This window comes from Parasphingomonas frigoris (assembly GCF_036663815.1).
GTDB lineage: Bacteria > Pseudomonadota > Alphaproteobacteria > Sphingomonadales > Sphingomonadaceae > Sphingomonas.
Genome location: NZ_JAXOJQ010000002.1, coordinates 842,054 through 898,620, shown reverse-complemented (window position 1 = coordinate 898,620; position 56,567 = coordinate 842,054). Strand labels below are relative to the sequence as shown.

The following is a 56,567-nucleotide window of genomic DNA, read 5'->3' as shown; positions in this document are numbered from 1 at the left end:
CGTCCCAAACTTCAGCGTCGCGGTGCCGTAGACCGCCGTGCGCTTTTCGTTCGCCTTCAGCAGCCCCTGGTTGATCACCTGCTGCGAGACGGCCGCCTGGTTCACGAACTGGCTGACCTGCGAGTCGAGCTGGCTGCGGTCGAGGACCTTGATCCCGCGCGCCGGGTAGTAATCGAGGAAATCCTTGAGGACATAGCCGAGATATTGGTTGATAGAAGGACCTTGCACGGTGCCCGCCTGCAACGGCGTGAGGAACCGATAGCGCGTGGCGTCTGGCGCCAGCGACCGGCCCTTGCGATCCGAATCCTCGTACAGCCCGCCGACCGCGACGCTGGCGAGGAATCCGGTGCCCTCCCAGCCGAGGCTGCCCTTCACGGTCTTCTTGACCTCCGACAGATAATCATAGCCCTGCTGGACGTAGAGCTGGGTCGGTCGGTCGAGCGATCCCACATAGGCGCTCGCGCCCGACGACAGGATCGGGCGGGGCGAACGCGGGTTGGACAGGTCGACGAGCACGCCTTCGCTGGCGGGCCCGGTGTTGCTCACCGCGCCGTTATAGGCGATCCCGCGGAACGCCGCCTCGATCCGCTGGGGCTGGTCGAACCGGCCATTGGCATAGCCGCCTTCGAGCGATGCGGTGATGCGGTTCCAATGCGCCTTGCCACCGACCTGCGCCGAGAACAGCTCCTGCTCGACGTCCTCGGTCCGGAAATAGCTCGCCGGATTGATGCCGAGCGGGGTGTAGATCCCCGCCGCATTGTACGCCTGGGTGGTGCTGCCGTCGCTGAGCGTGCGGACGGGATTCGCGTTCGTCTGGCCGCGCGTCAGTTCGTTGCGCAGGCCGGTCTGGTTCATCGTGTTGGTGTTGAGATAGGTCGCATAATTGACGCGCGCGAACAGCGCGACCGGGTCGCTGTGGAAATCGAGCGAGCCGGTCGCGCCATAGCGCTTGATCTGGTTGTTGTAGAAGTTCCACTGGACGCCGTCGGCCGACAGCGCGTCGCCATTGGCGCGCGCGGTGCCGACGTTGAAATTGGTGGTCTTGTAGTCGTTCTGGACCGCGGTCGATTCGGCGGCGTTGGCGCGCTCCTCATAATAGCCCGCGACATAGACGCCGAACTGGCGGTCGCTGCCGAAGCGGCGTGCCGCATCGAAGCCGACGGCGCCGCCAAAGCCCTTCTGCTTGCGATCGAGCGCGAGCTGCGCGCCCTGCGCGAGGACGCGGGCCCGCGTGAAGTCGGTCGAAAAATCGAACGCGGTCGGCGTGCGCAGGTCGATGATGCCCGCGATCGAGTCCGAATCCTTGGCAGCGCCCGGGGTCTTGTCGACCGCGATCGCACCGACCGCGAACGGCGAGAACAGGTTGAGCGAGATCGCGCGCGAGCTTCCCGCAACCTGCGGCAGGCGCAGGCCATCGAGCGTGTACGCATTGTAGCCGGTGTCGAACCCGCGGATCGAGACATATTGCGCCTCGCCGGTCGCGCTCTGGTTGCGGCCCTGATCGCGGCTGACCGAGATCCCCGGCAGCGTCTTGGCGAGATCGGCAATGCCGGTCTGGGAATGGATCGCGACGTCGCCGGTGGTGACGATGTCGGTCACGCCGACAGCGTCATGTTCTTCGGCGAGCGCGGTCTGCTGGCGGCGACCGTTGACGATGATATCGCCGGTCAGCGCCGCGCTGGCGGTTTCGGGCGGCACCGGGAGCGCCTGGCTTTCGGGCGTGGTCGTCTGGGCGATTGCGGCGGTGCCGGAGATGCCGACGAGCGCGACCGCAAGCGCGCCACGGGCGGCATGGGTCAGGAAGGCAAGCGCGCGCGATCGCTGCCGGCGAACCGGCATCGTGAAGGTCGAAATCATGGGTCCCCCCTGGGATGGTGTTGGGCTGAACTGCCCGCTCGAGGGTGCGGTAGGGCCGGTTGTATACGATTTTGTGACAAAGCGGCAAAATGCTGTGGAAAATCTGAGCATATTTGCGAAAAGTTGATGAAGTCCAGGATTAAGCCAACATCGACAAGGGATTGACCTTGGAAGCGCGATCGGCAGCCGATAAGCACCGCGGATGATGAAGCGCAGCGATCGTCGTCACGATATCCTCGATCTCCTGCGCGATGGCGATGCGCATGCGATCGTCGCGATGGCCGAGGCGCTTGCCGTCTCCGACGAGACGATCCGCCGGGAATTGCGACAGCTGGAAACCGCTGGACTGGTCGAGCGCATCCACGGCGGCGCGCGGCTGGCGAAGACCGCGGAGGAGGGGGCGTTCGAGGTGCGTCTCGGCCGCAATGCCGCCGCCAAACAGCGCATCGCCGCCGCGGTGGCGCGGTGCGTGGAGGACGGCCAGTCGCTGTATCTCGATGCCAGCTCGACCAGTTATTACGTCGCGCAGGCCCTGCGCTCGAAACGCGATCTGACGGTCGTCACCAATGCGCTCGGGGTGGTGCAGGAGCTTGGCGGGCGCAACGGCAACCGGGTCTATGCGGCGGGCGGCGAGCTCGATCACCGCTACCGTGCCTATTTCGACAGCGACGCGTGCGCCTATCTCGCGCGATTCCGGCCACGCCTGGCGATCATCTCGACCGAATCGGTCGATCCTGTCGCGGGCTTTACCAACTATCATGTCGGCGAGGCCGCGCTGTGCCGCCAGATGATCGCGCAATCGGAACGCGTGCTGATCGCGGTCGATGCGGCGAAGTTCGACCGGTGCAGCGTCGCCGCGGTCGCGAGCTTTGCCGAGGTCGATATCGTCGTCGCCGATCGCGTGCCGGGGGAGGCCTATGCCGCCGCGATCACGACAATCGAATGGGTCGTCTGCTGATCACCCGACGCATCGCGAGCGCCAGCAGCAGCGCGACGCCGGCGATGGCGGCATGCCACCCCCAGAATGCGGCGATCGGCACGCGTTCGTAGAAGCCGCCGACCCAGCCGACGAACAGGTTGGCGAAGAAGCCGTGCAGATAGAACAGCCCGACCATCGTGCCGTTCGCCCCGGCCGGTGCCGACGCGGTAACGAGCGCGAGCCCCGCCGGCCAGACGAGCACCACGCCCAGATCGAGCAGGACGAGCGCCGCGAGCGGGACGAGGGCGCTGTCGCTTCCCGTCATCGCCGCGGCGGCGAGCACGACGAACCCCGCACCGATCGCGCCGGAGCCCAGCGCCAGCAAGGTCGTGCTGCACGGCGGGGTATGACCTCGCCGGGCGCCTGCCCTGCCGATCGCCGTGACGAGCGCGACGAGCAGGATCGTGAGGAAGCCGTCGGCGGCGGCGAACCACGCCGGCGGTACCGCGAAGCCCGCGACGTCGAGGCGGATATGCCCGGCGATCCAGACCAGGAAGATGTTCGACACCTGCTTATATGCGCAGAAGGCAAGCACGACGATGCCGATCGCCGCGATCGCGGTGCCCGAGACGCCGGACTGCGGCGCGATGGTGCGTCGGGTCGGCGCGACGGAGCGGGCCGGCGGCGCGGAGAGATAGAGCGTCAGCGCGACCGCCATCCCGAGCGCGGCGGCGCCGAAGGCATAGCGCCAGCCGAACTGCTGGGCGAGCAGGCCGCAGACGAGCGGCCCGAGCATCACGCCGATGTTGAGGAAGGCGAGATACACCGCGAAGGCGCGATTGCGCCGGTCGTCGCCGGCCGGAAACAGGTCGCCGACCTGCGCCGACAGGTTTGCCTTCATGCATCCGGTGCCGGCGATCAACAGCGCCAGCGCGGGCAGGAGCAGCGCCTCGCGCATCAGGCACAGATGCCCGCTGGCGATGGTCAGCGCGCCGAGCACGACGGCGCGCCGCCGACCCAGCACACGGTCCCCGATCGCACCGCCGATCGGCAGCACCAGATACGACAGCGCCGCATACAGCCCATAAAGCTGCGAGGCGAAGGCGAGCGGCGTGAGTGGTCCCGACAGCGCCTCGAGCATTTTGCGCGCAGGCGCCAATCCTATGACCGCATCGGCACCGCCGGCCAGCACGTGATCAATCAGGTACAGCGTCAGCAGCGCCTTCACGCCATGCAGCGAGAAACGTTCCCATGTCTCGGTCGAGGCGAGATGGTAGAAGCGTCGATCGCGCGCGGTCGGGGAGAACGTCGAATCCGTCATCGCCGCGCAATGATCGCTGGATATGACAGGAGCGCGACGCCGCGCCAGGCGATCGCATCTTCCTCTTAGAGATGATTGTTTATGCGCTTTGCCATGCTGCGGTTCTTCGCGCTGCTTTCGCTGTGTCTGGTCGGGCCCGTCGCGGCGCGCACCCCCGATACGGCCGGCTTGCGGGTGATGACGTTCAACGTCCGCTACCCCAATCCGGACGACGGCGCGAACGTCTGGGCCAACCGACGCGCGCTGTTCGTGCGGACGATCGCCGCGGCCGCCCCCGACATCATCGGGACGCAGGAACTGTTCGCAACGCAGGGCGCCGACATCGTTCGCGCACTCCCCCGCTATGCATGGTTCGGTCGCGACCGGCGGGGCGGGCATGCCGACGAGCATATGGGCATCTTCTACCGGCGCGATCGCCTGAGACTGATCCGGCACGGCGACTATTGGCTGTCGAACACGCCCTCCGTGGTCGGCAGCATGGCCTGGAGCGTGACGTTGCCGCGCATGGTGAATTGGGGCGTTTTCGAAACACGTGGCCGGATCAGGCACCGGTTCGTCCTGTTCGACACGCACTTCGCCCACCGCGACGAAGACGATGGCGCGCGCGAACGCTCGGCAGCGCTCCTGCTCGACCGCCTGGCACCCATCGCCGGCAATCTGCCAATCGTGCTCACCGGCGACATGAATGCGACGCCCGACAGTCCGGCCTATTCGAAGCTCGCGGCGCGGCTGATCGACGCATGGGCAGCCGCGCCCGTTCGCAAGGGCCCGGAGCGCACCTTCCACGACTTCACCGGCCTGCCCGATCGTCGGATCGACTATATCTTCCTGCGCGGTTTCACGGCGCAGCGAGCCGAAGTGCGCACCGATCATGCCGGGAAGATCTTTCCATCGGACCATTTTCCCGTCGTCGCGCAGCTTCGGTTCGGAATGACCGCGACGTCCGATCAACCCGCGTCTCGCCCGCGGCGTCACCCGTGATCGCTCGCGGTTCGTGCCGACCGGCTTGGTCGGCTGCCGCGAGCCGACCCATCAGCGATGCCCTGAGCGACCGGTCTTCTACCGCCGCTGCGTCGCGTTCGTCGCGGTGGTTTCGCGGCGTTGAGGAGGAATGGTTGCAGCGCATAGCAAAGTCGCGCAAGCTTTCTCCAAACAGGAGAGAATGATGACTGACGATCCGCGCGCAACGATCGAGCGTGCGCCCATGTCGCGCTTCCAGTGGATCGTGGTCGCGGTGATGATCGGGCTCAACGCGCTCGACGGGTTCGACGTGCTGTCGATCAGCTTCGCCTCGCCGGGCATCGCGGCGGAATGGGGGATCGATCGCACGGCACTGGGGCTCGTCCTCTCGATGGAGCTGATCGGGATGGCGATCGGCTCGCTGCTGCTCGGCGGCGTGGCGGATCGCTTCGGGCGGCGCGCGACGATCCTCGGCTGCCTGTGCGCGATGGCGTTCGGCATGTTCGGCGCGGCGACCGCGCACGACGTGGTGTCGCTGTCGGGCTGGCGCGTGCTGACCGGGCTCGGGATTGGCGGGATGCTCGCCGCGACCAACGCCGCGGTCGCGGAAGCCGCGAATGGCCAGCGGCGCAGCCTCGCGGTGGTGCTGATGGCGGGCGGCTATCCGGTCGGCACGATCATCGGCGGGCTGATCGCCGCGGTGCTGCTCGGCCACTATGGCTGGCGCGCGGTGTTCGTGTTTGGCGGTGTCGCCACCTTGTGCTTCGTGCCGCTGGTGCTGTGGCGCGTGCCCGAATCGATCGCCTTCGCGCTGCAGCGGCCGGGCCCGGCGACGCTCGCGCGGGTCAACCGCACGCTGGCGCGGATGGGGCATGCGGCGATCACCGCGCTGCCCGCTGCCGCGCCCAAGGCCCGCCGCGCGGGCGTGCTTGCGCTCTTCTCGCGCCGCCACGCCGCGCTGACCGCGCTGATGACGGTCGCCTATCTCGCGCACATCATGACCTTCTACTTCATCCTCAAATGGATCCCCAAGATCGTCGTCGACTTCGGCTTCCCACCGCCGATGGCGGCGGGGGTGCTGGTGTGGGCGAGCGTCGGCGGGGCGCTGGGGTCGCTGACGCTAGGGCTGCTGACGCTGCGCGTGCGGGTCTATTGGCTGACGCTGGTGGCGATGCTCGCCTCGACCGGACTCGTCATCCTGTTCGGCTATCAACGCGGCAGCCTCGGCTGGCTCTCGCTGACCGGCGCGATCGTCGGCTTTGCCACCAATGCCGGGGTGGTCGGCATCTACGCGCTGCTGGCGCAGGCCTATCCGACGCAGCTGCGCGCGAGCGCGACCGGGCTGGTGATCGGGATCGGGCGCGGCGGATCGGCATTGGCGCCGGCGCTGGCCGGATGGCTGTTCGCCGCGGGCTACGGTCTGCCGCTGGTCTCGGCCTTGATGGGCGCGGGGTCGCTCGTCGCGGCGGCGGCCCTGCTCGGCGCGCGGTCTCGCTTTGCGGCGCTGTCGCGCGGGATTGAGCGCCTCGGCGATGTCGATTAGCGTCGCTGCTCGAACTGAGGAGCAAAATTTGGCCGACACCGTGCCGTCACCGACCGAAGATACCGCCAGCCTGGGCGTGCTGGCGGAACTGATCGGCTATCATCTGCGCCGCGCCTCGGCGGTGATGGCGAGCGACTTCGCGCGCGCGCTCGAGGGGACCGGCGTCCGCCAGGTGCTGTTCGGCATCCTGTCGATCGTCGATGCCAATCCCGGTATCAACCAGGGGACGGTCGGGCGGATGCTCGGCATCCAGCGCGCCAACATGGTCGCGCCGGTCAACGAATTGGCCGAGCGCGGCTGGATCGACCGGCAGACCGACCCGGGCGACCGGCGCGCCTTCATCCTGTCGCTGACCGCGGACGGACATGCGATGTTCGTGCAAGCGCTGGCGCAGATTCGCCTCCACGAGGCCAATGTGCTGCGCGATCTCGACGCCGGCGATCACCAGCAGCTGATCGACCTGCTGGCGCGGATCGAGGCACGCGAGGGGTGAGGTTTTACCGACGCTGAGCGCATGAGCGCTTCACCGGGAAAGCGGGTGGAAGGTGTAGCGCTTCAGTCGGCGAGGATCAGCGCGTCGAGCGCGACCGCACCCTTGCCGCGTGGATAGACGACGACCGGGTTGAGGTCGATCTCGCGGATGTTCGGCGCAGCCGCAAGCGCGCGGCCGACCGCGGCGATGATCGCCGCGACCGCGTCGAGATCGAGCGCGGGCGAACTGCGCCAGCCGTCGAGCAGCGCGCCGCTCTTGAGCGTGCGCAGTTCCGCGATGATCGCGTCGGGCGTCAGGTCGGGCGCGAGCAGGCGCACGTCCTGCAGGATCTCGGCCTGCACCCCGCCGAAGCCGACGAGGATCACCGGCCCCCACTCGGGGTCGTTGCGGGCGCCGACGATCAGCTCGACGCCGCGCGCGCCCATCGTCTCGACCAGAACGCCGTCGAGCACGAGCCCGGGCGCGTGGCGGGCGATGTTGGCGTACATCTCGGTCCAACCGCGCGCGACCGCGTCGGCATCGCCGAGGGCGAGGATCACGCCGCCGGCATCGCTCTTGTGGCTGAGCGCGCTGGCCTGCGCCTTGAGCACGACGGGATAGCCGATTTCGTCCGCGATGCGCTGTGCGTCCTCGGGCGAGGTGGCGAGCTCGCCCCTGGAGAAGGCGACGCCGAACGGCGCGAGCAGCGCCTTGGCGCGATATTCGGGAATGACGCCCGCCGGCACCCTGATCGGCGCGGTCGCCTCGGTCTGCGCCGTCTCGAAATCGCGCGCGGCGCGCTCAGCCAAGCGCGCAAGCGCACGGTACGCGCGGTCCGGCGCCGGAAAATAGGGGACGCCCAGCGCGCGCAGTTCGGCGATATAGGCCACGGGCACTGGCGCGCCGTCGTCGAGCCCGGCGAAGATCACCGGCTTGGCGGGCGCGAGCGCGCGGATCGCGGCGATGATCGGCGCGAATTTGAGGTGGCAGGTCGTCTCGTCGGTCTGGATGATCCCGAGCACGATCGCGGCGAAGGCATCGTCCTCGAGCAGCGGGGCGAGCGTCCGGCGATAGAGATCGGGATCGACCAGCGCCTGCGCCGTCAGGTCCATCGGATTGCTGACCGGGATGAAGTCGGGCACCGCAGCGCGCAGGAGCGCGGCGGTCTCGGCGGAGGGCGCGGGCAACGCCAGCCCCTTGGCCTCGCACAGATCGAGCGTCAGCGCCTTGAACGCGCCCGATTCGGTCAGCACCGCCGCACCACCGGCCCGCGGCATTCCGGCGCGATAGAGGATGTCGACGAGGTCGCCGAGCTCCTCGAGCGTCTGCGCGACGATCACGCCGGCGCGCTCGACCTTGGTGCGCATCACCTGCCAGTCGCCCGCCATTGCGCCCGTGTGCGTCGCCGCCGATTCGCGCGCCGCGCTCGACTGGCCGGGGTGGAGCAGCACGATCGGCTTGCCCGCTTTACGCGCCCGCGCCGCCAGCGCGAGGAAGCGCGCGGGCTGGCGGAACTGCTCGACGATCATGGCGATCACCTGCGTGGCGGGATCAGCCAGCAGATGCTCGACATAATCCTCGACGCCCGAGGCCGCCTCGTTCCCGGTCGAGATCGAGAGCGAGATGCCAAGCTCCTTCGCCATCAGCGTGGTCCCGAGCACCACCGCCATCGCGCCCGATTGCGAGACGATGCCGACGCCCTTCGCATCGCGCAGCCGGTACGCCGGCACCTGGACGAAGGTGAGCGGGATCCCGTCGACATAATTGACCATGCCGAGGCAGTTCGGCCCCTCGATCACCATCCCGCTCTCCGCCGCGATCCGCGCGACGGCACTCTGCGCGGCGAGGCCTTCGGCGCCACCTTCGGCAAACCCCGCCGAGAAGATGATCGCCGCGCCGACGCCGCGCGCCGCAAGCGCCTCGACCGCACCCAGCACCGCGCCGCCGGGGATCGCCAGCACCGCCGCATCGACCCCGTCGGGCAACTCGGCGATGCTGGCGAGCGCCTGCCGCCCGCCGATCACCGGTGCCTTGGGGTTGATCAGATGGATCTCCCCCGCAAAGCCGTGGCGCTCGAGATTGGCGAGCACCTGATTGCCGAGCGCGCCGGGTTTCTCCGACGCGCCGACGATCGCGACCGAGCGCGGGCGCAGCAGGCAATCGAGCGCGGTGACGGGGGGGCGGGCGGTCATGCTGTCCTCAGCCCTGGGTCTTGGTCGTGTCGTACGTGCCGAGCCCGGGCTTGTAGCTCTTCTCGTCGATGAACTGGCGGATGCCTTCCTTGCGGCCTTCGCCGTCGAAGCTGTTGGCGGCTTCCTGCGCGCGGATCAGATAGTCCTGCGCATTGTCATAGGTCATCTCGCCGACGCGGCGGACGGCGTCCTTGGTTGCCTTCAGCGCGACCGGGTTCTTGGCGAGCAGCACCTTGGCGACCTCGGTGACACGCTCCTTCAATCGATCGAGCGGGATGGCTTCGTTGACAAGGCCCCATTCGGCGGCGGTGGTGCCGCTGATATTCTCGCCGGTCATCGCGTGGTACATGGCTTTCCGCAGCGGCATCAGCTCGGTCGCGACCTTGGTCGCGCCGCCGCCGGGGAGGATGCCCCAGTTGATTTCGCTGAGCCCGAACTTGGCGTCCTCGGCTGCAAAGGCGAGGTCGCAGCCGAACAGCGGGCCGTAGCCGCCGCCGAAGCACCAGCCGTTGACCATCGCGATCGTCGGCTTCTGATACCAGCGCAGCCGCGCCCACCAGCCATAGCTCTCGCTCTGCGCCTTGCGCGTGCCGGCGAGGCCCTTGGCTTCGGTCTCGCGGAAATATTCCTTGAGGTCCATGCCGGCGGTCCAGGCCGAGCCCTCGCCGGTCAGCACGAGCACGCCGACATCGTCGTGGAATTCGAGCAGGTCGAGCACTTCCATCATGTCGCGGTTGAGCGTCGGCGACATGGCGTTGCGCTTGTCGGGGCGGTTGAAGCTCACCCACGCGATGCGGTCGACGATCTCATAGGCGACGACGCCGTTGCTGCTGGTCTGTGTCATGCGGATACTCCTTTTTGTACAATTGCCGTCACGCGACGGCGAAAACCTGGATTTCGACTTGGGTCGGGCGGCGGATGCCGACGCCGACGAAGACGGTACGCCGCAGCCAGCCATGCGCGCCCTCGGGCACGGTAAAGCGCGGCGTGCTGCGGAAGTAATAGTCGGCTGGATCGACCGGTTCATCGCGCGCGAGCCGCTGCGTGACCGCCTCGCTCGCGACGCGGACGGCCGGGTTGGTGATGCCGATCACCGTGCCGTCGTCGGCGCGGATCGCGTAGCGTGTCTCCAGCAAAGCCAGCCCGTCCGAATGGATCGCCTGCCAGTCGCCGCCGCCCGGCAGCACCACGCCGTTCAGCCGCGGGCCTGCAACGCGCCCGCCGGTGATCGCGATGAAACGCACCTGCCGCCCGTCGACGATCCCCTGCTCCTGCGGCACGGCAACCTCGACGAACAGCGAGAACGCATGCTCGAGACCGGGCGCGACCGGAGGAGGGGACTCCGCCATTGCCATCGTCAGATCGGGAAATGGCCGGGCTGCGTCTCGATCGTGATCCAGCGCAGTTCGGTGAAGCTGTCGATCCCGGCCTTGCCGCCGAAGCGGCCATAGCCCGATCCCTTGACCCCGCCGAACGGCATCTGCGCCTCGTCATGCACGGTCGGCCCGTTGATGTGGCAGATGCCCGACTGGATCTGGCGCGCGACGCGTAAGCCCCGTGCGGTATCACGCGTGAAGACCGCGGCGGACAGGCCGTATTCGGTGTCGTTGGCGAGTGCGATCGCCTCGGCCTCGTCCTTCGCGCGGATCACGCCGACGACGGGGCCAAAGCTCTCGTCGCGGAACAGCCGCATCTCGGGCGTGACCTTGTCGATGACATGCGCCGGCATCAGCACGCCGTTGGCGGTGCCGCCGACGAGCTGCTCGGCACCGTGCGACAGCGCATCGTCGATCAACTCGCGGACATGGTCGACGGTCTTCTGGTCGACCACCGCGCCAAGCGGAGTGGCGCCAGCGCGTGGGTCGCCGACCGGCATGCTGGCGACCTTGTTCTTGAACTTGGCGACGAAGGCATCGGCAACGCTGTCGAGTACGATGATCCGCTCGGTCGACATGCAGATCTGGCCCTGGTTCATGAACGCACCGAACGCCGCGGCCTTGACCGCTTCGTCGAGATCGGCGTCGTCGAGCACGATCAGCGGCGCCTTGCCGCCGAGCTCGAGCAGCACGGGTTTGAGATGCTCGGCGGCGCGCTTGGCGATGATCTTGCCGACCGCGGTCGAGCCGGTGAAGTTGATCCGCTTGACCGCCTTATGGTCGATCAGCGCGCCGACGATCGCGCCGGCATCGGCGGGGGCATTCGTCACGACGCCGACCACGCCCGCGGGAAGCGCTTCCTCGAACGCCTCGACGATAAGGCCGTGCGTGCGCGGGCACTGCTCGGAGGCTTTCAGCACCACCGTATTGCCGCATGCCAGCGGCACCGCGATCGCACGGACGCCGAGGATGATCGGTGCGTTCCACGGCGCGATGCCGAGCATCACGCCGACCGGTTCGCGCAGCGCCATCGAGATGCAGCCGGGCTTGTCGGAGGGGATCACCTCGCCGCTGATCTGCGTCGTCAGCGCGGCGGCCTCGCGCACCATGCCAGCGGCGAGCATCAGGTTGAAGCGCGCCCAGCCTTCGGTCGCGCCGATCTCGCCCATCATCGCCGCGACAAAGGCGTCGGCACGCGATTCGAGCGCGACGGCGGCGTTCATCAGCGCGGCGCGGCGGGCGTTGGGGCCAAGCGCGGACCAGGCGGGGAAGGCGGCGGCGGCGGCGTCGACCACGGCAGCGGCGTCGGCGACGGTCGCCGCGGGCGCGCTGCTGGCGATCTCGCCGGTTACGGGATTGCGCCGCTCGAAGCGGGCGCCGTGCGCCACCTGGTCGCGCGCGAGTGTCGAAGCATCGCTGGCCATCGTCTCTCTCCTTATTGCTATGAGAGATAGCGGAAAGCGAGCGCGGCTGCAATATCGATCGGGGGATCCATGTGCGCGGGTCAGCGGAGCGCCTGCCCCGCCGGCTCGGACCGCAGCTAGGCCGGCTGCGCGGCCAGCTCTTCGTCGGGCAGCAGCTCGGTATCGATCTGTGCCTGCATCGCCGCAGGATAGCGTGCGCCCCTGAGCGCGCCCGCCGGGAACAGCCGGTCGACCGCGGCGACCAGATCCGCTGCGAGCGGGCGATCCGCCGCGGCGATATTCTCGGCGAGATGCGTCAGGCTGGTCGTCCCCGGAATCGGCACGGTGAACGGCCGCTGCGCCAGCACCCAGCCGAGCGCGAGTTGCGCCGGGGTGAGACCGGCCTGCGTCGCGAGCGCATCGAATTGCGCGACGAGCGTGAGGTTGTGCGTCAGCAACGGCGCGACGAAGCGCGGCATCGGGCGGCGGATGTCGCCCTCGGCATAGCTGTCGTCGCGGACCGCGCCCGCGAGCAGCCCACGCGCCACCGGCGAGAAAGCGACGAGCGCGATGCCGAGCTCGGCGCAGGCGTCGAGCACGGCAACTTCGGGATTGCGCACGGCGGGCGAATATTCCGACTGCACCGCTGCGATCGGATGGACCGCGTGCGCACGGCGGATCGTCTCGGCGGACATTTCGGACAGGCCGATCGCGCTGATCTTGCCCGCATCCTTGGCGCGGACGAGGGCGCCGACCGACTCTTCGATCGGCACGTTCCGGTCGAGCCGGTGCATGTAATAGAGGTCGATATGGTCGGTGCCGAGCCGCTGCAGCGCGCCGTCGAGCGTGCGCGCGATCGCGGCGGGCGTGGCATCGAGGATGCGCTTGCCGTCGACCAGGTCGAGCACGCATTTCGACGACAGCGTGAATTCGCGGCGGCGGTGCATCACTGCGCGCCCGATCAGCCGTTCATTCTCGCCGCCGCCATAGAGGGCCGCGGTGTCGAGCAGCGTGTAGCCGAGATCGAGCGCTGCGTTGAGCAACCGCGTGCCGTCCTCGGCGCTTGGCGGGACGCCGTAAGCATGGCTGAGGTTCATGCAGCCGAGCCCGATCGCCGAGACGGTGAACGGGCCGATCGTACGGGTCGGCAAGGTCATGGCAGCTCCGAGGTCAAAAAAGGCGGGTCAGCCCAGTTGCTCGGGCCAATACAGCCGCATCGGATTGTCGACCAGCAGCTTGCGCTGCAACTCGGCAGTCGGAGCGATTCGCGGGATGACATCGACCAGCGTCCCGTCGTCGGGGATGCGATGCTCCATATTGGGGTGCGGCCAGTCGGTGCCCCACAGCACGCGGTCGGGGAAGCGCTCCACCACCGGGCGGATCACCGCGACGAAATCGTCGAATGGCGGGCCCTGCGGTGAGAGGCGTTCGGCGCCCGACACCTTGGTCCAGATGTTGGGGTGATCGTCGAGCAGCTTCACGAAGCGCGTGATGTCTGCGCCGCCGGGGCCTTGCGCGATGTCGGGGCGGCCGAGGTGATCGACCACGATCGTCGTCGGGATCGCGGCGAGGAAGGGCTCGAGCTCCTCGAGGATGTCCGCCTCGAAATAGACGACGACGTGCCAGCCGAGCGGGGCGATGCGGCGCGCGATGTCGAGGAACTTGTCCTTGGGGGCATCGTCGACCAGCCGCTTGAGGAAGTTGAAGCGCACGCCGCGAATGCCGCCGTAGTGGAGCTTCTGGAGTTCGGCATCGTCGATGTCGGGGCTGACCACCGCGACCCCGCGCGCGGCACCGTCCGACTTGGCGATTGCGTTGAGGGTGGCGGCATTGTCGGTGCCGTGGCAGCTCGCCTGGACGATCACGTTGCGCGCAAAGCCGAGCTGGTCGCGGAGCGCGAACAGCATTTCTGGGGTGGCGTCTTCGGGGTGATATTTCGCCTTGGGGCTGAACGGGAAGTCTGCCTCGGGCCCAAACACGTGGACATGCGCGTCGATCGCGCCGGGGGGCGGGACGTAGCTTGGCGTGCTCGGCTGATCGACCCAGGTCTTGGTGCGGCTCATGCGAAAACCTCTCCGTCCATCAATTTGCGCGCGGTGCGCAGCATCCCCGCCTCGACCGGCTGGCCGGCGGCGTCGATCGTCACGACGCATTCGGTGACGCCGCTGGGATGCTCGACGCCGAGCGTCTTGGTGTTGCCCTCGGGCACATGAGCGAGCGCGGCGGCGGGCGAACCTTCGATCAGGCACGCGGTGGCGACGCTGACCGCGCCGAGCACGCCGATCGAGGCATGGACGCGGTGCGGGATGAGCGAACGTACCGCGATCGCGCCGCCGTCCTTGGGGGCTGCGACGAGCATCATCTTGGGGACCGACTTTTCGGTGACGTCGCCGAGGTTCATCAGCGGCCCGGCCTTCAGGCGGATCGCCTCGATCTTCGCCTTCATGGCGTCGTTCGCATCGAGCGTCTCACGGTCCTCATAGCCGATGACGCCGACATCGGCGGCGGCGAAAACGACGCAGGGCATGCCGTTGTCGATCAGCGTGACCGCGACGCCGTCGATCGTGTCGACGCCGTTGCCGGTCGGCAGCAGCGCGCCGCACGACGAGCCGGCGGTGTCACGGAAGGCGAGCGGGATCGGCGCGGCGGTGCCCGGCACCCCGCTGATCGCGGCGGCGCCGTCGTAGCGGACCTGGCCGCCCGGCGTTTGCAGCGTGGCGACGGCGACCTGTTCCGTATTCTCCATGAAGATCGCGGCGCGGGTTTCATCGCCGCTCGGTGTCACTAGTCCGCGCTCGACCGCGAACGGGCCGACGCCGGCGAGCATGTTGCCGCAATTCTGGCTGTCGCTGACGAGCGGCTGGTCGACGAACACCTGGAGGAAGAGATAGTCGACATCGACGCCCTCGCGCGCCGATTTCGAGACGACCGCGACCTTCGAGGTCAGCGGATCGGCGCCGCCCATGCCGTCGATTTGCCGCGGATCGGGCGAGCCCATCACCCGCAGCAGGAACGCGTCGCGCGCCGCGGGATCGGCGGGCAGATCGTCGGCGAGGAAGAACGCCCCCTTCGACGTGCCGCCCCGCATCCACATGCAGCGCACGCCCTGGGCGGCGGGGTCACTCATAGCGCAGCCCCAGCGCTTCGAGCTTGCCGCGCATGTCGTAGATATCGAGCCCGAGCTCACCCGCCGCCAGCCGCTGGCGCTTCGATTCCTCGTTCGCCTCGCGCTTGCGCGCCGCTTCGAGCACCGCCGGCGCGTCGGCGCGCTTGACGACGCAGACGCCGTCGTCATCGGCGACGATCACGTCGCCCGCCTCGATCGCCGCGCCCGCGCAGACCACGGCCACGTTGACCGAGCCCAAAGTCGCCTTGATCGTGCCTTGCGCGAACACCGCCTTCGACCAGACCGGAAAGCCCATCTCCTTCAGGTCGCGCACGTCGCGCACGCCCGCATCGATCACCAGCCCGCGACAGCCGCGTGCCATCGCGCTGGTCGCCAGCAGGTCGCCGAAATAGCCGTCGACACACGGCGAGGTCGGCGCGAGGACGAGGATGTCGCCCTCCTTCAGTTGCTCGATCGCGACGTGGAGCATCCAATTGTCGCCCGGCGGCGACGAGATGGTGACCGCCGACCCGGCGATCCGCGCGCCCGAATAGATCGGCCGCATATAGTGCGCGAGCAGACCGATGCGCCCTTGCGCCTCGTGCACGGTGGCCACGCCGGCATGGGCGAGACCATCGATCACGCTCTGCTCCACCCGCGAAATCTCGCGTACCACGCGTCCAGCCATGCTCACTCTCCTCAGGGGGTCGGAGTGCCCGGCGCAGGCGAAACCCCCAAATCAAATCTCGTGCGCGGCCATAAGTTTATACTATGGGAGGGTATGGCGCACGATCCGCTCGACCTCAATCTCCGCCACCTCCATGCGTTGGCGACCGCGACCGAACTGGGCAGCATCAGCCTTGCGGCCGAGGCGGAGAATCTGTCGCAGCCGGCGCTCACGCAGGGGATCGCCAAGGTCGAGCGGCAGGTCGGCGTCGCCTTGCTCGATCGCCGCGCCGACGGCGTGAGCGCGACCGCGGCGGGCGCTGCGCTGGTGGTGCGGATCCGCGCCGCTTATGCGCGTCTCGCCGAAGCGTCGCGCGCGAGTGCGCGCAGCGGGGCGCGGGGGTTTGCGCGCCCCGAACGATTGATCACCGCGACGCAGTTGCGTGCGTACCTCGCGCTTGCGAATGCTGGCAGCTTTGCGGCGGCGGCGCTGCAGCAGCGCCAGTCGCAGCCGGCGGTCCACCGCGCGGTGCGCGATCTCGAGAGCCTGTATGGCGTGCCTTTGGTCGAGCGGCGTGGCCGCGGCGTGGCGTTGACCCATGCCGGGCGGCGGCTCGCGCGCGGGGCGCGGCTGGCGGTGCTCGAACTCGCCGCGGGGCTGGTCGAGGCGCTGCCAGAGGGGGCTGCCGAGCGGCTCGCGATCGGCGCGATGCCGCTGTGCCGCGCGCTCGTCCTGCCGCATGCAATCGCGGCGTTCGCGCGGAGCGAGGCGCGTGTCACGGTTGACGTGCGCGAGGGATCGTGGCGCGAACTGGTCGATCCGCTGCTCGATGGCGAGATCGACGTGATGATCGGCGCGCTGCGCGAGGTCGCGCCTGCCGGGCTCGAACAGGCGCCGCTGTTCGAGGATCGGCTGGTGATCGTCGGGCGGGTCGGTCATCCGCTCGCCGGTCGCACGCCCGAACCGGCGGACCTGCTGCGCTATCCGTGGATCGTCGCGCCGCATGGATCGCCCTTGCGTACGCTGTGGCAGGGCCTGTTCGCCGACGGTGCGGTGCCGGTGGCGCCGATCGAATGCGGGTCGGTGATGGTGATCCGCGGCGTGCTGCGCGACAGCGATTTCCTGACCTTGCTGTCGCCCGACCAGGTCGCGCCCGAGCTCGCGACCGGCGTGTTGCGCCAGATCGGCGCGCCGATCGCGCAGGCGGTGCGGACGATCGGGCTCTCGGTCCGGCAAAATTGGCGCCCGACGCCCGAGCAGGAGCATTTCCTGCAGCTGCTCCGCGCGGCGGTCCGCGAAACGAGACTTCCGGAAAACCGATAGCAGGTGCCAATTGTGATTGGCGGGGCGGGCGCGTCTTCGCCACCCTGCTCTCATGGCGACGCAAGATCCCAGTTTCATCGGTTTTGGAGAGGCGGCGATGGCCTTCGCCGGTGGCCTCTCGGCGTCGGGCTATGATCGCAAGCTCGCCGATCCCGCGACGCGCGCCGCCAAGCTGGCGGACTTCGACGCGCTCCACGCAGAAGCCGCGATGACCAACCACGCGGCGGTCGCGGGCAAAGCGGTAATCCTGTCGCTCGTCACCGCCGACCAGGCGCGCGCTGCCGCCGAAGAAACCGCGCTGTCGATCGCGCCCGGCGCTTTGTTTTGCGACCTCAACTCGGTCGCCCCCGAAACCAAGCGTCACGCCGCGCAGGCGATCGAGCAGGCCGGCGGGCGCTATGTCGATGTCGCGGTGATGGCGCCGGTCCATCCGCTCGGGCGCAAGGTGCCGCTGCTCGTGGCGGGCCCACATGCCGAAGCAGGGGCCGAAGCATTGACCACGTTCGGCTTCACCAACGTCCGCATCGTCGGCGCCAGCATCGGCGCGGCAAGTGCGACCAAGATGATCCGCTCGGTGATGGTCAAGGGGCTCGAGGCGCTCACCGCCGAATGCCTGCTCGCCGCCGAAGCTGCCGGGGTGCGCGACGAAGTGCTCGCCTCGCTCGACGCCAGCGAACGCGCGCGGCCCTGGGCCGAGCGCGGCGCCTACAATCTCGAACGGATGATCGTCCATGGCGGCCGCCGCGCCGAGGAAATGGTCGAAGTCGTCAAGACGCTCGATGCGCTCGGCACCGGCTCGGCAATGGCGCGCGCCACCACCGAGCGCCAGCGCGCGATCGGCGCGCTCGGCGTCGCCCCCACCGATACCCTCGATTCCACGCTCGCGCTCCTCAATGCGCGGCTTTCTCCTGCTGTCGGATGTGCCGCATGACCCTCGTGATCGACTGCCATGGCCACTACACCACGGCCCCACCCCAGCATGACGCGTGGCGCGCCGAACAGACTGCGGCGTTCAAGGCCGGCACCCCGGTCCCGGCCTACCCCGCGATCAGCGACGACGAGATCCGCGCGACGATCGAGGCCAACCAGCTCAAGCTGATCCGCGAGCGCGGCGCCGACATGACGATCTTCAGCCCGCGCGCCTCGACGATGGCGCCGCATGTCGGCGACGAGAGCGTCGCGCTGCAATGGGCGCAGGTGTCAAACGATCTGATCGCGCGCGTCTGCGACCTGTACCCCGAGACCTTCGTCGGCGTCTGCATGCTGCCGCAGAACCCGCAGGCCGACATGGCCGGCTCGATCGCCGAGCTCGAGCGCTGCGTTACCGAGCTTGGCTTCATCGGCTGCAACCTCAACCCCGATCCCGGCGGCGGCCATTTCACCGCGCCGCCGCTGACCGACCGCTTCTGGTATCCCTTTTACGAGAAGATGGTCGAACTCGATGTGCCCGCGATGATCCACGTCTCGGGATCGTGCAATCCGGCGATGCACGCCACCGGCGCCTATTACATCGCCGCCGACACGATCGCCTTCATGCAACTGATCCAGGGCGACCTGTTCCGCGATTTTCCCTCGCTGCGTTTCATCATCCCGCATGGCGGCGGCGCGGTGCCCTATCATTGGGGGCGCTATCGCGGCCTCGCCGATATGCTCAAGCAGCCCGATCTGGCGACGCATCTGATGAACAACGTGTTCTTCGACACCTGCGTCTATCACCAGCCCGGCGTGAATTTGCTGGCCGAGGTGATCGACAGCAAGAACATCCTGTTCGGCAGCGAGATGGTCGGCGCGGTGCGCGGGATCGACCCGCAGAACGGGCACTATTTCGACGACACCAAGCGCTATGTCGACGCGCTCGCCATTCCCGAAGACGAGCGCGCCGCGATCTTCGCGGGCAATGCGCGCCGCGTCTTCCCGCGGCTCGATGCCAAATTGAAGGAGCGCGGATTGTGAGCACCTGGGTCACCAACGCCTGGTACGTCGCCGGCTGGGATAGCGAAGTCGACCACACTCCACTCGCGCGCACGATCTGCGGCGTGCCGGTGATGCTCTACCGCAAGCTCGACCGGCAGGTCGTGGCGATGCGCGATGCCTGCCCGCACCGTTTGCTGCCGCTGTCGATGGGGATCCGCGAGGGCGATTCGATTCGCTGCAAATATCATGGGCTGAAGCTCGGCCCCGACGGCGTCGCCGAGGAGATGCCGCTCAAGACCGACCGCGTGAACACGCGCGTCTGCGCCGAGACCTATGTCGTCGCCGAGAAGCATCGCTTCGTGTGGCTGTGGGTCGGCGACAAGGCACGCGCTGACGAGGCGCTGATTCCCGATCTGTGGCCATGCTCGACGCCGGGCTGGACCTTCGACGGCGGCTATTACCATGTCGAAGCCGATTACCGGCTGATGATCGACAATCTGATGGACCTGACGCACGAGACGCACGTCCATTCGGGCTCGATCGGCCAGCCCGAACTGATGGAGGCACCGCTCCAGACCCGCGTCGAGGGCGACCGCGCCTATGTCGCGCGCTGGATGCCGGGCGTCGATGCGCCGCCCTTCTGGCGCGGTGCGCTCAAGCAACCGGGGCCGGTCGACCGCTGGCAGATCTGCGAATTCCTCGCGCCCTCGTCGGTGATGATCGACGTTGGCGTGGCGCCGGTCGGCGCGGGCGCGACGCTCGAAAGCCATGACCAGGGCGTTCGCGGGATGGTGGTCGATTGCATGACCCCGGAGAGCGAAGGCACGATGCACTATTTCTGGGGCATGGCGCGCAGCTTCGACGTCGACGATCCCGGCTTCACCGCGCGCTTCAAGCGCGCGCAGGGCGGGGTGTTTTCCGAGGACAAGGTGATCCTCGAAGCGCAGCAGCAAGCGATCGCGCGCAATCCCGATCTCAAGATCAATGCCTACAATATCGACGAGGGCGGCACGCGCGCGCGGCAGATCATCCGCCGACTGATCGCTGCCGAGGAGGCAAGGGCATGACCGCGCCACGCGACATCCACGCCTATCTCGCCGAGCTCGAGACGATCCCCGGCACGCGCGTCTACACCGCGGCGCGCGCGCGAAAAGGCTTCCACCTCAACCAGTTCGCCTTCAGCCTGATGCAGGCCGACAATCGCGAGCGCTTCAAGGCCGACGAGCGCGCCTATCTCGACGCTTGGCCGCTGACCGAGGCGCAGAAGGCCGCCGTGCTGGCGCGCGATTACAATGCGATGCTCGACGCGGGTGGCAACATCTATTTCCTAGCGAAGATCTTCTCCACCGACGGCAAGAGCTTCCAATATGCCGCGGGCACGATGACCGGCATGAGCCAGGAGGAATATGCCGCGATGATGCTCGGCGGCGGGCGCTCGCCGGAGGGCTTGCGCTCGTACGCCGAGCAAGCGGCGCTCGCCGAGGTGGCCGAAATCGCCTCCGAAATCCCCAACGCGCCGACGGCGGAGAACTGACATGGCCCGCATCACCGCCGGCATCACCACCAGCCACATCCCCGCGGTCGGCGCCGCGCTCGACAACGGCAAGGCCGACGAGCCCTATTGGCAGCCGGTCTTCGCCGGCTACGAGTTCGCGCGGGCCTATGAGCGCGACACCAAGCCCGACGTCGTGATCCTGGTTTATAACGACCACGCCTCGGCGTTCGACATGACCTTCATCCCGACCTTCGCGATCGGGTGCGCCGACAGCTTCCCGATCGCCGACGAGGGCTGGGGCCCGCGCCCGGTGCCCGAAGTGCAGGGGCATGCCGATCTCGCCTGGCACATCGCGCAGAGCTGCATCCTCGACGAATTCGACATGACGATCATCAACGCGATGGCGGTCGATCACGGGCTGACCGTGCCGATGTCGCTGATGTTCGGGCAGGTCGACGCCTGGCCGGTCAAGGTCGTGCCGATCGCGGTCAATGTCGTCACCTATCCGCCGCCCTCGGGCAACCGCTGCTGGCTGCTCGGCGAGGCGATCGCGCGTGCGGTGGCGAGCTACCCCGAGGATCTCAACGTGCAGATCTGGGGGACGGGCGGGATGAGCCATCAGCTCCAGGGGCCGCGCGCAGGACTGATCAACAAGGAATGGGACACCGCCTTCCTCGACAAGCTCACCGCCGACCCAGAGGCGCTGCGGCACATGCCGCACATCGACTATCTGCGCGAAGCGGGCAGCGAGGGGATCGAACTCGTCATGTGGCTCATCATGCGCGGCGCGCTGGGGCCCAAGGTGCGCGAACTGCACCGTCATTATCACGTGCCGGCGTCGAACACCGCCGTCGGCCACATCGTTCTGGAGCCATTGCCATGAAGATCGCCCTCGCCGGTGCCGGCGCGTTCGGGGAAAAGCATCTCGACGCCCTTGCCAAGATCGACGGAGTCGAGGTCGTTTCGATCGTCGGCCGCCGATTGGAGCCGACCCAGGCGGTCGCCGCCAAATATGGCGTGCAGCATGCCTGCACCGAACTTAGCGAAGCGCTCGAACAGCCTGGGCTCGACGCGGTGATCCTCGCCACCCCGACGCAGATGCATGCCGAGCAGGCGATCCAGTGCATGGCGGCGGGCAAGCACGTCCAGGTCGAGATCCCGCTGTGCGACAGCCTCGCCGACGGCGAATCCGTGCTGGCGAAGGCCGAGGAGACCGGTCTCGTCGCGATGGTCGGCCATACGCGGCGCTTCAACCCGTCGCACCAGTTCATCCACGACAAGATCGTCGCGGGCGACCTCGCCGTCCAGCAGATGGACGTGCAGACCTATTTCTTCCGCCGCAAGAACATGAACGCCAAGGGCGAGGCGCGCAGCTGGACGGATCACCTGCTGTGGCACCACGCCGCGCACACCGTCGACCTGTTCGCCTATCAGGCGGGGCCGATCGTCCAGGCCAATGCGATCGCCGGGCCGCTCCATCCCGAGCTCGGCATCGCGATGGATATGTCGATCCAGCTGAAGGCCGAGAGCGGCGCGATCTGCACGCTGTCGCTGAGCTTCAACAATGACGGGCCGCTCGGCACCTTCTTCCGCTACATTTGCGACAACGGCACCTGGATCGCGCGCTACGACGATCTCGTGACGGGGCGAGAGGAGCCGATCGACCTGTCGGGCGTGGCGGTGTCGAGCAACGGCATCGAGCTGCAGGACCGCGAATTCGTCGCGGCGATCCGCGAGGGGCGCGAGCCGAATGCGAGCGTCGCGCAGGTCATGCCGTGCTACCGCATCCTCGACCAGCTCGAGCGTCTCGCGTCATGAGCACGCGCCGCACCCAGGTCGCCGTGATCGGCGCGGGGCCCGCCGGGCTGCTGCTCGCGCATCTGCTCCGCGCCGAGGGGATCGACGTGATCGTGATCGAGCGCCAGACGCCCGATTATGTTCTCGGGCGGATCCGTGCCGGGGTGCTCGAACGCGGGACGACCGACCTGCTCCACCAGCTCGGGCTCGGCGAGCGGCTGACCGCGGAGGGGATGGTCGAAGACGGCTTCAACCTCGCCGATGGCGAGCATCTGATCCGGATCGATATCGCCGCGCTGACCGGCAAGCGCGTCACCGTCTACGGCCAGACCGAGGTGACGCGCGACCTGATGGATGCGGCGCCGGCCCGCGGGATCGAGATCGTCTATGGCGCGACCGATGTCGCGCTGCATGATCTGACCGACGACCGGGCGGCGGTGACCTTCAGCGTCGACGGCGTCGAACAGCGGATCGAGGCCGATTTCATCGCCGGTTGCGACGGCTTTCACGGTCCGTCGCGCAAAGCGATCCCGATGGCGGAGCGGCGCGAGTTCGAACGCGTCTATCCGTTCGGCTGGCTCGGCATCCTCGCCGACGTGCCGCCGTGCCACCCCGAATTGATCTACGCCAACGGTCCCAAGGGCTTCGCGCTCGCCTCGATGCGCTCGCCGACGCGCAGCCGCTATTACATCCAGGTGCCGCTGACCGACCGGATCGAGCAATGGCCCGAGGCGCGGTTGTGGGACGAGCTCGAGGAGCGCTTCGCGCCGCTCGCCGCGGGGCCGGTGACGCGCGGTCCCGCGCTCGAAATGTCGATCGCGCCGCTGCGATCCTACGTGTTCGAGACGATGCGCTATGGCCGGCTGTTCCTCGCCGGCGACTCCGCGCACATCGTGCCGCCGACCGGCGCGAAGGGGCTCAACCTCGCAGTGTCCGACGTCGCCTATCTCAGCCAGGCGATGATCGCGCATTACCGGCGCGGCGACGATAGCGGGCTCGACGGCTATCAGGCCAAGGCGCTGTCGCGGATCTGGAAGGCCGAGCGCTTCAGCTGGTTCCTGACCAAGCTGATGCACCGCTTCCCCGAGGACGGCCCGTTCGAGCATCGCATGCAATCGGCCGAACTCGCCTACCTTGCCGGGTCGACCGCGATGCAGACCGCGGTGGCGGAAAATTACGTCGGGCTGCCGTTGTAATGCACGCCTGAAGCCTTCCGGGCCGATTCATACGTATTCTTTCCATCTCGGCCGGACGCGGTGGCATAGCCGCGAAAAGACAGATGGGAGGATGCAATGCAGCGGTCGACTTTGGCAGGGATGCTTGCGGCGCTGGTCGCGAGCCTCAACCCCGGCTTGGCGAGCGCGCAGCAAGCGCCCGCGACGGCGATCGACGCGCGCTACCAGCCACGCCCGTATGTGACGCTCCAGCATCCGGGCTGGACCAAGACGGCGGTGCTCTACCAGATCAACACCCGCCAGTTCACGCGCGAGGGCACCTTCCGCGCCGCGCAGGCGCAATTGCCGCGGCTGAAAGCGCTCGGCGTCGACATCCTGTGGCTGATGCCGGTCCATCCGATCGGCGAGAAGAACCGCAAGGGCGGGCTCGGCAGCCCCTATGCGGTCAAGGACTATCGCGCGGTGAACCCCGAGTTCGGGACCGTCGACGATCTCAAGGCGTTCGTCGCGGCGGCGCATGCGCAGGGGATGCACGTCATCCTCGATTGGGTCGCCAACCATACCGCGTGGGACAATGTCATCCACACCGCGCATCCCGACTGGTACGAGCATGACTGGAAGGGTGCGAACCGGCCGACGCCGTTCTGGGACTGGTCCGACATCATCGACCTCGATTATTCGAAGCCCGGCCTGCGCCAGTACATGACCGACGCGATGAAATATTGGGTGCGCGACGTCGGCGTCGACGGCTTCCGCTGCGACGTAGCGGGCTATGTTCCGCTCGATTTCTGGGAGAATGCGCGCGCCGAGCTCGACGGCATCAAGCCCGTCTTCATGCTCGCCGAATTCGACCAGCGCGACGTCCACGCCAAGGCGTTCGACGCGACCTATGCGTGGAAATGGAACAATGCGATGGCCGACATCGCCGCCGGCAAGGCCGACGTGAACGCGCTGTTCCTCTATTATTCCGAACTCCAGAGCGCATGGCCGGCCGAGGCGATGCGGATGACCTATACCGAGAATCACGACCAGAATGCGTGGGAAGGCACCGAGTTCGAGCGCTTCGGCCCCGCGCTCCCCGCCGCGATCGCGCTGTCGTTCGTCGGCGAAGGGATGCCGCTGATCCACAACGGGCAGGAAGCGGGCAACCCGCGCCGGCTGAAATTCTTCGACCGCGACCCGATCACGTGGCGCGATCATCCCAATGCCGCGCTGTTCCGCCAGTTGATCACATTCCGCGACGCGCATCCCGCCTTGTGGAATGCGCCGTGGGGCGCGCGGATGGCGCCGGTGGTCAACAGCGCGCCGACCAAAGTCTTCTCGTTCGTGCGCGAGAAGGATGGCGACAAGGTGCTGGCTTTGTTCAACCTCTCCGCCACGCCGCAGACGGTGTCGTTCAGCGACGGCCCGGTCGCTGGCCGCTATGTCGATGCGGCCAGCGGGTCGGCGGTGGTGATCGACGGCGCGAGCACGGTCAGCCTGCCGGCGTGGGGGTATCGCCTACTCGCGGTTGCGCGCTGACCCCCCACGCGCTCAGCGCGGTCGGTAGCGATCGAACCAGGCGAGGATCGCGGCATTCTCGGCGACGAGTTGCGACGGGCGGTCGGCGAGCCCGCCATGGCTCGCGCTCGGCACGCGGATCAGCGCGGTCGGCACCGAGCGGATCTGCAGCGCGGCATAATATTGCTCGGCCTCGCTCGGCGGGGTGCGGTGGTCCTCCTCGCCGACCATCACCGCGGTCGGCGTCTTGACGTTGCCGACCAGACTCAGCGGCGAGCGGCGCCAATAGCCCTCGGGATCCTCCCACGGCATCTTGCCGAACCAATATTTGGCCATCGAGGTATAGCCGTCGGTGGTCAGCACCTCGCTCGTCCAGTTGATCACCGGCTTCTGCGTCACCGCTGCCTTGAAGCGATCGGTCTTGCCGACGATCCACGCGGTGAGCAGCCCGCCACCCGACCCGCCGGTGACGAACAGCGCGTTTGGATCGACGCTGCCGCCCGCGATCGCGGCATCGACGACGCTCATCAAATCGTCATAATCCTGCGCCGGATAACTGTGGTGGATGCGGTTGGCGAACTCCTCGCCGTACGACGTCGACCCGCGCGGATTGGCGTAGACGACGACATAGCCGGCGGCGGCGTAGAGCTGGTCGTCGCTCGACCAGGCGGGGCCGTAGCTGGCGAACGGGCCGCCGTGGATCTCGAGGATCAGCGGATATTTGCGCGCCGGGTCGAAGTCGGGCGGGGTCACCATCCAAGCGTCGATCGGCAGCCCGCCCGCCGACGAGGTGACCGGCAACGGCCGCACCGCGCCGAGCCGCTTGCCCGCGAACAGGTCGCGGTTGAGATCGGTCAGCCGGCGCAGCGCGCCGCCGCGTGTGGCGACCGCGATGTCGCCGGGGCGCGCAGCGTCGCCGACCGTCGCGGCGATCACGCCGCCGGGCGACACGCTATAATCGCCGCTGGAATAGGGCCGGTCGAGCTCGCCGCTGGCGAGGCCGCTGGCGACCGTCGTCACGGTCCCGTCGAGCGTGACGCGCGCAATCTTGGTGACGCCGCGATCGACATATTTGACGTAGATCGCCTTGCCGTCGCCCGACCATTGCGGGTCGCCGACGTCGCGGTCGAGCCCGGCGGTAAGCAGCCGCACGCCGCTGCCGTCGGGGTTCATCACCGAGAGGCGATGGTTCTGATAGCCGAGCAACTTGTCGTCGAAACCGACGAAGGCGATCAGCTTGCCGTCGGGCGAGGCGACCGGCGCCTCATCGGGGCCGTTGCGCGTGGTCAGCTGGCGCAGCGCGCCGCTGTCGGCGTCGACCGTGAAGATGTCGCTGTTGAGGCCGTCGCGCTCGGGATCCTTGCCGCGATTGGTGGCGATCAGCAGATGCTTGCCGTCGGCGCTCCACGCGACGCTGCGCCCGTCGTCATACGCGCCGAACGTCAGCTGGCGCGCCGCGCCGCCATCGGCCGAGACCGCGAAGACGTGGGTGTAGCCCGGTCGCAGATAGCCGGCGCCGTCGGCACGGTAATGGACCTGGCCGATGATCTTGAGCGGCTCGGCCCATTTTGCGCCCTCGGGCTTGGCGATCGGCACGCCGAGCTTGGTGCCGTCGCCGGGCACGAACATGGTGAAGCCGATCGACCGGCCGTCGGGCGACCAGGCGATGTCGGTCGGGCTCTCGGGCAAAGCGGTGATCGCCGCGCTCGTTCCGCTGCTCAGCCAGCGGACGTAGATTTGCGGCTTCTGCCCCTCGGCGCGCGCGGTGAAGGCGAGGCGGCTGCCGTCGGGCGACCAGCGTGGCCGCGCGCTGCCGGGGACGCCGAGCGGCGTCTGCCGACCGCTTGTCACGTCGACCAGCCAGATCTCGCTGCGATTGTTGTCGATCATGATGTCGCCGGTCGCGCGGGTATAGGCGATGCGCTTGCCGTCGGGGCTGATCTGCGGCTCGCCGGCCTGCGCGAGCGAGAAGACGTCGCGCGCGCCGAAGGTCCGCGACGGCGTGCCGACTTCGGGCGCGGGCGCGGCGGGCGGCGGCGTCTGCGCGACGGCGGCGCTGCTCAGGAACAGGGTGATCAACAGCGCGGGACGGAACATTGGTGTCTCCAGCAAAACAGGGCAGGGGCCAGCAGGGCGATCAGCGCGCGGCGATCGCCTTCGTCGGGAGCGCGACCGAAGGGGCGGGGGCGAAGGGCTTGATCCCGAAGTTCGGATAGACCTCGCTCGGATAATAAAACGTCCCGTCCTTCACCACCATCGCGATCGTCTTGATCGCCTTGATGTCCTTGGTCGGATCGCCGGGAATGAGGAAGAAGTCGGCGAGCTTGCCCTTCTCGATCGATCCGCGGCGCTGCTCCTCGCCGAGATATTTCGCCATGTCCCAGGTCGCGCGCGTCAGCACCTCGGCATTGCCGAAGCCGGCTTTGGTGTAGAGCTCGAGCTCGCGGTGATAGGTCAGCGCGCCGCCGGTGTCGGTGCCCGGCACGATGAACACGCCGCGATCGTGGAGCATCCGCACCGTCTTGACGATCTGGCCGTACGCGCCGCGATACGCCGCATCGTCGCCCGGCGCCGAGGTGTCGATCCACGCCTTCTTGAGCCCGCGCTGCTCGCCGATCGGCAGATGGTCGTAATAGTCGACCGCGCCAGCCGGTACCTGGCCGTCGCGGTTGAGCAGCAGATTCTCGTGGATGCCGAGCGTCGGGTCGATCGCCTTCTTGCCGTCGACCATCAGCTGGATGGTGTGCTGCACAACGGGCGACGACAGGTCGAGCGCTGGCAGCCGCTTGAGCGCAGTCAGGCGGAATAGCGTGCGCGTATCCTCGCTCGGCTTGATCACCCAGCCGAGCATGAACTGGTTGATGTGCGTCATCTCGTCATAGCCTGCCGCGATCATCTGGTCGGCGGTGGCGAAGGCGGGGACGTGCCCTGCGACGCGCAGGCCGAGGCGATGCGCCTCCTTGACCATCGCCGGTACCCAGGCGGGGTTCATGCTGTTGTAGATCTTGATCTGCCAATAGCCGCGCGCGGCGTACCAGCGCACCGCGTCGACCGCGGCGGCCTCGCTGTCGACCAGGATGCCGTTGTTCGCGCTGAACGGCGACTTGCCCTCGATGAAGCCGCTGCGCACGACGCGCGGGCCGCCGATGATGCTGGCGTCCATCCGCGTGATCAGCGAATCGAGCACGGCATTATCATTGCCCATGTCGCGCACCGTGGTGATCCCGGCGATCAGATTGAGTAGCGCACTGTCCTGTCCGAGATGTCCGTGCATCTCGGTCATCCCGGCAACCAGCGTGCCGCCCGCGCCGTCGATGCTGACCTCGCCCGGGCTGGCGACGCTGTCATTGGGCTCGACCGCGGCGATCGTCGTGCCGTTGACGATCACTGCCATGCGCGACGTCAGCGTGCCGGTCCTGGGGTCGAACAGGCGGACGTTGCGGATCCGGACCGGCGCGCCGTAGCGATGCGCGACCGCCTTCTGGATCGCGACGTAGCGATCGGTCGACCATTGCGCGGCGAGCGCGCGCAGCCGGACTTCCTCGCCCTCATAGCCTTGGCGCAGGATCGCCGAATCGGGGGTGACATAGCCGAACATCTGGTTCGCGCCGTCGAGCAGGATCGTCTCGGGCTGCGTCTCGATCCCGCTGAGCGTGTAGGCGGTGACGGTGACCGGGCCGCCCTTGCCGGCGACGCTCAGCGTCTCGCCCTTGGCGAGCTTGAGCGCGCCGCCCGGCAGCGCGGGCAGTTCGCCGTTCGGGCGCTTGAGCAAGGCGCGGGCGTAGAGCCCGAGCGCCCACGGGCTGCCGCTCTGCGCGACGTAGAGGCTCGGAGCGCGGACGACGCTCTGGCCGGGGCCGGTCGAATCGGTCCAGCGCGCGGTCGTGCCGGACTTGGCGAAGGTCTCGGAAACCTTGCTGCCGAAGGTCGTCGCGCCGCTGATCGTCCAGGCGACGGGCAGGCCGTCGGCGTCGACGTCGAGCTCTTCCTTCATCGTCGGGCCGCGACCATTGTTCTTATAGTCGAAGTCGATCTTGCTGTGCGCACCCGTCGTGTCGACGTCGAGATGCCCGACGGTCTTGCCGCCGAAGATCACGCTGAACCGCTCAGGCGCGGCATGCGCGGCGGAGACCGAGAGAAGCGAGACCGATGCCCACAGGGCCAATGTGCTGAGATGTTTCATGGGAATAATACACCACAAGCCAACGCCCTAGGGAAGCCGACCTCCGCGCAATAATTTCACCGGCCCGTCGGGCGTCAGGCGGCCTGCGCGAGCGCGTAGCGGCGGCAATGTTCGAGATAGCCCGCCTCGTGGTTCGCGGTCAGGTCGACGACGCTGCGCCACAGCCACGACGGTGCGTCGATCCCGGCGCCGCGATGGTCGAGCAGCACCTTGCGCCACTCGCGGCGCTCGGCGTCGGTCATCTGGCGGGCATGCGCGCGCCCCACGACATAAGCGAGATAGCGTGCCGCGGTCGTCGCCTCGCGGCGGCTGAACTGGTCGATCTCGAGCTTGAGATCCTGTGGCATCAGCTCGCGCATCACGATCGGCGTGTCGAGCAGCCGCGCCGCCAGCATGCGCTCGCCGAGATTGGGCGAGAGCGCGCGGGCACCGGCGATGACGCGTTCGGCGGGATCGGCGGGCATGACCGCACCCTTGCGCGCCGGCGCGACGGCGCGGACCGCTTCCTTGAGATCGATCAAAGCGACCGAATCGGGCTCCTTCTTCGAACCGCCGATCGCCACGATCGCGGCAAAGCGCAGATTGCCGAGCGAGCTGCAGCCCTTCATCCAATAAGCGGCGTCGGCCAGCCGGACGCGGCTGTCGCAGTCGCGATGCGACAGCGCGAGGATCATGTCCCGCACCGCATCCTCCTCGAACAAGGCGGACAGGCCGTCCTTCTCCGCGGGCGAGAGCGCGAAGAACTTCTTGCCGAGCGGGATCTTCGGCTCGACGTCGCTCAGCCGTTCGGAGGCGAGGTGCCGCCAGCGCCGCCCGAGCGCGCGGCGGCGCACGGTGCGCACCGCGCCGGGTTCGGGCGTCGGGCGGTCGCCATCGGGATCGCGGAGCGCGAGGTCATAGCCCTCGATCATCTCCTCGATCATCCGCGCCGTGGTCACACCGGGCAGGTCCGAGCCGCGCGCCGCGGTGGCGAGCGACAGGCCGAGCCGGATCAGGTCGTGCGCCGGATTGCCGATCACCGTCTGGTCGAGATCGCGAATCTGCACCGCGACCTTGCCATCGGTATCGGCGAGCGGGCCGAGATTGCCGAGATGGCAGTCGCCGCAGATCCAGATCGCCGGCCCTGCGGGGAGCGTCTTGGCGGCCGGCGATTGCGCGAGCCATTCGTAGAATTTGACGGTGTTGCCGCGGACATAGGCGTGCGTCGAGCTCGCCATCTTCAGCACGCGGGTCTGCTCGAGCACCGTCGCGCGGTCGCGCACCGCGACGCCGCTCATCGCGGTGAAAACTCGAAAACACAGGCGCTTGCAACCGTGCAGGCGCATATTCTCATCGGCATTGTCAGACCCTTGCCCGCTACGATCGTCGAGCAGGGGCAAAGCGCGGGACGGGGCTTCTGTTCCGTCCCGCGCGGGTCTTCATGTCAAAATGTTGCTCTGCAGCGGCGTTCAGTTCGTCGAGATCTGCACGATCGCGTCGACTTCGACCGCCGCGCCGAGCGGCAGCGCGCCGACGCCGACCGCGCTGCGGGCGTGCTTGCCGGCTTCCCCGAACAGCTCGACCATCAGATCCGACGCACCATTGGCGACCTTGGGCTGGTCGGTGAAATCGGCGGTGCAATTGACGAACACGCCGAGCTTCACGATCCGCTCGACACGGTGCAGCCCGCCGAGCGCGGCCTTGATCTGCGCGACGAGCATCAGCCCGCACGCCTGCGCGGCGCGCTGGCCGCCCTCCAGATCGACCGAATCGCCGAGCCGCCCCTTGACCAGCTCGCCATCGATGAAGGGCAACTGCCCCGAAATGTGGAGCAGGCCATGCGCGTCGACCGCGGGTACGTAGGAGGCGACCGGGGCGGCGGGGGCGGGCAAGGCCAGGCCGAGCTCGGCGAGCTTGCGGTCGATACGGTCGGTCATGCGGAGGTCCTTTCAGCGGTGGGGGTGGCCGGTACGGCGGCGGCGAAGCGATCGGCGATCCAGCGTTCTGCAACCTGCCAGTCGTCGATGCGGACATGCGCGTCGGGCGCCGGCGGCACGCTGGGGGCGAGCTTGGGCTCGGACACCATGTGCAGGCGGAAGACGCCCGGCGCATGCTTGGCGACCGAGGCGTGATGCACCGCGAGATCATCGACGAAGACGGTGACGGGGTTGCCGAACTCGGCGACCAGCCGCGCGACGGGATCGCCCTTGCCGCCCTGGTTGGTCTCGACGCGATAGTCCATGTCATGGCCGAGCAGCTGCGCGATGCGCGGCTCGCGATTGTGATCGGCGAGGTTGGTGAGGATCACCACATCGGCGACCTCGGAGAGCTTGGCGAGCGCTTCGCGCGCATGCGGCACCAGCGTCTGGCGGCTCATCTCGTCGGGAAAGAAGCCGTGGAGCAATTCCCACATCTCTTCCTGCGTCGGCGCGGCGCTGCCGTCGCGGCGGCGCATGCTCGACGCGAAATCGCCGCCCTCGATCGCGAAGTCGATGTCATGCGTCTCGTGCAGCCACACGCCGAAGTGCCGCACCATGTGCAGCAGTACCTCGTCGCAATCGCAGATCAACAGGCCCTTCATTCGTAATACTCCGGATCGAGCGCGGCGCGCGCAGCGACGATCGCTTGTGGGGTCTGGCCGATCCCCTCGGCACAGGCGAGCAGGTCGGGCTCATAGTTTTCGAGAAAGCCGAGCACCGCCGACAGCACCGCCGGCTCGCTCGCACGGGCGCGCAGATCGTCCGGGGTCAGGCCAGTCGTGTCGAGCAGCCGCTGGGCCCGATCTTCCTCGCCGAGCGTCCAGACCAGGGCGTTGAGCGCGATCTGCATCGGGTCGGGATTTGTCACTGCGTCGCGCATTGGATAGGAGCGTCCCATGGACCAAGGAATGGCGGGCGTGGCAAAAAGGGTGCTCGTTGTCGAGGACAACGAACTCAACCTCAAACTTTTCTGCGACCTGTTGCGCGCGCATGAATATGACACCGAAGGCGTGCGCGATGGCCGCGAGGCGGTGCAGCGCGCACGCGGTTTCGCGCCCGATCTGATCGTGATGGACATCCAGCTGCCGCACGTCAGCGGCTATGAACTGATCCAGCATCTCAAGGCGGATTCGGAGCTGCGCGCGATCCCGATCATGGCGGTGACGGCCTATGCCGGGCGCGAGGATGAGGAGCGGATCCGCGCGGTCGGGGCGGACGCCTATGTCTCGAAGCCGATCTCGCTGATGCGCTTCGTCGATGCGGTGGCCGCGCTGCTGTAGCCTTAAGCCCCTCCCCTGAAGCGGAGGGGCTTTGAAAACGCGAAAAAGGCCGCCGGGCGGGTGCCCGCGGCCCTGATCGACGCAACCGGCCTTGCGGCCAGTGGCTTACTTGATCTTGGCTTCCTTGAACTCGACATGCTTGCGCACGACGGGGTCATACTTGCTGAAGCTCAGCTTCTCGGTCTTGGTGCGCGGGTTCTTCTTGGTGGTGTAGAAGAAGCCGGTGTCCGCCGTGCTGACGAGCTTGATCTTGACCGTGGTCGGCTTTGCCATGACCTGAATTCCTGTGATCTGAAAATGCAAAAGCGGCGAACCGGCCGCCGCTTGAAGCGCTGCCCGATGGCGCAACGCGGTCGCGATGTCAAGCGCGGCACCCGATTCGCAACCGATTAAGCGCCTGTTTACCACCATGCGCGCACGCTGCGCGTCAAAGGGGACGGCCATGACCATCGCGCCAATTGCCGGGGATCTCGCACGGAGCGAACTTGCCGAGCGAATCGCGCTGATCGGCCGGCACGCGCCCGCCGCATCGCTCGCCACGCTCGCCACGGAGATCGACGCGATCCGTGCCGCGGCGCTACGGAGCGGGCTGCTGCCCGCCGTCGCGGTCGCGCAGGTCATCGCCGCGGCATTGGCGCGCGGCGAGCGTGGCACGCTGCTGTGCGACTGGATCGCCATGCTGCGCGAGGCGGTCGGCTGCGAGCGGCAGGACGAACAGGCCTGCCAATCCTATGCCGCGGCCTGCTCGGTTCGCCTGACCGGCTGAGCGGATGGATGCGCTGATGGCCGCGCTTGTCGCGGCGCTCCTCACCCAGGCGAGCGACCGCGCGCCGTGGACCGCGGCTCTGCTCGGCGATCGCTATGCCGGCAAGGGCGCGGTAATCGCGGCGACCGCGCTCGCGCTGGCGATCGGAAATACGATCAGCGTGGTCGGAGGACTGTTCGTCGCATCCTTGCTCTCACCCAATGCGCGCGACCTGTTGCTGGCGCTCGCCTTGCTGTCGGCCGGCGTATCCGGATGCTGGCCGATCAAGCCGGCGAAGCTGCGCAACTGGCGGCTGGGCGCGTTCGGGACGAGCCTGCTGACGATCGCGATGCTCTCGCTCGGCGACCGCATGCAGTTCATCACGGCCGCCCTCGCGGTGCGCAGCACCACGCCCGCGCTGGCCGCGGTCGGCGCGACGATCGGCGCGCTGGTCGTCACCACCCCCGCGATCCTGCTCGGCAGCAGGACGCTGCGAACGCTGCCGACGACGGCGATTCGCCTCGGTTCGGCGGCGGTGTTGCTCGTGTTCGGCACGGTGCAGGCATTGGCAGCGTTGCGGCTGATCTAGCCAGCCGATCGCCTTGATCGCATTTTTGTCCAATCCGCAGCGGAGCCAATGGGCTAGGCGATCGTTACCACACCGATTCGATTTTCTCGCTTACTCTGGAGGACATCCCGATGGCTGCCGACGCATTGAAGACTCCGACCGACCTGCCGAGCAACGCGACCAAGACCGTCGCCGAGGCGCTCAACGGCATCCTCGCCGACTCGTTCGCCTTGTTCTTCAAGACCAAGAATTTCCACTGGCACATGTCGGGCCCGCATTTCCGCGACTATCACCTGCTGCTCGACGAGCATGCCGCGGAAATCTTCGCCGGCACCGACGACATTGCCGAGCGCGTGCGCAAGACCGGCAACACCACGCTGCGCTCGATCGGCGACGTGGCGCGGCATCAGACGATCAAGGACAATGACGCGGCCTTCGTCGCGCCGGCGGCGATGCTCAAGGAATTGCGCGACGACAATCTCGCTCTGGTCGAGGCGCTGCGCGAGGCGAAGGACATTGCCGACGAAGCGAAGGACAATGCCACCAGCGCGATGATCGACGACTGGACCGACCAGGCCGAACGCCGTGCCTGGTTCCTGTTCGAGACCGGCCGCGCCGCCTGACGGTCTGGTTAAGACTCCCCTCCCTTTCAGGGAGGGGAGGTTATATGGCGCGCTTCGGGCCAGAAGGATCCGGCGCTAGTGGAAATCGTGGCTGCGGACCGGGATGAGGTCGCCATCTTCCTTGCCCCCCGTCCGTGGCGGCCAGCTTTCGAGCGCGCGCTGCGGCGGGGGTTTCCAGCCGGGCTTGCGGTCGCGCGGGTCGATCGTCCCGCCATGCGTCGCGCCGTCGCCGGGCATCGTCAGGCGCGGCAGGTCGATGTCGCCGATCTGGCGGAGCAATCCGGTCAGATCGGTGATGCGGTCGGCGATGACGTGGATCGTCCCGCTCTCGCACTGCACGCGGCCGGTGACGCTCAGCATTGCCGCGCCCATTACCGTACGGCGCTGCGCCTCGAAGCGATCGGGCCAGAGGATTGCGTTGGCGATGCCGGTCTCGTCCTCGAGCGTGACGAACACCACGCCCTTCGCGCTGCCCGGGCGTTGTCGTACCAGGATCAGCCCGGCGACCTCGACGCGTGTGCCATCCTTCACACGGGCGAGATCGGCACACCGCACCATCCGCCGTCGGTCGAGTTCGCCGCGCAGGAAGCTCAGCGGATGCGCGCGCAGCGACATCTGCGTCGCGCGATAATCCTCGACCACTTCGCGCCCTGCAGTCAGCGCGGCGAGCGTCACGCTCGGCTCGGTCGGCGATTCGATCGCGGCGAACAGCGGCAGCGGCTTCTGCCCGAGCGCCTTGACCTCCCACAGCGCGCGGCGGCGATCGAGCCCGAAGCCGTGGAAGCCATCGGCCTGCGCGATCTTCTCGAGCGTGAGCAGCGAGATACCGGCGCGGCGCCAGACATCCTCGATCGAGGCGAACGCGCGCGACGCGCGCGCGATGAGGATGCGGCCGGCCTCTGCGCCGGAAATGCCGAGGATGACGCGCAGGCCGAGACGGAGGGGGGATAAGTCTCCCTCTCCCCGCTGGCGGGGAGAGGGTCGGGGAGAGGGGCAGTGCTGCGTTACCGAGCGTGGCGGTTGTTGAAGCGTCCCCCTCTCCCCGGCCCTCTCCCCGCGAGCGGGGAGAGGGAGAAGAAGGATCGTATCCCATTCGCTCCGATTTACGCACACCGGCTCGATCCGCACCCCATGCTCGCGCGCATCGCGCACGATCTGCGCGGGCGCGTAGAACCCCATCGGTTGCGCGTTGAGCAAGGCGGCGCAGAACACATCGGGGTGGTGGCACTTCATCCAGCTCGACGCATAGGCGATCTTGGCAAAGCTCGCCGCATGGCTCTCGGGGAAACCATAGCTGCCGAACCCCTCGATCTGCTTGACCAGCCGCTCGGCGAAATCCTGGCTGATGCCGTTGCCGAGCATGCCGGTAATCAATTTGTCGCGGAATTCGCCGACCCCGCCGGTCATCTTGAAGGTCGCCATCGCACGGCGCAGCCGGTCGGCCTCGCCCGGGGTGAAGCCGGCGCCGACGATCGCGACCTGCATCGCCTGCTCCTGGAACAAGGGCACGCCGAGCGTCTTCTTGAGCACCGCTTCGAGCGCGGCGTTGGGATATTCGATCCGCTCCTTCTGCTCGCGCCGCTTGAGATAGGGGTGGACCATGTCGCCCTGGATCGGCCCGGGGCGGACGATCGCGACCTGGATCGCGATGTCGTAAAACTCCTTGGGCTTCATCCGCGGCAGCATCGACATCTGCGCGCGGCTCTCGATCTGGAAGGTGCCGAGCGTGTCGGCGCGCTGGATCATCGCAAAGGTGGCGGGGTCGTCGACCTGCATCGCGTCGCTGTCGAGCCGCAGGTCGATGCCCTTATGCTCGCGCAGCAGATCGAAGCAGCGCCGCATGCAGCCGAGCATGCCGAGGCCGAGAATGTCGACCTTCATCAGCCCGATCTCCTCGACGTCGAGCTTCTCCCATTCGACCACGCGGCGGTCGATCATCGCCGCGGGCTCGACCGGCACCAGCTCGTCGAGCCGGTCGTGCGATAGCACGAAGCCGCCGGGATGCTGCGACAGATGCCGCGGCGTACCGATCAACTGCGTCGCCAGTTCGAGCGTCAGCGCGAGCCGCGGCTCACTCGCGTCGAGGTTGAGCGCGGCGACATGCTCCTGCGGCACGCCGTCGTTCGACCAGCCCCACACTTGCGAGGCGAGCGCCGCGGTCATGTCCTCGGGCAGCCCGAGCGCCTTGCCGACCTCGCGCACCGCACCGCGCGAACGATAGCGGCTGACAACGGCGGTCAGCGCGGCATGCTGCTCGCCATAGGTCTCGTAGATCCACTGGATCACTTCCTCGCGCCGCTCATGCTCGAAATCGACGTCGATATCGGGCGGTTCGCGCCGCTCGGTTGAGATGAAGCGCTCGAACAAGAGCGTGTGGACGATCGGGTCGATCGAGGTGATGCCGAGTACGAAGCAGATCACCGAATTCGCCGCCGATCCGCGGCCCTGGCACAGGATGCCCTGGCTGCGCGCATAGCGCACGATCGAATTGACCGTGAGAAAGTAGGGCGCGTAGTCCATCTGCGCGACCAGCTCGAGTTCATGCTCAAGCAGCTTGGTATAAGCCGGTGGCGGCGCGCCCTCGAAGCGGTCGGACAGCGCCTTGCGTGCCATCGTCGCCAGCGCATCCTGCGGCGTGCGCTGGCTGATGACCACTTCGTCGGGATAGTGATACTGCTCCTTCAACTCGCGCAGCGAAAAGGTGCAGCGCTCGACGATCGCTTCTGCCGCGGCGAGCGCGCGCGGATGGTGCTTGAAGCGCCGCGCCATTTCGGCGGGGCCTTTCAGATGCCGGTCGGCGCTGCGCTCGCGCGCATGGCCGAGCGCGTCGATCGTCGAGCGATGGCGGATCGCGGTGACGACGTCCTGCAGCATCCGGCGCTGCGGCACATCATAGAGCACGTCGCCGGTGGCGAGCGGGGTGAGCCCGTACTGCTGCGCCTGCGCGTCGAGGCTGTGGAGCCGCTGCGCATCGCCGGGGCGGCGGTGCTGCGTCAGGCAGACATGCCCGCGACTGCCGAACACATCGGCCATCCAGCGCAGCGCCTCGCCATCCTCTGCATAGGTTTCGGTCAGGCCGGGGACGAGCGCGGCGACGAGCCCGTCGGCATGCGCGGCCACATCCTCCCAATGCAGGAAGCAGTGTCCCTTCTCGCCCTTTTGCGGATCTGCGCGGCCCTTGCCGAGCGTCAGCAGCCGCGTGAGCCGGCTCCAGGCGGCGCGATCCTCGGGCCAGACCAGCACCGATGTGCCGTCGACCAGATCGAGCCGGCAGCCCGCGACCAGCCGGATCGGACGGATCGTCGACATCTGCTCGGCCGCGACCAGCCCGCGCACCACGCCGCCGACCGAATTGCGATCGGTGATGGCGAGCGCGGGCATGCCCTCGATCGCGGCGGCCTTGAACAGATCCTCGGGCGAGGAGGCGCCCCGCAAGAAACTGTAGTGGCTCGTGACCTGCAGTTCGCACCAGCTCATTGTTCGAAACCGGCAATGTGACTATAGCAAGTGACCAGTTCGGTAGGAGCGACGGCGATGACGAAACAGATCGGCGCGGCGGAATTCAAGGCCAAGTGCCTGGCGATTCTCGACGAGGTCCAGGCGAGCGGCGAATCGATCACCATCACCAAGCGCGGCAAGCCGGTCGCGACGGTGTCGGCCGTGGCCGAAAAGACCGCCCCCGTGGCGCGCTTCGGCATGATGAAAGGGTCGGTGACATGGGCGCCCGGAGTCGACCCTACCGCGCCGGTCGATCCCGACTGGGAAGCGGAGTGGGAGGCTAACAATCCTGCCGAGCTGTATCGGTGATCCTGTTCGATACGCACGTCCTGATCTGGTTCGCGGATGGCGATCCGCGACTCGGGAAGGTGGCGGCAAACACCGTGGCCGACGCGATCGGATCGGGGGAGGCGCTCTTTGCTGCGATTAGCATGTCGGAAATCGGGATGCTCGTCGCGCGGCGGAACCTGACGCTCGCCATGCCACCCGAAATATGGATCGAGCGATTGGTCGAGGTGGGGCTCGTCATTGCCGACATGACTCGCCAGATCGCATTGGACGCAGGAAGCCTGCCGCGCGAAATTCACGGCGACCCGTGCGATCGGATCATCATGGCGACCGCGCGGGCTTACAATTGCCCGTTGCTCACCGCCGATACGCGCTTGCTCGATTATGGCCGCGAGGGACGCCTGAAGGCGATCGACGCGCGGCGTTGAGCCGCGGCTCATCCGAACGATCCGTGCATGAACCAGGCAAGGTCGCCTGTCTCTTTGCGCTCGCCATCGCCGCGGCGGAACAGCCAGTAGCGGTGCCCGGCCTCGTCCTCGACCTGAAAATAGTCGCGCACGCTGTCGCGCTCGGTCGAGCGCTTCCACCATTCGCCGAGGATCCGCTCGGGGCCGTCGGCGCGCACAACGCGGTGCGCGGTGCCGCGCCAGGTGAAGCGCTTGGGCGGCTGGTCAGGCAGTTCGGCGAGCACATGGTCGAGCAACTCGGGGCGATGCAGCAGCCGCACCGGGCGCGGCCAGCGCGTATCCCACGGGTGGAGCGCAAGCGAGCGATCGAGCTGGCGGACGTCGTCGGGCTTGAGCGCGGCGGTGGCGCGCGCCGGCGGATCGAGCGGCGGTGCGGCGGCGATCGAGCGTTCGGGTACATCGCTCTCGATCGGCACCGTGCGCCACAAGGCTTGCATCCCGATGCGGTTGGCGAGCGTGTCGATCAGCGGCGCTAGATCGGGCGCCTGCTCTTCGAGCGTCTCGGCGAACGCCTCGGCGCCGAGCGGATCGGCGCGGCGAACGTGGAGCGCGAGCGCGTCGATGCCATAGCCCGGCGCAATCTCCTCGATCCGCCGCAGCGTCAGCCGCAACAGATGCGCGCCGTCGCGCGTCGGGCGGGCGAGGCCGATCCGCAGTCGCTGCGGCACGCCGTCGATCCGGTCGGCGACGAGCTCGACCGCGCGCGCGCCCAGGCCAGCCTCGGCGAGCGCGGTGACGAGTCGCGGCATCAGCTGGCCGAGCCAATGCGCGATCGCTTCGGCGGTGGCGATCGGTTCGGCGAAGCGCTGCACCACGCCGATCGGCTCGGGCACGGGAACGGGGTCGAGCGGTTCGGGCAGGCGCCCGGTCGCCTGGTCGAGCCGCGCGACGAGTGCGCCGCCGAAGCGCCGCGCGAGCGGCGCGCGGGGGCGCGCGGCGAGCTGCCCGATCGTCTCGATGCCGAGCCGCTTGAGCAGCTCGATCGCACGCGGTTCGAGCCGGAGCGCGCGGGTCGGGAGCGCGGCGAGCGCGTCGATCTGCGCGGCGGGCGGGCAGACCAACGCCCCGTCACCCCCGCTTCTGCGGGGGTGACGGGAGGGCTGCGCGGTGGAGATCGCAAATCGTGCGAGCGCCCACGCCGCGCCCGGCGTATCGGCGATCGCGACGCGCGCGGTGAAACCATGGCGCGCAAGGATCCGCACCATCCGCCGCGCCATCTGCGCCTCACCGCCGAACAGATGTGCAGTGCCGCTGATGTCGAGGAACAGACCGTCCTCGCCCGACAGCATCACCACCGGGCACCACCGCCGCGCGGCGAGCGTCGCCAGGCGCAGCAACGCGGCGCGGTCGCCCTCCGGGTCGGCCGGGCGGATGTCGAGCTCGGGCACCAGCGCGCGGGCCTGGGTCACCGCCATGCCCGGCGCGAGCCCGAGCGCACGGGCGGCGGAGCAGGCGGCGGCGATGACGATCTGGTTGCCCGATTGGATGCTTGTGATGCGGGGCAGGGGGGGCGGTTCTGCCACACCGTCATTCGTCAGCCCGGCCTTGTGCCGGGGCCCACCCGTCACCGCATCCCGCCGCGTGAGCGGAGGTGTGGACCCCGGCACAGGGCCGGGGTGACGGAGGGGGGTAGCAACATGCGCTGCCGCTTTTCCTCCCCTCCCTTCTAGGGAGGGGAGGCACGGCGCGCCCGACGCTGCCCGCCCGCGCATCCCGCAGCGGCGTCCGCCCTTCGTCAGGCGGCATCGCCTTGAACGGATGCGGCGCAGCTTCGCTCACGCGTCCAGCGCTGCGATGGCGAGCGTTCGCATCGAGTTCCCCGCTCCGCGCCCAGCGCGCACCCGGCCGCCAGCCGCCACCGCGCGGCACCGAGCAGGCCACCGCCTGCTCGCGCGCGACCACCTCGGCGAGACCCTGAGGATCTACGCTGGCGCCCTCAAGCGGCGCGGCTGAGCGCTCGGCCTGCGCCAGCCGTTCGATCGACCAGTCGGGCAGGTAGAGCGAGGCGACCCGTTTCATCGCATGCCTCCATCATCCATTCGGCGGAGTCGCCGCCGCGTTGGCGGACCAGCTCCACCTTCCACCGCGCGCGCCCGACCCCCGCATCGCCGACCGGCAGCGGAGCCGAGGCTGCCGACGCGATCCGCCAGCGCGTCATCGCCGCCGAGGGGACCGCGAGCGGATTGCCGCCCTCCCGCGCATGCCGTTTCATCAGCAGCGCGATCGTCTTCCCGCCCTCGGCCGCGAGCTGCAGCCGCCGCGTATTCGGCATCGCCGCGCGCTTCACTTCTCCCACCACCGCGCCGAGCCCGCGATGCCGCAGACCCTCCTCCATCAGCGCGAGCAGTTCGGCATCGTCGGCTGCCTCGGCATAGATCAGCCGCCCCGGCGCGAGCCCCGCCTGGTAGAGCCCAGGCGCGAACAGGTCGCGCCGCCGCACCACCCACAGCACCGGACCCCAGGCGCGCGCCGCGATTCCCGCCATGAACAAAGTCGCCGCCGCATCGTCCGACGGGGCGGGGCTCGCGGCGGAAATCTCGTGGAGCGAATCGAGCCGCAGTCCGCCCGGCGCGAGCCGCTCGTCGATCGGCGCGATCCCGAACGGCAGCACCGGGCGCCGACGCAGCCCGTCGCTTTCCACCTTCTTGAGGCTTTCGCGAAGCTCGGCGATGATGGCAGGACAGGACACGGGCACGACTCACTTGAAGCATCGTTCCTATTTTGTTCTCTTTGCCGCATCAGAGTCAAGCTGGTCCGTCACCCCGGCGCGACGGGTCGTCGCATTCCGTGCCAAACGCCCCCTCGCCAAGCGCGTTGAAATTTTATAACAAGGCTGAAAGAACGATTCCGCTGTCGGTCACAAAGCCAGGCACGCGTTGTGGAGAGTATATGGCGACCGACCGAGTCCCCGATCATTTGAAGCCCAATCTTGCGCCGTTGTCGCTCTACGTCCCCGAGCCCAAGTTCCGGCCGGGCGATGCGGTCGATTTCACGCAGGTGCCGATCCCGCCCGCCGGCCAGGCGCGGCGGCCCGATCCTGCCGATGCGGCCGATACGTTCATCGATCTCGCCTTCGATCTCGTCCGCGTGCTCGACGACGAAGGCCAGGCGGTCGGCCCGTGGAATCCGCGTCTCTCGCCCGATACGCTGCGCGCAATGCTGCGCAGCATGGCGCTGGTCCGCGCGTTCGACGAGCGCATGTTCCGCGCGCAGCGCCAGGGCAAGACGAGCTTCTACATGAAGTGCACCGGCGAGGAGGCCGTCTCGGTCGCCGCCGCGCATGCGCTCGATTACGAAGACATGTGCTTCCCGTCGTACCGCCAGCAGGGCCTGCTGATCGCGCGCGGCTGGTCGATGGTGGACATGATGAACCAGATCTATTCGAACACCGCCGACCGGCTGCAGGGCAAGCAGTTGCCGATCATGTATTCGGTGAAGGAAGCGGGCTTCTTCTCGATCTCGGGCAACCTTACCACGCAATATCCGCAGGCCGTCGGCTGGGCGATGGCGAGCGCCGCCAAGGGCGACACGCGGATCGCCGCGACCTGGTGCGGCGACGGATCCACCGCCGAGGGCGATTTCCACTCGGCCTGCACCTTCGCCAGCGTCTATCGCGCGCCGGTGATCTTCAACGTCGTCAACAATCAGTGGGCGATCTCGAGCTTCTCGGGCTTTGCCGGCGCCGAGTCGACGACCTTCGCGGCGCGCGCGGTCGGCTATGGCATCGCCGGCCTGCGCGTCGACGGTAACGACGCGCTCGCGGTCTATGCCGCAACGCTGTGGGCGGCCGAGCGCGCGCGGACCAACCAGGGGCCGACGCTGATCGAGCATTTCACCTATCGCGCCGAGGGCCATTCGACCTCGGACGATCCGGGGCAATATCGCTCGGCGGGCGAGCCGACCGCCTGGCCGCTCGGCGATCCGATCAAGCGCCTCAAGGACCATCTCATCGCGCTCGGCGAGTGGGACGAAGACCGCCATGCGGCGCAGGACAAGGAGCTCGCCGAGCAGGTCAAGGCCGCGCAAAAGGAGGCCGAGACCAACGGCGTGCTCGGCCACGGCCTGCACCAGCCGCTCGATACCTTGTTCGACGGCGTGTTCGAGGAAATGCCGTGGCATTTGCGCGAGCAGCAGGCGCAGATGATCGCCGAGGAAACCGCCAGCGGCCGTCCGTGGGCGCGCAAGTGATGGGTGCCCGGCTAAGCGGCGCAGCCAAAACGTTTTTCTTTTTCCTTCGTGGCTTTGTGGCTTTGTGTGAGCCAAAATTTCTCACACAAAGCCACAAAGACACGAAGAAGGTTTTTAAAGCCGCAAGTGCGGCGGGTGCAGCAGCATGACCGACACACCAGATTCCACTCGCATGAACATGATCCAGGCGATCAACTCCGCGATGGACGTGATGATGGGTCGCGACCCCGACGTGATCGTGATGGGCGAGGACGTCGGCTATTTCGGCGGCGTGTTCCGCGCGACCGCCGGGCTCCAGGCGAAATACGGTAAGACCCGCGTGTTCGACACGCCGATCAGCGAATGCGGCATCATCGGTGTCGCAGTCGGGATGGGGGCGTACGGCCTGCGCCCTGTGCCCGAAATCCAGTTCGCCGATTACATCTACCCCGCGCTCGACCAGTTGGTCAGCGAGGCGGCGCGGCTGCGCTATCGCTCGGCGGGCGAATTCACCGCGCCGATCACGGTGCGCTCGCCCTTCGGCGGCGGCATCTTCGGCGGGCAGACGCACAGCCAGAGCCCGGAAGGGATCTTCACGCACATTTCGGGCGTGAAGACGGTGATCCCGTCGACTCCGTACGACGCCAAGGGCTTGCTGATCGCGGCGATCGAGGACAATGATCCGACGATCTTCTTCGAGCCCAAGCGGATCTACAACGGCCCGTTCGACGGCCATTGGGACAAGCCGACGCAGAACTGGTCGCAGCATCCTGCCGGCGACGTGCCGACCGGCTATTACAAGATCGAGCTTGGCAAGGCCAAGGTCGTGCGCCCCGGCGAGGCGCTGACGGTGCTCGTCTACGGCACGATGGTGCATGTCGCGCTCGCGGTGATGGAAGAGGCCGGCGTCGATGCCGAGGTGATCGACCTGCGCACGCTGGTGCCGCTCGACATCGCGACGATCGAGGCGTCGGTCAAGAAGACCGGGCGCTGCATGATCGTCCACGAAGCGACGCGCACCTCGGGCTTCGGTGCCGAGCTGTCGGCGCTGGTGCAGGAGCGCTGCTTCTACCATCTCGAGGCCCCGATCGAACGCGTGACGGGCTTCGACACGCCGTACCCGCACAGCCTCGAATGGGCATATTTCCCGGGCCCCGTCCGCATCGGCGAGGCGCTCAAGAAGATCATGAAGGACGCATAATGGCGCGTTTTACGTTCAAGCTGCCCGACATTGGCGAGGGCATTTCCGAGGCCGAGATCGTGGCATGGCACGTCGCGGTCGGCGATCGGATCGAGGAAGACCAGCAGGTCGCGGACATGATGACCGACAAAGCGACGGTCGAGATGGAGTCGCCGGTGTCGGGCGTGGTGATCGAGCTTGCGGGCGAGGTCGGCGACCAGGTGTCGATCGGCGCGGCGCTGGTGGTGATCGAGACCGATGCGGTGGAGTTTGGGGCTGAGGAAGCGCCGGCTTTGCGCGATGATGCGCCGGCTGAACTGAAGGCGGCGCCTGCGTCGGCCGAACAGGTCGAGGTTGCGCAGCAATATGAGGCGGAGAACCCCGGCGTCGAGGAGGTGCAGCCTTCTTCTCCCTCTCCCCTCCGGGGAGAGGGAGCAGCAGGAGAAGAGGGCGCTTGCCTCCCCGGCCGTGCGTGCGCGCGCGGCGGATCTCGGCATCGACCTCGCGCAGGTGAAGACCGAATCTGATCGTGTCCGCCACAGCGATCTCGACGCCTTCCTCCGCTACGGCAGTGGCCAGGGCTATCACACCCCCCACGCCAGCAACGCCCGTCCCGATGAAGCGATCAAGGTCATCGGCATGCGCCGCCGCATCGCCGAGAACATGGCCGCGTCGAAGCGTGCGATCCCGCACTTCACCTATGTCGACGAAATCGACGTCACCGCATTGGAAGCGATGCGCGCCGATCTCAACGGCGCGCGCGGCAACCGCCCCAAGCTGACGATGCTGCCGTTGATGATTGCCGCAATCTGCAAGACGATCCCGGCCTTCCCGATGATCAACGCGCGCTATGACGACGAAGCCGGCGTCGTCACCCGCCACGGCGCGGTGCACCTCGGCATGGCGACGCAGACCGATGCGGGGCTCACCGTCCCCGTCATCCGCGACGCGCAGGACCGCAACGTGTGGCAGCTCGCCAGCGAGATCCTGCGCCTCGCCGAAGCTGCGCGCGCCAACAAGCTGACCCCGCAGGAAATGGGCGGTGGCACGCTGACCGTCACTTCGCTCGGCCCGCTCGGCGGGATCGCGACGACGCCGGTGATCAACCGCCCCGAAGTCGCGATCATCGGGCCGAACAAGATCGTCGAGCGCCCCGTCTTTGCCAAAAATTCTCAAGGGGGCGATGAGATCGTCCGCGCCAAGCTGATGAACCTGTCGATCAGCTGCGATCACCGCGTCGTCGACGGCTGGGATGCGGCAAGCTTCGTCCAGGCGCTCAAGCGCTATCTGGAGACGCCGGTGCTGCTCTTTGCCGACTGAGCGCCCGGCTACAGCGTCGAGCGGCCGCGCCCGCGCCGCTTGAGCGCGCCGGCGTAGGCCGGCGGGACAAGCGCCGGCGTCGCGCTGGGCGCCTCGCCGCGCAGATTGACCGTGACCGTTGCCGCCCCGAACAGGCTCTGATGATCGCGGACTTCGGCAAAGCACGCGCTCATCGTATCGTGGCGCAAGCCGCACGCCACGATATCATCGGCCTCGTCGATGCGACGCCATGTCCATTCCGACAGCGTCGGAGATGTTTCCGAGGAAACCAGTAGCACTTCGTAGCAAATCGTGTTCGGCATGACAGGGCAACGGCCAGTGTCTCCACTGCTGTCCTTAATATAAAAGTTAATAACATGGATTAGACGATGAGCTGCGATATCCTATGAACCTGGCCGGGCAATAGTGTCGCTTCAAAGCGACGTCGAGATGGTATTTACAGGGCTCACCGATCGGCGCTATTTGGTAAATAGACGTAGAACGTAGGCGCGATCTTCACTGCCATACCGCTTTTCGACTGTCCTCGACTTGAGTGTCGGCAGGGAGGCTGCATTCAGCGTCGCGGAATGATGGCACGTCGCGCCGCGTGCCCAAGACCGCCCGAAACAGCCGTGGACAGTGAAAATTTCGAACTCTCGGTACGGCGTTCGCAGGTCCTGCATCAATTCTTCACATGGCGTTGATGCGCGCTCGATGGCAGCGCGCTAGCCGTTGTCGCGCCACGATGCGTTGACCGCCGCGGCACCGGAGTGCCTATGTCTGCCATGAGCCATATCCTGATCGTCGACGACGACCCGCATATTCGCGAACTGCTCGCCTTCGCGCTGGGCAAGGCCGGCATGAGCGTCGCCGAAGCGATCGACGGCGAGGATGCGCTCGCGGCGATCGCGCGGCGGATGCCCGATCTGATGGTGCTCGACATCAACATGCCTCGCTTGGGCGGGCTCGACCTGTGCCGTCGCCTGCGCGCCGACGGTGGCGCGGCGGCGGCCTTGCCGATCCTCTTCCTGTCGTCGCGCGACGATGCGATCGACCGGATCGTCGGGATCGAGATCGGTGGCGACGATTATGTCGTGAAGCCCTTCTCGCCGCGCGAAGTGGTCGCCCGCGTCGGCGCGATCTTGAAGCGCGGAGCGGTCACGGCGGCGGCGGGACCACGGATCGTCGCGCACAATCGGCTGACGCTCGACACCGAGGGGTGGGAGGCGTGCTGGGACGGCGCCCCGGTGCCGCTGACTGCGACCGAATTCCAGTTGCTGCTGTTGCTCGCGACGACGCCGGCGAAGGTCTTCTCGCGCGATGCGATGATCGACCGGCTGCACGGCCCGGGTTTCGCGATCACCGACCGCACGATCGACAGCCACATCCGCAATCTGCGTGGTAAATTCCCGGGGGTCGATCTCGTCCAGACGCGCGCCGGGATCGGCTACCGCATCGGCGCCTGCGGGTGATCGCAGCGCTCAAGCGCCTGGCCAAGGCGCATTGGCCGCGGCTCCATTTGCGCGCGATCCTGTTCGGCACGCTGCTGTTCGTCGCCACGCTGCCCGGGATCGCCGCGCTGTCGCTGCGCGTCTACGAGAATACGATCGTCCAGCAGACCGAGTCCGAACTGATCGCGCAGAGTGTGGTGCTGGCGGCGGCCTACAAGGCGGCATGGCGCGCCGGCCTGCCTGCTACGGGCTCCCATTCGGCAGCGCCGCCGCTCGCCGCAAAGCCGCCGGGGATCGATTTGCGGACAATGTCCGTGCTCGCGCGCGCACCGCGCGGGCTCGCGGCCGGGCCGGCCGACGCGCAGGCGGTGCGGGTCGCCGCGCAATTGCGTCCGATGGTCAGCGAGGCGGTCGCCGTCACGCAGACCGCGACGCAGCTGCTCGACGCGCGCGGTATCGTCGTGCTGGGCGACGATCGCGGAACCAGCTACGCGGCGCTCGCCGAAGTGCGCGCGGCGCTCGCGGGGCGGACCGCGACGGTGCTGCGCGAACGCAGCGCCGCCGAGATGGCCGACTGGCGCGCGATGCTCAGCCGTGCCTATGCGATTCGCGTCCACCACGCCCGCCCGGTGATCGCCGATGGGCGGGTGATCGGCGTGGTCCTGGTGAGACGCAGTCCGCGCGGACTGTTCATCGGCATCTGGCAGGACCGCTATGCGATCCTGCTCGGCGCCGGCGCGATCTTCCTGACCCTGCTGGTGCTGGCGGGGCTGCTCTCGCGCGGGATCGCGCGGCCGATCGCCGCGCTCGCCCGTGCCAGCAACGAGGTCGCGCGCGGCGTGCCGGTGATGCCCGAGACGCCGGTCACCGCGGCGATCGAGATCGCGACGCTCTACGACAATTTCCGCGCGATGGCCGAGCGGATCGAGCGCCGCTCGCGCTATCTGCGCGATTTCGCCGCGGCGGTGAGCCATGAATTCAAGACGCCGCTCGCCGGGATCCGCGGCGCGCTCGAACTGCTCGGCGACCATGGCGCCGAGATGCGCGACGACGAGCGGCGGCGCTTCCTCGACAATGCCAGCGCCGACGCCGATCGGCTGGCGCGGCTGGTGCAACGCCTGCTCGACCTGGCGCGCGCCGACATGGCGACGATCGAGGCCGACGCCCGCGCCGACGTCGTCGCGGCGGCGCGGCGCGTGGCGGATTCGTTTCGCTCGGATCGGCTGGCGATCGCGGTCGTCGCCGCAGCGGTGCCGCCGGCGCGCGTCACCGCCTCGGCGATCGAGACGATTCTTGAAACGGTGGTCGAGAATGCGCGTCAGGCCGGCGCGAGGCAGGTGACGATCACGCTGGCGGCCGAGCCCCAGACCGAGACCGAGTCCGAGCAGGGCGTGACCGTCACGATCGCCGACGACGGTCCCGGCATCGCACCGGCTGATCTTGCACGGATCTTCGAACCCTTCTTTACCGGGCGCCGCGCGGAGGGCGGTGCCGGGCTGGGCCTGGCGATCGCCCGTTCGCTGCTCGCCGCGAGCGGCGGCACGATCGTCGCCGAGGCGGTGCCGCGCGGCGCACTGGTGCGGATCGTACTGGCGCGGGCGGTCTAGCGGCGGCGAGGCGTGGGCTGAACCATCACTCCCGTTCGCCCTGAACCTGTCGAAGGGCACCGCTCCACACGCGATCGCCGAGCCTGTTGCGGGCAGGGCGTCGACGCGCCCAGCCAGAGGGCCAGTTCGACCTGACCACAATGCGTATCGCGTCGCCAGGGACCATGCTGGCGGAACCTGTCGCGCGCGCCCATGTTCTTCCAACGATGCGCGCCTTTGCCGACCTCCTCGACCGGTTGATCTACACGCGCTCGCGCAATGCGAAGCTCAAGCTGGTCGTCGACTATCTGCGCGCCACGCCCGATCCCGATCGCGGCTGGGCGATGGCGGCGCTGACCGGCGAGCTCGACCTGCCTGGCGTCAAGCCGGCGGTGATCCGCACGCTGATCGAGCAGCGCGTCGATCCAGTGCTGTTCCGGATGAGCCGCGACTATGTCGGCGACACCGCCGAGACGGTCGCCTTGCTGTGGCCGACGCCGCCGGTCGCGCCCGATCCCGAGCCCCTGTCGATCGCGCAGGCGGTCGACCGGCTATCGGCGCTGTCGCGCTCGGATACCCCCGCGGCGCTGGCCGCGATGCTCGACCGGCTCGATTCGGATGAGCGCTTCGCCTTGCTCAAGATGGCGACGGGCGCTTTGCGCATCGGCGTGTCGTCGCGGCTCGCCAAGACCGCGCTCGCGCAAGGCTTCGGGCTCGATGTCGAGGCGGTCGAGGAAGTGTGGCACGGCATTCCCCCGCCCTACACCGCGCTGTTCGCCTGGGCCGAGGGCACCGGCGCGCAACCGACCACCGCCGATGTGCCGGTGTTCCGCCCGTTCATGCTGGCGCACCCGCTCGAGGATCTGCGCGTCGATCTCGCCGACTATGCCGCCGAGTGGAAATGGGACGGGATCCGCATCCAGATCGTCCATGTGGCGGGCGAGACGCGGCTCTACAGCCGCACCGGCGACGACATCACCGCGAGCTTCCCCGAGGTCGCGCGCGATTTCACCACGCCGGGCGTGCTCGACGGCGAGCTGATGGTGAAGGGCGACGCACAAGGGGCGGCGACCGAGGAGGGCGGGGCGGCGAGCTTCAACGCGCTCCAGCAGCGGCTCGGGCGCAAGATCGTCTCGGCCAAGATGCTCGCCGAGGCGCCGGCCTTCGTGCGGCTCTACGACATCCTGTTCGATGGCGAGGAGGATCTGCGCGCCCTGCGCTGGGACGAGCGGCGGCCGCGGCTCGAGGCGTTCGTCGCGCGGCTCGATCCCGAGCGCTTCGATCTCAGCACCGTCATCGTGGCCGAGGATTTCACCGCGCTCGAAGGCATCCGCGCCGGCGCGCGCGATGCGGCGATCGAGGGGATGATGCTCAAGCGCCGCGATTCGCCGTATCTCGGCGGGCGCAAGACGGGCTTGTGGTACAAGTGGAAGCGCGATCCGCTGACCGCCGATTGCGTGATGATGTACGCGCAGCGCGGGAGCGGGCGGCGCTCGTCTTTCTATAGCGACTATACTTTCGGCTGCTGGACCGAAGACGGCACCTTGCTTCCGGTCGGCAAGGCCTATTCGGGGATCACCGACGAGGAGCTCAAGCAGCTCGATCAGTTCGTGCGCAACCATACCACCGGCCGCTTCGGCCCGGTGCGCGAGGTCGAGAAGACGCTGGTGCTCGAGATCGCGTTCGATTCGATCCACGAGTCGAAGCGCCACAAGTCGGGCGTCGCGATGCGCTTCCCGCGCATCGCACGGATCCGCACCGACAAGCCCGCGGCCGAGGCCGACACCGTTGCCGCGCTCAAGCGGATGATCACCTGACCCCTCGACACCGCCCCCGCAGCGGTTAGGCTGCCCGCAAAAACCCAGGGGGGAAATGATGCGCAAAGTCCTGATCGCTGTGGCCACGTTGCTGGCCTCGACCGCTACCACGCCGCTGCTCGCCGAGACCTTCGCGATCCAGGCCGGCCATCTGATCGTCGATGCCGCGAAGCCCGAGCGCGGTCCCTCGACCGTGATCGTCACCGACGGGCGGATCGTACGGATCGACGACGGCGCCACCGCCCCCGCCGGCGCGACCGTGGTCGACCTGCGCGACCGGACGGTGCTGCCCGGGCTGATCGACGTCCATGTCCACCTCACCAGCAATGCCGGCGAGCCGTGGTACAAGAGTCTCACCCCGCAATATTCCGAACCCTATGCCGCGACGATCGGCCTCAAGAATGCGCTGACCACCGCGCGTGCCGGCTTCACCACGGTGCGCGATCTCGGGGGCCTGCCCGCCGCCAGCATCGCGATGCGCGACGCGGTCAAGGACGGAAGCTTTCCGGGGCCGCGCATCCTCGTCTCGGGCCCGGCGCTGTCGATCATCGGCGGGCATGGCGACGGGACGGTCGGCCTCAACCCCGACCTGCGCAACGCGATCGAGGCGAGCGGCGAGCAGTTCTGGGTGTGCACCGGGCCGCTCGAATGCGCCAAGGCGGTGCGGCGCGTCGCGGCCTACGGCGTCGACGTGATCAAGTTCCACGCGACCGGCGGCGTGCTCGACGATGGCAAGATCGGCCTCGAACAGCATTTCACCGACGAGGAAATGAAGGCGATCTGCGACACCGCGCACCAGCTCGGGCTGAAGGCAGCGGCGCACGCGCATGGCCCCAAGGGAATCGCCGCGGCGGTGCGCGCCGGGGTCGATTCGATCGAGCATGGCACCTTCGTCGACGACGCCGGCATAGCGCTGATGAAGGCGCACGGGACCTACTATTCGGCGACCTTGATGGCCTTCTCGGGGCTCCAGCAATATATCGGCAAGGGCGTGTTCACCGCCAATGCCGAGGCGAAGGGCCGCGCGACCCTCGCGGTGTGGGGCAGGGGGCTGAACCGTGCCTACAAGGCCGGCGTGCCGATCGCGCTCGGCACCGATGCCGCGGTCTATCCGCACGGGCGCAACGGCGAGGAACTCGGCCTGATGGTGTCGAAGGGCGGGATGACCCCGCGCGACGCGCTGATCGCGGCGACCAAGGGCGGCGCCGATCTGCTCGGGCTGGCGGCGGAGACGGGGACGCTCGATATCGGCAAGTCGGCCGATCTCATCGCCGTCGCAGGCGATCCGCTGGTCGACCCTGCCGCAGTGCTCAAGATCGGCTATGTGATGGTCGAAGGGCGGCCGATCCCGCTCAAATGACCTCTTGCTCCGGACCCGCTTCGATGACCGACCTGCGCACGCTCTATCCCGAGATCGAACCCTATGCGACCGGGATGCTCCACGTCGGTGACGGCCACACGATCGCGTACGAGCGCTGCGGCACGCCCGGCGCGACGCCGGCGGTCTTCCTGCATGGCGGACCGGGTGGCGGCATCTCGCCGAGCCATCGCCGGCTGTTCGACCCGACACGCTACGACGTGCTGCTGTTCGACCAGCGCGGCTGTGGCCGCTCGACGCCGCACGCCTCGCTCGAGGCGAACACCACCTGGCATCTGGTGGAGGATATCGAGCGGATGCGCGCGCTGGTCGGGGTCGAGCGCTGGCTGGTGTTCGGGGGATCGTGGGGCTCGACGCTCGCGCTGGCTTATGCCGAGACGCATCCCGAGCGGGTCAGCGCGCTGATCCTGCGCGGCATCTACACCGCGACCCCGGCCGAGCTCGCCTGGTATTATCAGTTCGGCGTCTCGGAGATGTTCCCCGACAAGTGGGCGGGCTTCGTCGCGCCGATCCCGGAGGCCGAGCGCGGGAACATGATCCAGGCGTATCGCCGGATCCTGACCGGCGACGATGCGGCGGCGCAGCTCGAGGCCGCCAAGGCGTGGACGATCTGGGAGGGCGAGACGATCACGCTGCTGCCCGATCCGGCGATGACCGAAGCCTTCCAGGACGGCCATTTCGCGCTCGCCTTCGCGCGGATCGAGAATCATTTCTTCGCGCACAATGCCTGGCTAGAGGACGGCCAGTTGCTGCGCGATGCCGGAAAGCTCGCGGGGATTCCGGGAACGATCGTGCACGGTCGCTACGACATGCCGTGCCCGGCGCGCTATGCCTTCGCGCTGCATCAGGCGTGGCCCGAGGCCGACTTCCATCTGATCGAGGGCGCGGGCCACGCCTATAGCGAGCCCGGCATCCTCGACCAGCTGATCCGCGCGACCGATCGATTCGCGGACGGCTGAGCGCCACCCCATCTCGTCACCCCGGGCTTGTCCCGGGGCCCACCGTGCCACGCGTGCTGTGCCGTGACACTGTGCATCTCGGTGGAGCCCGGCACGAGGCCGGGGTGACGAGTGAAGGGGCTCTAGCGCACCCAGCTCGCCAGCCAGTCCGACAGCGCCTGCGGGCTGAGCGTGCGTGCATCGGCGAGCGCCGCGGTGCGGCCGGGGTTTTTCAGCGTGTCGGTCTTGGGATCGACGATCAGCACGCTCGGCACGCCGCCGCCGAAATGGTCCTTGAGGCCATATTTTGCGGCCACATCGAGATTCTTGTCGAAGCGGCCGACATCGACCGTGACGATCTCGTACTTCCTGGCGAGGAATTCGCGCAGGCCCGGTAGTTCCATCGTGCCCGCGAGCAAGCGACAATCGAGGCACCAGTTCCCGCCAAGATCGATCAGCAGCAATTTGTGCTGCGCCTTGGCGCGCGCCCGCGCGGCGGCGATCTCTGCCTTGGCGTTGGCGGTCTCGGTGTACGGCAGCGGAAGCGGCGTGTTGAGTTGGGCGAAGCTGGCTGCGGCGACCTTCGGACCGGGGGCGGCGAGCGCGGGGGCGGCAAGGGTTAGGGCGATCGCGGCAAGGGCTAGGCGCATCGGAGGTCCTTCTGTTCCCTTCCCCGGCGCAGGCCGGGGCCCAGGCGTGGTCGGGTCGTTGAGCGGTTCACGCCCAGACAGCGCCCGACGGCGCGGCTGGGCCCCGGCCTGCGCCAGGGAAGGGAAAGGTAGGGGCTTCCCGACGCAGCGCACACAAAGAAAAACCCGGCAGGCCTAAAGGCCCACCGGGTTGATCTGTTATGCGTCCGACGAAAGCGTCAGACGAAGAAGTTAGGCGATCGAGGTCAGGTTCACCGCTGCCATCTTGCCGCGACGATCGACTTCGAGTTCGAACTCGAGCCGGTCGCCCTCGTTGAGCGAGGTCATGCCACCACGCTCGACGGCCGAGATGTGCACGAATGCATCGGGCTGCCCGTCGTCGCGCTGAATGAAGCCGAAGCCCTTCATCGCGTTGAAGAACTTGACCGTGCCGGTTGCCTTCTCGCCGGTCAGCTGACGCTGCGGCGCACCACCAGGAGCGGCGCCACGCGGGCCACCCGGAGCAGCGTCACGCTCGCGCGGCGGACCGCGGTCGGTGACGGCCATCGGCTCGCCGTCGATCTTGAGGTCGGTCGCCGAAATGCGGCCACCGCGGTCGACGAGGGTGAAGCCGAGCGGCTGGCCCTCGGCGAGACCGGTCAGGCCGGCCTGCTCGACAGCCGAGATGTGCACGAACACGTCCTCGCCGCCATCATCGCGCACGACGAAGCCGAAGCCCTTCTGCCCGTTGAAGAATTTTACGACGCCAGTGCCTTCACCGACAACCTGCGGGGGCATGCCACGGCCACCGCCGCCTGCGCCACCACCGCCGAAGCCGCCGCCACCGCCGCTGCGGAAACCACCGCCGCCGCCGCCGCCGCCGCCGAAGCGATCGCCGCCGCCACCGCCGAAGCGATCACCGCCGCCACCGAAACGATCACCGCCGCCGCCGAAACGATCGCCACCGCCGCCGAAGCCGCCGTCGAAGCCGCCGCTATCGCCGAAACCGTCGCGCTTGTCGCGCCCGCGCCCGCCACGATCGCCGCGGCGTCCTTTATCGAAACTCATGCCCTGTTCGTCTTCCCGGTTCGTCCGACATCGTTATCGCAACCGTTGCGTCGGACGAAAGACGCAGGGTTTTGTGACCAACCCAATCGTGCCACCGAATCGCATTAGCCTAAATTTCCGAAGGCTGCGAATGAATTCGTCCAAAATGCGGCACGGATCGCACGGTTCTTGCGCGATTGTTGCAAGCACGGCACAGACTCGCCCCCATGTCGATCGCTGCGCTCCTGTCCGACCCCGCTGCCTGGGCGGCCCTCGCCACGTTGATCGTGATGGAGGTGGTGCTCGGGATCGACAATCTCGTGTTCATTTCGGTGCTGTCGAACAAGCTTCCGCCCGAGCAGCGCGAGAAGGTGCGGCGAGTCGGCATCGGTCTCGCGCTGGTGCTGCGACTGGGGCTGCTGTCGGTCATCGCCTGGATCGCCGGTCTGGTCGAGCCGGTGTTCGACCTCGGCCTGAGCGGCGCGCCCGACCAGCATGGCGTCCCAACCTTCGAAACCGCCTTCTCGGTGCGCGACCTGATCCTCATCGCCGGGGGGATCTTCCTGCTCTGGAAGGCGACGACCGAGATCCACCACACGATCGATTCGCAGGATCCGCACGACGTTGCAGACAAGACGCCGTCGGCTGTCCTGTCGTTCGGTGCGGCGATCGTCCAGATCCTGCTGCTCGACATGGTCTTCTCGATCGATTCGATCCTGACCGCGATTGGCATGACCGACGATCTGCCGGTAATGATCGTCGCGGTCATCGTCGCGGTCGGCGTGATGCTGCTCGCCGCCACGCCGCTCGCCAACTTCATCGAGCGCAATCCGAGCGTGGTGATGCTTGCGCTCAGCTTCCTGCTGATGATCGGCGCAGTGCTGATCGCGGACGGCTTCGGGGTGCATGTGCCCAAGGGCTATGTCTATGCCGCGATGGCGTTCTCGGGCGTGGTCGAGACTCTCAATCTCGTCGCGCGGGGACGGGCGCGGCGGGCGCGAGGGCGGGCCGCGGATTGACCGGGGCACCCCGAGAGCCTATCTTTCGGCCCTCTTTTGGGGAGTAGCCACCCGCTTCGAGCGGGGCCTTCGTCAACATAGTCGAATCGCCGTATTCGGTCGGTTCGTGGCGATGGCAGCAGCACTGGAGTGCACGCCCGGCCAGACCAACGACAGGACACCGCACTTAGGGCCAGCGGTGGATCCGGTCGTTTCGGTAGCGGCCTCGGGAAGTCAGCACATGACGGGAATCGTGACACTAAGCGGGCTGGGGCTCAGCCTGTCGGTTGATGCGTTTGCAGCGGCGGTCGGCAAGGGCGCCGATGGCCAATCGAATCGCTTCCGCGATGCGCTGCGCGTCGGTGTGGTGTTCGGCGTGTTCGAGGCGGTGACGCCGGCCATCGGCTGGGCGGTCGGGCTCGCCCTCGCCAGCTGGATCGCACAGGTCGATCATTGGGTCGCTTTCGTGTTGCTCGGCGGCGTCGGGCTCAACATGCTGTGGCAGGCGTCCAAGACCGCCGATCCGAGCGCGGATGCGGTGCCGGCGGCGAAGGGCGGGGTCGGTCGGCTCGTGCTCACCGCGCTCGCCACCAGCATCGATGCGACCGCGGTCGGCGTCAGTCTGGCCTTCATGCACGTCAACATCCTGCTCGCCTGCCTGATCATCGGCGGCGTGACGACGGTGGTCGCGACCGCCGGGGTGCTGATCGGCAAGCATGCCGGCCCCTATCTCGGCCGCTATGCCGAGGTGCTCGGCGGCGTGGCGCTGATCGTCATCGGCAGCATGATTCTGTACGATCATCTGACCGCGGCGGCACCTGCCCTGTAAAGGCGCCATTGAGCCCGGCGGCATTCGTCGCTAGGGGCGGGCGATGACCGTGCATCTCTACGAAGAAGACATCCCCGCCGACCTGTTCGCGCCCGGCGCCGACATTGCGGTCGATACCGAGACGATGGGCCTGATCACACCGCGCGACCGGCTGTGCCTGGTGCAACTGTCCGACGGCGGGCCCGACGAGCATCTCGTGCGCTTCTCGCCCGACAGCGATTATGCCGCGCCCAATCTGCGCGCCTTGCTCGCCGATCCGGCGCGCGTGAAGCTGTTCCACTTCGCGCGCTTCGATCTCGCCGCGATCAGCCATTATCTCGAAGTGACCGCGACCCCGGTCTACTGCACCAAGATCGCCTCGCGGCTGGTGCGCACCTACACCGATCGCCACGGCCTCAAGGAATTGGTGCGCGAACTGCTCGGACAGGACATTTCGAAGGCGCAGCAATCGTCGGACTGGGGTGGTCCTGTGCTCAGCGACGCGCAGAAGGACTATGCGGCCTCCGACGTGCGCTATCTCCACGCGATGCGCGAAGAGCTCGACCGTCGCCTCGCGCGCGAAGGCCGCACCGAGCTGGCGCAGGCCTGCTTCCAGTTCCTGCCGTGGCGCGCCGAGCT

General features: G+C 68.0%; 52 protein-coding genes and 1 pseudogene (2 of these 53 running past the window's edge). 30 read left to right on the top strand and 23 right to left on the bottom strand.

The window, feature by feature from the left end; all coding sequences use genetic code 11:
* Positions 1-1,857, bottom strand: partial view of a TonB-dependent receptor gene (locus U1872_RS09675; protein ID WP_332792666.1) — the 5' portion only. 960 nt of this gene lie to the left of the window's left edge; the window shows 1,857 of its 2,817 coding nt (coding positions 1-1,857); its start codon is at positions 1,855-1,857; its stop codon lies beyond the left edge, outside the window.
* A 202-nt stretch (positions 1,858-2,059) separates the two neighbouring features.
* Here U1872_RS09675 and U1872_RS09670 point away from each other — a divergent pair, with 202 nt between their 5' ends.
* On the top strand, positions 2,060-2,815 hold the full coding sequence (locus tag U1872_RS09670) for a DeoR/GlpR family DNA-binding transcription regulator (RefSeq protein ID WP_332792665.1): 756 nt from the start codon (positions 2,060-2,062) through the stop codon (positions 2,813-2,815).
* Here the strand turns inward: U1872_RS09670 and U1872_RS09665 are convergent.
* On the bottom strand, positions 2,787-4,097 hold the full coding sequence (locus tag U1872_RS09665; RefSeq protein ID WP_332792664.1) for a POT-type proton-dependent oligopeptide transporter: 1,311 nt from the start codon (positions 4,095-4,097) through the stop codon (positions 2,787-2,789). The two genes, U1872_RS09670 and U1872_RS09665, sit on opposite strands and share 29 nt — an antisense overlap.
* An 81-nt stretch (positions 4,098-4,178) precedes the next feature.
* On the opposite strand from U1872_RS09665, the gene U1872_RS09660 reads away from it, so the two are divergent.
* The 3 genes from U1872_RS09660 to U1872_RS09650 all read left to right on the top strand — a co-directional run bounded on the left by U1872_RS09660 (position 4,179) and on the right by U1872_RS09650 (position 7,093).
* On the top strand, positions 4,179-5,078 hold the full coding sequence (locus tag U1872_RS09660) for an endonuclease/exonuclease/phosphatase family protein (RefSeq protein ID WP_332792663.1): 900 nt from the start codon (positions 4,179-4,181) through the stop codon (positions 5,076-5,078).
* Positions 5,079-5,262: 184 nt separating this feature from the next.
* A complete protein-coding gene (locus U1872_RS09655; RefSeq protein ID WP_332792662.1) occupies positions 5,263-6,600 on the top strand; it encodes an MFS transporter in 1,338 nt (445 codons plus the stop codon).
* A gap of 28 nt (positions 6,601-6,628) precedes the next feature.
* Positions 6,629-7,093: a MarR family winged helix-turn-helix transcriptional regulator gene (locus tag U1872_RS09650; protein WP_332792661.1), complete on the top strand. Its 465-nt coding sequence runs from the start codon at positions 6,629-6,631 to the stop codon at positions 7,091-7,093.
* Between the two features lie 62 nt (positions 7,094-7,155).
* Here U1872_RS09650 and U1872_RS09645 read toward each other — a convergent pair whose 3' ends face one another.
* From U1872_RS09645 to U1872_RS09610, 8 genes are all read right to left on the bottom strand, one after another.
* Positions 7,156-9,264 (bottom strand): acetate--CoA ligase family protein, encoded by a 2,109-nt coding sequence (locus tag U1872_RS09645; RefSeq protein ID WP_332792660.1) that lies wholly within the window; start codon positions 9,262-9,264, stop codon positions 7,156-7,158.
* Positions 9,265-9,271: 7 nt separating this feature from the next.
* A complete protein-coding gene (locus U1872_RS09640) occupies positions 9,272-10,108 on the bottom strand; it encodes a p-hydroxycinnamoyl CoA hydratase/lyase (RefSeq protein WP_332792659.1) in 837 nt (278 codons plus the stop codon).
* Between the two features lie 28 nt (positions 10,109-10,136).
* Positions 10,137-10,613 (bottom strand): DUF3237 domain-containing protein, encoded by a 477-nt coding sequence (locus U1872_RS09635; protein ID WP_332792658.1) that lies wholly within the window; start codon positions 10,611-10,613, stop codon positions 10,137-10,139.
* Positions 10,614-10,621: 8 nt separating this feature from the next.
* Complete coding sequence (locus U1872_RS09630) at positions 10,622-12,064, bottom strand: aldehyde dehydrogenase (RefSeq protein ID WP_332792657.1); 1,443 nt, start codon at positions 12,062-12,064, stop codon at positions 10,622-10,624.
* Between the two features lie 116 nt (positions 12,065-12,180).
* Positions 12,181-13,200: an aldo/keto reductase gene (locus tag U1872_RS09625; protein WP_332792656.1), complete on the bottom strand. Its 1,020-nt coding sequence runs from the start codon at positions 13,198-13,200 to the stop codon at positions 12,181-12,183.
* Positions 13,201-13,227: 27 nt separating this feature from the next.
* On the bottom strand, positions 13,228-14,106 hold the full coding sequence (locus tag U1872_RS09620) for an amidohydrolase family protein (RefSeq protein WP_332792655.1): 879 nt from the start codon (positions 14,104-14,106) through the stop codon (positions 13,228-13,230).
* The gene (locus U1872_RS09615; RefSeq protein ID WP_332792654.1) at positions 14,103-15,170 is read right to left on the bottom strand and encodes a 4-oxalomesaconate tautomerase; all 1,068 of its coding nucleotides are present in this window, start codon (positions 15,168-15,170) and stop codon (positions 14,103-14,105) included. The genes U1872_RS09620 and U1872_RS09615 overlap by 4 nt, the downstream gene beginning before the upstream one ends.
* Complete coding sequence (locus tag U1872_RS09610; RefSeq protein ID WP_332792653.1) at positions 15,163-15,837, bottom strand: 4-carboxy-4-hydroxy-2-oxoadipate aldolase/oxaloacetate decarboxylase; 675 nt, start codon at positions 15,835-15,837, stop codon at positions 15,163-15,165. The genes U1872_RS09615 and U1872_RS09610 overlap by 8 nt, the downstream gene beginning before the upstream one ends.
* 93 nt (positions 15,838-15,930) lie before the next feature.
* Here U1872_RS09610 and U1872_RS09605 point away from each other — a divergent pair, with 93 nt between their 5' ends.
* The 9 genes from U1872_RS09605 (at position 15,931) to U1872_RS09565 (ending at position 25,041) form a co-directional block, all read left to right on the top strand.
* Positions 15,931-17,139, top strand: coding sequence for a LysR family transcriptional regulator (locus U1872_RS09605; RefSeq protein ID WP_332792652.1), 1,209 nt, complete (start codon positions 15,931-15,933; stop codon positions 17,137-17,139).
* Between the two features lie 52 nt (positions 17,140-17,191).
* Positions 17,192-18,070, top strand: a complete 879-nt coding sequence (locus U1872_RS09600; protein ID WP_332792651.1) for an NAD(P)-dependent oxidoreductase — start codon at positions 17,192-17,194, stop codon at positions 18,068-18,070.
* On the top strand, positions 18,067-19,092 hold the full coding sequence (locus U1872_RS09595; protein WP_332792650.1) for an amidohydrolase family protein: 1,026 nt from the start codon (positions 18,067-18,069) through the stop codon (positions 19,090-19,092). The genes U1872_RS09600 and U1872_RS09595 overlap by 4 nt, the downstream gene beginning before the upstream one ends.
* Positions 19,089-20,120 (top strand): Rieske 2Fe-2S domain-containing protein, encoded by a 1,032-nt coding sequence (locus U1872_RS09590; protein WP_332792649.1) that lies wholly within the window; start codon positions 19,089-19,091, stop codon positions 20,118-20,120. Before U1872_RS09595 ends, U1872_RS09590 begins: the two co-directional genes overlap by 4 nt.
* Positions 20,117-20,587: a protocatechuate 4,5-dioxygenase subunit alpha gene (gene ligA, locus U1872_RS09585; protein ID WP_332792648.1), complete on the top strand. Its 471-nt coding sequence runs from the start codon at positions 20,117-20,119 to the stop codon at positions 20,585-20,587. Before U1872_RS09590 ends, ligA begins: the two co-directional genes overlap by 4 nt.
* A gap of 1 nt (position 20,588) precedes the next feature.
* Entirely contained in the window at positions 20,589-21,431 is an 843-nt protein-coding gene (locus U1872_RS09580; protein ID WP_332792647.1) for a class III extradiol dioxygenase subunit beta, read from the top strand.
* A complete protein-coding gene (locus U1872_RS09575) occupies positions 21,428-22,366 on the top strand; it encodes a Gfo/Idh/MocA family oxidoreductase (protein ID WP_332792646.1) in 939 nt (312 codons plus the stop codon). The genes U1872_RS09580 and U1872_RS09575 overlap by 4 nt, the downstream gene beginning before the upstream one ends.
* The gene (gene pobA, locus U1872_RS09570) at positions 22,363-23,541 is read left to right on the top strand and encodes a 4-hydroxybenzoate 3-monooxygenase (RefSeq protein WP_332792645.1); all 1,179 of its coding nucleotides are present in this window, start codon (positions 22,363-22,365) and stop codon (positions 23,539-23,541) included. The genes U1872_RS09575 and pobA overlap by 4 nt, the downstream gene beginning before the upstream one ends.
* Before the next feature lie 96 nt (positions 23,542-23,637).
* Positions 23,638-25,041, top strand: a complete 1,404-nt coding sequence (locus tag U1872_RS09565; RefSeq protein ID WP_332792644.1) for an alpha-amylase family glycosyl hydrolase — start codon at positions 23,638-23,640, stop codon at positions 25,039-25,041.
* A gap of 12 nt (positions 25,042-25,053) precedes the next feature.
* Here U1872_RS09565 and U1872_RS09560 read toward each other — a convergent pair whose 3' ends face one another.
* The 6 genes from U1872_RS09560 to U1872_RS09535 form a co-directional block, all read right to left on the bottom strand.
* Positions 25,054-27,117 (bottom strand): prolyl oligopeptidase family serine peptidase, encoded by a 2,064-nt coding sequence (locus U1872_RS09560; protein WP_332792643.1) that lies wholly within the window; start codon positions 27,115-27,117, stop codon positions 25,054-25,056.
* A gap of 40 nt (positions 27,118-27,157) precedes the next feature.
* The gene (locus U1872_RS09555; protein WP_332792642.1) at positions 27,158-29,203 is read right to left on the bottom strand and encodes an amidohydrolase family protein; all 2,046 of its coding nucleotides are present in this window, start codon (positions 29,201-29,203) and stop codon (positions 27,158-27,160) included.
* Between the two features lie 74 nt (positions 29,204-29,277).
* The gene (locus U1872_RS09550; protein ID WP_332792641.1) at positions 29,278-30,480 is read right to left on the bottom strand and encodes a DUF2252 family protein; all 1,203 of its coding nucleotides are present in this window, start codon (positions 30,478-30,480) and stop codon (positions 29,278-29,280) included.
* Positions 30,481-30,651: 171 nt separating this feature from the next.
* Positions 30,652-31,119: a RidA family protein gene (locus U1872_RS09545; protein WP_332792640.1), complete on the bottom strand. Its 468-nt coding sequence runs from the start codon at positions 31,117-31,119 to the stop codon at positions 30,652-30,654.
* On the bottom strand, positions 31,116-31,763 hold the full coding sequence (locus U1872_RS09540; RefSeq protein ID WP_332792639.1) for an HAD family hydrolase: 648 nt from the start codon (positions 31,761-31,763) through the stop codon (positions 31,116-31,118). Before U1872_RS09540 ends, U1872_RS09545 begins: the two co-directional genes overlap by 4 nt.
* Positions 31,760-32,041 (bottom strand): DUF3572 domain-containing protein, encoded by a 282-nt coding sequence (locus tag U1872_RS09535; protein ID WP_332792638.1) that lies wholly within the window; start codon positions 32,039-32,041, stop codon positions 31,760-31,762. Before U1872_RS09535 ends, U1872_RS09540 begins: the two co-directional genes overlap by 4 nt.
* Before the next feature lie 37 nt (positions 32,042-32,078).
* Between U1872_RS09535 and U1872_RS09530 the strand changes: the two genes are divergently transcribed.
* Entirely contained in the window at positions 32,079-32,441 is a 363-nt protein-coding gene (locus tag U1872_RS09530) for a response regulator (RefSeq protein ID WP_332792637.1), read from the top strand.
* A 105-nt stretch (positions 32,442-32,546) separates the two neighbouring features.
* Here the strand turns inward: U1872_RS09530 and rpmG are convergent, their stop codons facing one another.
* Positions 32,547-32,714 (bottom strand): 50S ribosomal protein L33, encoded by a 168-nt coding sequence (gene rpmG / locus U1872_RS09525; protein WP_010162189.1) that lies wholly within the window; start codon positions 32,712-32,714, stop codon positions 32,547-32,549.
* 169 nt (positions 32,715-32,883) lie between these two features.
* Between rpmG and U1872_RS09520 the strand changes: the two genes are divergently transcribed.
* The 3 genes from U1872_RS09520 to U1872_RS09510 all read left to right on the top strand — a co-directional run bounded on the left by U1872_RS09520 (position 32,884) and on the right by U1872_RS09510 (position 34,377).
* On the top strand, positions 32,884-33,207 hold the full coding sequence (locus tag U1872_RS09520) for a hypothetical protein (RefSeq protein ID WP_332792636.1): 324 nt from the start codon (positions 32,884-32,886) through the stop codon (positions 33,205-33,207).
* A gap of 16 nt (positions 33,208-33,223) precedes the next feature.
* Positions 33,224-33,775, top strand: coding sequence for a TMEM165/GDT1 family protein (locus tag U1872_RS09515; protein ID WP_332792635.1), 552 nt, complete (start codon positions 33,224-33,226; stop codon positions 33,773-33,775).
* Positions 33,776-33,885: 110 nt separating this feature from the next.
* Positions 33,886-34,377, top strand: coding sequence for a Dps family protein (locus tag U1872_RS09510; protein WP_332792634.1), 492 nt, complete (start codon positions 33,886-33,888; stop codon positions 34,375-34,377).
* A 75-nt stretch (positions 34,378-34,452) separates the two neighbouring features.
* Here U1872_RS09510 and U1872_RS09505 read toward each other — a convergent pair whose 3' ends face one another.
* Complete coding sequence (locus tag U1872_RS09505; protein WP_332792633.1) at positions 34,453-37,854, bottom strand: error-prone DNA polymerase; 3,402 nt, start codon at positions 37,852-37,854, stop codon at positions 34,453-34,455.
* Positions 37,855-37,911: 57 nt separating this feature from the next.
* Here U1872_RS09505 and U1872_RS09500 point away from each other — a divergent pair, with 57 nt between their 5' ends.
* Together U1872_RS09500 and U1872_RS09495 are read left to right on the top strand one after the other, a co-directional pair.
* Positions 37,912-38,184, top strand: a complete 273-nt coding sequence (locus U1872_RS09500; protein ID WP_332792632.1) for a type II toxin-antitoxin system Phd/YefM family antitoxin — start codon at positions 37,912-37,914, stop codon at positions 38,182-38,184.
* Positions 38,181-38,591 (top strand): type II toxin-antitoxin system VapC family toxin, encoded by a 411-nt coding sequence (locus tag U1872_RS09495; protein ID WP_332792631.1) that lies wholly within the window; start codon positions 38,181-38,183, stop codon positions 38,589-38,591. Before U1872_RS09500 ends, U1872_RS09495 begins: the two co-directional genes overlap by 4 nt.
* A gap of 8 nt (positions 38,592-38,599) precedes the next feature.
* Here the strand turns inward: U1872_RS09495 and U1872_RS09490 are convergent, their stop codons facing one another.
* Positions 38,600-40,153 (bottom strand): Y-family DNA polymerase, encoded by a 1,554-nt coding sequence (locus tag U1872_RS09490; RefSeq protein ID WP_332792630.1) that lies wholly within the window; start codon positions 40,151-40,153, stop codon positions 38,600-38,602.
* Positions 40,154-40,566: 413 nt separating this feature from the next.
* Positions 40,567-41,271, bottom strand: coding sequence for an ImuA family protein (locus U1872_RS09485; RefSeq protein ID WP_443025366.1), 705 nt, complete (start codon positions 41,269-41,271; stop codon positions 40,567-40,569).
* 248 nt (positions 41,272-41,519) lie between these two features.
* Here U1872_RS09485 and U1872_RS09480 point away from each other — a divergent pair, with 248 nt between their 5' ends.
* From U1872_RS09480 to U1872_RS22860, 3 genes and pseudogenes are all read left to right on the top strand, one after another.
* Positions 41,520-42,818 carry a thiamine pyrophosphate-dependent enzyme gene (locus U1872_RS09480; RefSeq protein ID WP_332792628.1) on the top strand — a complete coding sequence of 433 codons (1,299 nt, stop codon included), beginning with the start codon at positions 41,520-41,522 and terminating at the stop codon, positions 42,816-42,818.
* A 172-nt stretch (positions 42,819-42,990) separates the two neighbouring features.
* Complete coding sequence (locus U1872_RS09475) at positions 42,991-43,998, top strand: alpha-ketoacid dehydrogenase subunit beta (RefSeq protein ID WP_332792790.1); 1,008 nt, start codon at positions 42,991-42,993, stop codon at positions 43,996-43,998.
* Positions 43,998-45,297 (top strand): annotated as a pseudogene (locus U1872_RS22860) (dihydrolipoamide acetyltransferase family protein). Before U1872_RS09475 ends, U1872_RS22860 begins: the two are co-directional and overlap by 1 nt.
* A gap of 8 nt (positions 45,298-45,305) precedes the next feature.
* Here U1872_RS22860 and U1872_RS09460 read toward each other — a convergent pair.
* On the bottom strand, positions 45,306-45,599 hold the full coding sequence (locus tag U1872_RS09460) for a hypothetical protein (protein WP_332792625.1): 294 nt from the start codon (positions 45,597-45,599) through the stop codon (positions 45,306-45,308).
* A gap of 453 nt (positions 45,600-46,052) precedes the next feature.
* Between U1872_RS09460 and U1872_RS09455 the strand changes: the two genes are divergently transcribed.
* From U1872_RS09455 to pip, 5 genes are all read left to right on the top strand, one after another.
* Positions 46,053-46,748 (top strand): response regulator, encoded by a 696-nt coding sequence (locus U1872_RS09455; RefSeq protein ID WP_332792624.1) that lies wholly within the window; start codon positions 46,053-46,055, stop codon positions 46,746-46,748.
* Positions 46,745-48,334 carry a sensor histidine kinase gene (locus U1872_RS09450; protein ID WP_332792623.1) on the top strand — a complete coding sequence of 530 codons (1,590 nt, stop codon included), beginning with the start codon at positions 46,745-46,747 and terminating at the stop codon, positions 48,332-48,334. The genes U1872_RS09455 and U1872_RS09450 overlap by 4 nt, the downstream gene beginning before the upstream one ends.
* Positions 48,335-48,540: 206 nt before the next feature.
* Positions 48,541-50,130, top strand: coding sequence for a cisplatin damage response ATP-dependent DNA ligase (locus tag U1872_RS09445; protein WP_332792789.1), 1,590 nt, complete (start codon positions 48,541-48,543; stop codon positions 50,128-50,130).
* A gap of 55 nt (positions 50,131-50,185) precedes the next feature.
* A complete protein-coding gene (locus U1872_RS09440) occupies positions 50,186-51,490 on the top strand; it encodes a metal-dependent hydrolase family protein (RefSeq protein WP_332792622.1) in 1,305 nt (434 codons plus the stop codon).
* Between the two features lie 23 nt (positions 51,491-51,513).
* The gene (pip, locus tag U1872_RS09435) at positions 51,514-52,467 is read left to right on the top strand and encodes a prolyl aminopeptidase (RefSeq protein ID WP_332792621.1); all 954 of its coding nucleotides are present in this window, start codon (positions 51,514-51,516) and stop codon (positions 52,465-52,467) included.
* A gap of 122 nt (positions 52,468-52,589) precedes the next feature.
* Here the strand turns inward: pip and U1872_RS09430 are convergent, their stop codons facing one another.
* Complete coding sequence (locus U1872_RS09430; protein WP_332792620.1) at positions 52,590-53,096, bottom strand: thioredoxin family protein; 507 nt, start codon at positions 53,094-53,096, stop codon at positions 52,590-52,592.
* A gap of 231 nt (positions 53,097-53,327) precedes the next feature.
* Complete coding sequence (locus U1872_RS09425; protein WP_332792619.1) at positions 53,328-54,143, bottom strand: cold-shock protein; 816 nt, start codon at positions 54,141-54,143, stop codon at positions 53,328-53,330.
* A gap of 206 nt (positions 54,144-54,349) precedes the next feature.
* On the opposite strand from U1872_RS09425, the gene U1872_RS09420 reads away from it, so the two are divergent.
* The 3 genes from U1872_RS09420 to U1872_RS09410 form a co-directional block, all read left to right on the top strand.
* A complete protein-coding gene (locus U1872_RS09420; RefSeq protein WP_332792618.1) occupies positions 54,350-55,141 on the top strand; it encodes a TerC family protein in 792 nt (263 codons plus the stop codon).
* A 220-nt stretch (positions 55,142-55,361) separates the two neighbouring features.
* The gene (locus tag U1872_RS09415; protein ID WP_332792617.1) at positions 55,362-55,949 is read left to right on the top strand and encodes a manganese efflux pump MntP; all 588 of its coding nucleotides are present in this window, start codon (positions 55,362-55,364) and stop codon (positions 55,947-55,949) included.
* Positions 55,950-55,992: 43 nt separating this feature from the next.
* On the top strand, positions 55,993-56,567 hold the 5' portion of the coding sequence (locus U1872_RS09410) for a ribonuclease D (protein WP_332792616.1). The gene runs 46 nt beyond the window's last position; the window shows 575 of its 621 coding nt (coding positions 1-575); it begins with the start codon at positions 55,993-55,995; its stop codon lies beyond the right edge, outside the window.

Coding starts and splice junctions, on each gene's coding strand:
- U1872_RS09670 (WP_332792665.1), top strand. CDS start 2,060: ATGATGAAGCGCAGCGATCGTCGTCACGATATCCTCGATCTCCTGCGC.
- U1872_RS09665 (WP_332792664.1), bottom strand. CDS start 4,097: ATGACGGATTCGACGTTCTCCCCGACCGCGCGCGATCGACGCTTCTAC.
- U1872_RS09660 (WP_332792663.1), top strand. CDS start 4,179: ATGCGCTTTGCCATGCTGCGGTTCTTCGCGCTGCTTTCGCTGTGTCTG.
- U1872_RS09655 (WP_332792662.1), top strand. CDS start 5,263: ATGACTGACGATCCGCGCGCAACGATCGAGCGTGCGCCCATGTCGCGC.
- U1872_RS09645 (WP_332792660.1), bottom strand. CDS start 9,264: ATGACCGCCCGCCCCCCCGTCACCGCGCTCGATTGCCTGCTGCGCCCG.
- U1872_RS09640 (WP_332792659.1), bottom strand. CDS start 10,108: ATGACACAGACCAGCAGCAACGGCGTCGTCGCCTATGAGATCGTCGAC.
- U1872_RS09635 (WP_332792658.1), bottom strand. CDS start 10,613: ATGGCGGAGTCCCCTCCTCCGGTCGCGCCCGGTCTCGAGCATGCGTTC.
- U1872_RS09630 (WP_332792657.1), bottom strand. CDS start 12,064: ATGGCCAGCGATGCTTCGACACTCGCGCGCGACCAGGTGGCGCACGGC.
- U1872_RS09625 (WP_332792656.1), bottom strand. CDS start 13,200: ATGACCTTGCCGACCCGTACGATCGGCCCGTTCACCGTCTCGGCGATC.
- U1872_RS09620 (WP_332792655.1), bottom strand. CDS start 14,106: ATGAGCCGCACCAAGACCTGGGTCGATCAGCCGAGCACGCCAAGCTAC.
- U1872_RS09615 (WP_332792654.1), bottom strand. CDS start 15,170: ATGAGTGACCCCGCCGCCCAGGGCGTGCGCTGCATGTGGATGCGGGGC.
- U1872_RS09610 (WP_332792653.1), bottom strand. CDS start 15,837: ATGGCTGGACGCGTGGTACGCGAGATTTCGCGGGTGGAGCAGAGCGTG.
- U1872_RS09605 (WP_332792652.1), top strand. CDS start 15,931: ATGGCGCACGATCCGCTCGACCTCAATCTCCGCCACCTCCATGCGTTG.
- U1872_RS09600 (WP_332792651.1), top strand. CDS start 17,192: ATGGCGACGCAAGATCCCAGTTTCATCGGTTTTGGAGAGGCGGCGATG.
- U1872_RS09595 (WP_332792650.1), top strand. CDS start 18,067: ATGACCCTCGTGATCGACTGCCATGGCCACTACACCACGGCCCCACCC.
- ligA (WP_332792648.1), top strand. CDS start 20,117: ATGACCGCGCCACGCGACATCCACGCCTATCTCGCCGAGCTCGAGACG.
- U1872_RS09580 (WP_332792647.1), top strand. CDS start 20,589: ATGGCCCGCATCACCGCCGGCATCACCACCAGCCACATCCCCGCGGTC.
- U1872_RS09575 (WP_332792646.1), top strand. CDS start 21,428: ATGAAGATCGCCCTCGCCGGTGCCGGCGCGTTCGGGGAAAAGCATCTC.
- pobA (WP_332792645.1), top strand. CDS start 22,363: ATGAGCACGCGCCGCACCCAGGTCGCCGTGATCGGCGCGGGGCCCGCC.
- U1872_RS09565 (WP_332792644.1), top strand. CDS start 23,638: ATGCAGCGGTCGACTTTGGCAGGGATGCTTGCGGCGCTGGTCGCGAGC.
- U1872_RS09560 (WP_332792643.1), bottom strand. CDS start 27,117: ATGTTCCGTCCCGCGCTGTTGATCACCCTGTTCCTGAGCAGCGCCGCC.
- U1872_RS09555 (WP_332792642.1), bottom strand. CDS start 29,203: ATGAAACATCTCAGCACATTGGCCCTGTGGGCATCGGTCTCGCTTCTC.
- U1872_RS09550 (WP_332792641.1), bottom strand. CDS start 30,480: ATGAGCGGCGTCGCGGTGCGCGACCGCGCGACGGTGCTCGAGCAGACC.
- U1872_RS09545 (WP_332792640.1), bottom strand. CDS start 31,119: ATGACCGACCGTATCGACCGCAAGCTCGCCGAGCTCGGCCTGGCCTTG.
- U1872_RS09540 (WP_332792639.1), bottom strand. CDS start 31,763: ATGAAGGGCCTGTTGATCTGCGATTGCGACGAGGTACTGCTGCACATG.
- U1872_RS09535 (WP_332792638.1), bottom strand. CDS start 32,041: ATGCGCGACGCAGTGACAAATCCCGACCCGATGCAGATCGCGCTCAAC.
- rpmG (WP_010162189.1), bottom strand. CDS start 32,714: ATGGCAAAGCCGACCACGGTCAAGATCAAGCTCGTCAGCACGGCGGAC.
- U1872_RS09520 (WP_332792636.1), top strand. CDS start 32,884: ATGACCATCGCGCCAATTGCCGGGGATCTCGCACGGAGCGAACTTGCC.
- U1872_RS09515 (WP_332792635.1), top strand. CDS start 33,224: ATGGCCGCGCTTGTCGCGGCGCTCCTCACCCAGGCGAGCGACCGCGCG.
- U1872_RS09510 (WP_332792634.1), top strand. CDS start 33,886: ATGGCTGCCGACGCATTGAAGACTCCGACCGACCTGCCGAGCAACGCG.
- U1872_RS09505 (WP_332792633.1), bottom strand. CDS start 37,854: ATGAGCTGGTGCGAACTGCAGGTCACGAGCCACTACAGTTTCTTGCGG.
- U1872_RS09500 (WP_332792632.1), top strand. CDS start 37,912: ATGACGAAACAGATCGGCGCGGCGGAATTCAAGGCCAAGTGCCTGGCG.
- U1872_RS09480 (WP_332792628.1), top strand. CDS start 41,520: ATGGCGACCGACCGAGTCCCCGATCATTTGAAGCCCAATCTTGCGCCG.
- U1872_RS09475 (WP_332792790.1), top strand. CDS start 42,991: ATGAACATGATCCAGGCGATCAACTCCGCGATGGACGTGATGATGGGT.
- U1872_RS09460 (WP_332792625.1), bottom strand. CDS start 45,599: ATGCCGAACACGATTTGCTACGAAGTGCTACTGGTTTCCTCGGAAACA.
- U1872_RS09455 (WP_332792624.1), top strand. CDS start 46,053: ATGTCTGCCATGAGCCATATCCTGATCGTCGACGACGACCCGCATATT.
- U1872_RS09445 (WP_332792789.1), top strand. CDS start 48,541: ATGCGCGCCTTTGCCGACCTCCTCGACCGGTTGATCTACACGCGCTCG.
- U1872_RS09440 (WP_332792622.1), top strand. CDS start 50,186: ATGATGCGCAAAGTCCTGATCGCTGTGGCCACGTTGCTGGCCTCGACC.
- pip (WP_332792621.1), top strand. CDS start 51,514: ATGACCGACCTGCGCACGCTCTATCCCGAGATCGAACCCTATGCGACC.
- U1872_RS09430 (WP_332792620.1), bottom strand. CDS start 53,096: ATGCGCCTAGCCCTTGCCGCGATCGCCCTAACCCTTGCCGCCCCCGCG.
- U1872_RS09425 (WP_332792619.1), bottom strand. CDS start 54,143: ATGAGTTTCGATAAAGGACGCCGCGGCGATCGTGGCGGGCGCGGGCGC.
- U1872_RS09420 (WP_332792618.1), top strand. CDS start 54,350: ATGTCGATCGCTGCGCTCCTGTCCGACCCCGCTGCCTGGGCGGCCCTC.
- U1872_RS09415 (WP_332792617.1), top strand. CDS start 55,362: ATGACGGGAATCGTGACACTAAGCGGGCTGGGGCTCAGCCTGTCGGTT.